Below are 55330 nucleotides of genomic sequence, written 5' to 3' on the forward strand. Positions count from 1 at the left end.
AGACGCTCGGCTGGGAAACCCCAGCCGAGCGTCTGGCTAAACTCCTCGCGGCCTAGACAACCGACCACGTGTTGCAACGACCGCTAGAAACCGCCGATCTCCTCGGGCACGGCCCTTTCCGCTGTTTCTCCGCGCCTGGCCGCACGCTTTCACGGCCGGCACGCTCCTACGAACGTCACGCCCTTTACGGTTCGAGGCGGTGCGGCCCCCGGAAGAGGAACGTCGCCTCGCGGATCGAGGGAAGACCGAGGGCGAGCATCAGCAGCCGGCCGAGACCGAGACCGAGTCCGCCGTGCGGCGGGGTGCCGTAGCGGAAGCAGTCGAGGTAGCCGGAGAGCGGCCCGGTGTCCATGCCCTTCTCCCGGGCCTGGGCGACGAGGCGGTCGTACCGGTGCTCGCGCTGGGCGCCGGTGGTGATCTCCACGCCCTTCCACAGCAGGTCGAAGGACTCGGTGACGGTCGGGTCGTCCTCGGGCCGCAGGTGGTAGAACGGCCGCACGGCGGCCGGGAAGCGGGTGACGAAGACGAACTCGTGCCCGGTCTCCTCGGCGATCAGCCCGCTCAGTGCCCGCTCGCCCTCCGGGTCCAGGTCCTCCTTGACGCCCTCCGGGTCCCAGCCGGTGGCGCGCAGCCTGGCCAGCGCGTCGGCCATCGTGATCCTCGGGAACGGCCGTTCGGGGACGGCGACCTGGGTGCCGAAGTGCTCGGCGATCGCCGTGCCGTGCCGGGCGTCCACGGCGGCCAGGACCCGGTGCAGCATCCGCTCCTCGAAGGCCATCACGTCCTCGACCCCGTCGATCCAGGCGATCTCGACGTCGACCCCGGTGAACTCGGTGGCGTGCCGGGAGGTGAACGACGGCTCGGCGCGGAACACCGGCCCGATCTCGAAGACCCGGTCGATGCCGCCCGCGATGGCCATCTGCTTGTAGAACTGCGGCGACTGGGCCAGATAGGCGGTGCGGCCGAAGTAGCCGACCTCGAACACCTCGGCGCCCGACTCGGAGGCCGTGCCCATCAGCTTCGGCGTGTGCAGCTCGGTGAAGCCCTCCTCGGCCGCCACCTCGCGCATCGCCCGCTCGACGGTTGTCTGGACCTCGAAGACCAGGTGCTGGGAGGGGCGCCGGATGTCGAGGAACCGCCAGTCCAGCCGCTGGTCGATGCCGGTCCTCTCGTCGATCGGCAGCCTCGGCTCGGCCGGCGAGACGACCTCCACCCGGGACGGGACGATCTCCAACCCCCCGAGCCTCACCTGCGCGTTGGCGACCACCCGGCCGGTGATCTTCACGGCGGACTCGACCGTCACGCCCTCGAAGGCGGCCTCGATGGCGTCGCCCTCCCCACCGCGCGGGTGGGTGACCTGCACGAGACCGGTGTGGTCCCGGATCAGGACGAACTGGATGCGCCGCTGGAGGCGAAGCGTGTTCACCCAGCCGTAGACGGTGACCGTCTTCCCGAGGTGCGCATGGAGTTCCGAGACAAGGGTCCGCGTCATGGCGGTGACTCCCTGGGTTGCGGACGCGTTGGTCGCGCCACGTCGACGGGCGGTAAACGGCCGCCCTGGGCGTGATCACCGTAGAGGATCACGCCCACGGGAGTCGCCCGGATTTCCGCCCGCGCGTCAGAGAGCCCAGCGGAACCGCGTGCCGTCCGGCGCCGTGTGACCGGCGAACTGGCCCTCCGGGAGCGCATCGAGGGTGAACCACTCGCGGCGGGGGCGGTTCCGGTCGAGCCACGTCCGGTGGGCTGTCTCCACCGTCCGCCAGAGGTCTCGGGGCCCGCCGAGGGCGACGGTGCGGCCGTGCGGGCGGGCGGTCGAGCCGTCGGCGACATCGCGTAGGGCGCGGCCGTCACGGACGACGGTGGGGCCGAGGTGGAGATCGGCCCAGAAGGCGAACCCCGGGTCGTCCAGGACCCGCCCCTCGACCTCCGTGACCCGGCTGCCCGCCGCCGCCTCGGGCGCCGGCCCCCTGCGCACTTTCCGCCACGCAACGGCATGAAAGCCCCCCGAATACCGCCCGCACGTACTCCGGGGTCTGGAGGAGCCCGGGAACAAGCGAGGGCTGAAACACCCGGAGTTGTCCGGTGACGTCATCCAGGGCTTTGATCTGCTGCTGTTTGCGGTGGTAGCCGAGCCGTCGGATCAGCCGCCACGCCGTGGCTTCGGTGGCCTGCGCCCGCGCGACGGCCATGTACTCGGTCCTGACGTCGTCGGGCACTCCTATAGCCGTGAGGATGCGCTCCACGTCCACGATGGTGGGCGCCACCTTGCCGGTCTCGATCCTGCTCAGCTTGCTGGGAGACATGACGGCGCTGCGGGCCACGGCTTTCGCTTCCTTGCCGGAAGCCTGCCGGAGCTCCCGCAGCGCCGCACCGAGTTGGGTCCTGTTCACGGGCTGTGCTCGGTCCACCATTCCGAGAAGGGCACCGCGTGTGCCATCGCGGTGTCCCGGTACCCCTTGAATTCGGCGGCCTGACTTCCGCCGAGGAATTCGGCCCCGAGGTACTTTCCCTTACCGTCGTAGCTCATCGAGGCAACGGTCTCATCATCGAAGAGCCAGAAGTCCGGGGCCTCGGGAAGCGGGTTCTCCCGCTCGGTGGTGTCGAGGATGAAGAACTCCTCGCCGACCGCCATGTTCCGGCGGTACCCCCAGCCGAGTTCGAACCGGAGGTACGGCGAGAGCGGCCGCGAGAGGATGTGCACCCGGTACATCCGCTTGCCGGCCTGCGCGGCATCGGACACCGTCCTGACCCACTCGGCGTTCTTGAAGTCGTCCGGCTGCTCCTCGCCTGCGAGGAAGGCGCGGTATGCGTCGACCCCACCGGACTGGCTGTAGTCGTCGAACGTCTCCAGTCGGAACGCCTCTCGCTCGAACGCCGAGAACCAGTCCCCGAGAGTCCTGGATGAGGTTGTCACGAACAGCCTTTCGGATGAGTTCGATGGGAATCTCGACCAAGGAGTCGTGCGCCGGGATCGGCAGACCGTGTTCGGTCATGTGCTCGCCCTGAACGGCGAGCGTGCCCCGGTCCGTCAGGTACAGAGTCGGGCACTCGCCACCCTCGCAGGAACCCACAAGCCGGGTCAGCTTCATAGTTGCCTCCTTGCTCGTCGGGTTTCCCGACGATGCTCTCGGAACTGCTCCCGCGACGGCAAGGAGTTCCTGTTGCCGGTACTGGAAACCGGGCCGACCTCGAACACCTGCCGCAAGACCGTGCATCATCACGCGCGGTTGAGCCCCGTTGTCGGCGGCACGTACGCTGCCCCGATGACCGAGTCACTGCCGCCCGGCGGCGTTGTGTTCGACGAGGGCGAGTTGGCGGCCCGGTGGATGGCTGCGTGGCGGCCGGAGGAGGTCGCGGAGCGGCTGGACGGGGTGGGGGTCGCGTGGTGCGTCGCGGCGGGGTGGGCGCTCGACCTGTTCTGCGGGCGGCAGTCGCGGGAGCACGGGGACCTGGAGATCGCGGTGCCCGCAGCCGGGTTTCCGGAGATCCGGGCCCGCTTCCCCGAATACGAGTTCGACGCGGTCGGTTCGGGGCGGGTCTGGCCGGCGCCCGGCGCCGACGCCATGGCGGCCACCCACCAGACCTGGATGCGGGACCGGGCCAGCGGCCGGTTCCTGCTCGACGTCTTCCGCGAGCCGCACGACGGCGGCACCTGGATCTGCCGGCGGGACGAGTCGCTGCGGCTGCCGTACCGGGCGATCATCGAGCGGACGGACGACGGCATCCCTTATCTGGCACCGGAGTTGGTGCTGCTGTTCAAGGCGAAGGCGCCGCGGCCCAAGGACCGGGCCGACTTCGCCGAGGTGCTGCCGCTGCTGGGCCGTCCGAGGCGGGACGCCCTTCGCGGGTGGCTGGAGCGCATCCACCCCGGGCACCCCTGGCTGGCCGAGCTGGCCGGATAGCTACTGCTCGGGGAAGGCGGCGGCCAGGGCGGAACTCCGGGTGAGGACGGCGACGGCGACCAGCGCGAGGGCGGAGAGGCCCTGGAGCACCGCGTACCAGGCCGGGCAGAGACCGGGGACGAGATCGACGCCGATGATCGCGATCGGCATGACCGCGGAGAGGGTGCGGAGGCGGTCGAAGGCCCGGTACGCGCCGTCGGCGGCGCGGGCGGTGAGGCGGTGGAGGAACGGCGCGACGGCGAGGAGGATCGCGCCCCGGATCCACATGAACGGCGTCGCCCCGTGCCCGGTGGCCGCCATCACGGCGACCGTGCCGAGAACGACGGCGCTGACGGCGCCGAACAGCACGACGTACTTCTTCACCGCGTCGAAGGCGTCCATGGTCCTTCTCCCTCCGGGTCGTTGTGGCAACGACGCTACGGAGCGCGGAGCGGACGCCCTAGGGGTCTGGCCACACGGTCGGGTGGGGCCAGACCCACTCCTCGCGAGCTACCGGGGCCGCTGTTCCCAGGTCTCCTTGAGGAGTTCGTACTCGACCTCGCCGTACTCGGGCCCGGGGATCGGGTCCGGCCAGTCCCCGAAGTAGGTTCGGAGGAAGGAGAGTCCGGACTTCTCCATCACGCGACGGGAGCGCGTGTTCACCGCCATGGTGTTCGCGGTCACCCGCTCGACCCCGAGGTCGGTGAAGCCCTTGTCGATCAGGGCCCTTGAGCCCTCGGTGGCGTAGCCCCGGCCCCAGGCCGCCCGGTTCAGCCGGTAGCCGAGTTCGACCACGGTGGGGTCGTGGTCGTCGGGCGGGCGGAGCTCGAACCAGCCCAGGAAGGTGCCGGTGGTCCTCTCCTCGGCCGCCCAGAAGCCCCGGGTGCCCGAGCAGGGGTGGTCGTGGAGGAGGCGGGGAAGGGTGGTGGCCAGGATCTCGTCGCGGTCGGCCGGCTCGCCGCCGTTGATGAAGCGCATGACCTCGGGGTCGTCGTCCAGCGCGAAGAGGTCGACGGCATCGGCGGCGGTGAGCGGCCGGAGGACGAGCCGGTCTGTCTCCAGGAAGGGGTGCGTCACCCGGTGATCCTCGCCCGGCCGAGCCGGACCCGCCATCGGTCAAGGGGATCACGGTGGGGAACCGGTGCGCCGCCGAACGCGCGAAGGCCCTCGCCCGTCGAACTCTCCCGTCGAAGGGCGAGGGCCTCGCGGTCGTCCGTCGGCTCCGGGTCAGCCGCCGGACGGGTTCCTGGAGGCGCCGCCACCGGCACCGCCGCCGCCGAAACCACCCGCGCCGAAGCCTCCCGCGCCGAAGCCGGCGGCGCCTTCGACCAGTTGGCTGGCGGTGTAGCCACCGTCGGCGTCGGGGGTGCCGACGACGGTCACGCTCTGGCCGGGCTGGAGGTCCGCGACCCTGCCCTCCTTGTTGAGCTGGACCTTCGTCGCGTCGCCGGTGGTGACCTTGACGGTGTTGCCGTTGGAGTCCGTCAGGTAGACGGTGTTGCCGTCGACGGCCTTGACCGTGCCCCGGGCGAAGCCGCCCTGCCCGGTGCCCTGGCCGCCCTGTCCCTGAGCCCCGCCCTGTCCCTGCCCCCGGCGGCCGGAGCCGTTCTGCCCGTAGCCGCCCGCCGCAGCAGCCGGCCGGGCGGCGGAGGCGGACGGCTTCCCGCCGCCCGGGGACGTCCCCTGGTTCTGCTGGAACCAGACCCCGCCCGCGAACGCCCCCGTGGCGATCACGCCGCCCGCCAGCACCAGGCTGAGCCAGGGCAGCTTCCGCCGGGGCGGCGCGGCCAGTTCGGCGCTCACGTCGCGCCCGTCCGGCGGGGTGGCGAGGAGGGCGAGCTGTTCGGCCGGGGTGGCGGCCCCGGCCTCGACCGTGGCGATCTCTTTGCTCATGGTGTGGAGTCCTACTCGTGCCGGAGGGCGTCGATCGGCCGCAGCGAGGCGGCCCGGTTGGCGGGGTAGCTGCCGAAGAACAGCCCGATGGCGACGGCGATGGCGAAGGCGCCGAGCACCGATTCGGGGATCACCACCGGCGTGATGCCGACGATGCTGAAGTGCGAGCCGGCGATCCCGGCCGCCACTCCCAGCCCGGCGCCGATCACCGACAGCAGCGTCGACTCGGTGAGGAACTGCCCGAGGATCACCGCGCGCGGTGCTCCGAGCGCCTTGCGGATGCCGATCTCGCGCGTCCGCTCGGTGACCGTCACCAGCATGATGTTGGTGATCCCGATCCCGCCGACCAGCAGCGAGATCGCCGCCACCGCGCCGAGCAGCACGGTGAAGGTCCTCGTCGTGCTCTCCCTCGCCGTGAGCAGCGAGGACTGGCTGGTGATCCGGAAGTCCGCCTTGGCCGGGTCGGCGATCGCGTGCGTGCCGAGCAGGACGCGGGTGATCTCGGACTGGGCCTGGGCGGTGGTGTCCGCCGACGCGGCCTGCACCAGGATCTGGTTGACCGAGCCGAAGCCGGTGAAGGCGTTCTGCACCGTCGGCAGCGGGGCGATCACCACGTCGTCCGGGTCGGTGAAGCCGCTGCCGCCCTTGGCCTGGAGCACCCCGGCCACGGTGAACGGCGTGCCGCCGAGGACGACCGTCCTGCCCACCGGGTCCTCGGTGTCGAACAGCTGCTTGGCCGTCGTCGCGCCGAGCACCGCGACCTTGCGCGAGGCGAGCACGTCGTCGTCGGTGAAGTACTCGCCGTGCGCGACCTTCTGGTTGGCGGTCTCGAAGTACGCGGGGTACGTGCCGACGATCGAGCCCGGGCTGTACGAGACGTTCCCGTACAGCGCCGTGCCGCTGGTGGTGACCACCGGGGCGACCGACTTGATCGCGGCCGCGTCCGGATCGCTCGCCAGGGCCTTGGCGTCGGCCACCGTGAGCTTCTTCACCGAGGAGGTGGCGCGGGAGCCGCCGCTCGCCGAACCGGAGCTGACCGTCAGCGAGTTGGTGCCGAGCGAGGTGATCGACTCCTTGACCGCGACCGACGAGCCGTTGCCGACCGCCAGCAGCAGGATCACCGAGGCCACGCCGATCAGCACCCCGAGCATGGTGAGCGCCGAGCGCACCTTGTTGGCGGCCAGGCCGCCGACCGCGAAGCGGAGCGTCTGCCAGAGGATCACGCCGGCACCCCCGCCTCGTGGAGGAGGGGTGGCGGGCCCTCCACCGGCGCCTGCCGGAGGTCGCCCACGACCTGCCCGTCGACCAGGCGCAGCACCCGCTTGGCGTGCCGGGCGACCTCGTCCTCGTGGGTGATCAGCACGACGGTGCGGCCGGTGGCGTTGAGCCCGTCGATCAGGGCCAGCACCTCCTCCGTCGACCGGCTGTCGAGGTTGCCGGTCGGCTCGTCCGCGAGCAGCATCGCGGGCGCCGTCACCAGGGCCCGGGCCACCGCCACGCGCTGCTGCTGGCCGCCGGAGAGTTCGTTGGGCTTGTGGCCGGCCCGTTCGCCCAGCCCGACGAGCGACAGCGCGGCCATCGCCCGGCGGCGCCGTTCGGCGGTCCGGACGCCCGCGTAGGCGAGCGGCAGCTCGACCTGGGCGAGGGCGGTGGTGCGGGGCACCAGGTTGAAGGACTGGAAGACGAAGCCGATCTTGCGGTTGCGCACCAGCGCGAGCTGCTGCTCGTCCAGGTGGCCGACGTCGGTGCCGTCCAGCAGGTAGCGGCCGGAGGTCGGGACGTCCAGGCAGCCGAGGATGTTCATCAGGGTGGACTTGCCGGAGCCGGAGCTGCCCATCACGGCGACGTAGTCGCCCTGTTCGATGTCCAGGTCGACGCCCCTCGGCTCGCCGCTGTGCGGGTCGGACGGGCCGCGCAGGGCGTGCACGGTGGCGTCGCCGTGCCCGTACGACTTGGTGAGGCGGCGGGTCCGGATCACCGGGACGGGCCGCGCGGGGACGCGGTTGTCGATGACGTGACGCATGACTGTTCTCAGCCCCTGCCGCCCCGGCCGGCCCCGGCCCCGCCGGCACCGGCGTTGCCGCCGCCACCGCCACTGCCACTGCCACCGCCCGGGAAGACTCCGGCGCCCCCGCCGCCCCGGTTGAGGCCCGGGAAGGAGGCGTTCGGGAAGCCGTTGCCGCCGCTGGTGGTGGGGAGTTCGACCTTGTCGCCCTCCTTCAGTCCGGACACCACCTGCACCGTGCTGTCGCCCTCGACGCCGACCTCGACGGTGACCCGCTCGGAGGCGCCGTCCGGCCCCACCAGCGTCGCGGTGCGGCTCGCACCCGTGCCGGAGAGCGCGGAGGTGGGCAGCGAGAGCGCGTTGTCGGCCTCGCCGGTGATCACCTGGACGGTGGCGCTGAGGCCGGTGCGCAGCGTGCTGGTGTCGCCGTTCAGTTGCAGCGTGGCCGCGTACTGGACGGCGGCGGAGCCGGCCGCGCCGCCGGATCCGCTGCTGCTGGGCAGCGAACTGACCGACAGGACGGTCGCGTTGAGCTTGGTGTCGGACTGGGCGTTCAGGGTGACGGTGGCCGCCTCGCCCTTCTTCAGCTTGAGCGAGTCGAGTTCGGAGAAGTTCGCGGTGACCTGCATCCCGGTCGGGTTGGTGAGCACGATGAAGCCGCTCGGGGCGGAGGTGGAACCCGCGCTGGTGCCGGTCGACTTGGTGGACGAGGAGGAGCCGGAGGCGGTCGCCCCGACGGTGTCGCCCACCTTGCCGGCGATCGAGGCGACGGTGCCGTCCACCGAGGCGGTCAGGGTCGTCCCGGCCAGCGCCGCCTGGGCGTTGGCGAGGTTGGTCCGCGCGGTGCTGACCTGCTGCTGGGCCTGGGCCACGGCCGCGTCGTCGACCTTGGTGGTGGTGATGGTGGTGGTCTGCGGGGCGGGCGTACTGCTCCCGCCCGCCCCGCGACCGCCACCGGCACCGCTGCCGCTGCCGCTGCCGCCGGCGGAGGCGGAGGCGGAGCCGGCGGCGGGGGTGGCGCCGGAGGCCGGCAGCGGTTCGGTGGTCGTGGTGGTGACCCCGGCCTGGGCCTTGGTGAGGTTGGCCTGGGCGGTGGTGAGGGCGGCCTGGGCCGCGTCCACCTGCTGCTGGGCCGCCGTGGTGTCGACGGTGGCGAGCACCTGTCCCTTCTTCACGGCGTCCCCGACCGCGACCTTGACCTCGGTGAGCCGGCCGCCGGTGGTGAAGTCCTGGGCCGCGTCGGTCGGTGAGACCAGAGTGCCGGTTCCGGACACGGTGGCCAGGACCGTGCCCTTGGAGACCGTCGCGGTACGGGCCGCGGGCTTGGCGGAAGCGGGGCCGGAGCTGCCGCTGACCGTCGCGTACACCAGGGCGGCACCGCCCAGCAGGGCCACGCCGAGCGCGGAGTTGACGAGGACGGCGCCTCGCCGCCGTGGGAGCACCTTCATGCCGGACAGCTTCCCGGGGAGCTCTTGCGTGGCCCTGGGCGTGGGCTGGGAGAAGACTGACCGGTCGAATACGGGCGTTCCGGACGGATGGCCCACCCTCCGTCGGCGCCTTGGCCGCTTCGTGGCGCTTCGTTGGCCGAACTCCCAGCGGGCTCCCAGCGACCTCCAGGCATCCGGGAGGAGGCCCACCGAGCAGCACGGGGCACCGCGGAGCCCGCGGAGCGACGGAGACCACCGCCGGAGCCCACCGCGGAGCCCGCAGTGCCACGTGAGACCACCGCCGGGGCCCACCGCGGAGCCGCGGAAAACGCCGCAGGGGCGCACCGAAGAGCCGGCGCGCCCCTGCGATCGACAGCCGGTGCCAACAGCGAGGTCGACGGCCGAGGCCGCCAGCCGCTGTCAAGAGCCGATCAGCAGCAGGAGGTCAGAGCGACTTGCGGAAGGCCTCCGCCACCGAGAGGAAGATCGAGTTGCCCTCGGCCTCCCCGATCGACACCCGCACGCCCTCCGGGAACGGCCGCACGATCACACCGGCCTCGGCGCACGCGGCGGCGAACTCCTGCGAGCGCTCGCCCAGCCAGAGCCAGACGAAGTTGGCCTGCGAGTCCGGGATCTCCCAGCCCTGGGCGCGCAGCCCGGCCACCACCCGGGCGCGCTCCTCGACCAGCGCCTCGACCCGCACCAGCAGCGCCTCCTCGGCGCGCAGCGAGGCGACGGCGGCGTTCTGGGCGAGCTGGCTCACGCCGAACGGGACGGCGGTCTTGCGCAGCGCGGTCGCCACCGGCTCGTGCGCGATCGCGAAGCCGACCCGCAGGCCCGCCAGGCCGTACGCCTTGGAGAAGGTGCGCAGCACGCAGACGTTCGGGCGGTCCCGGTAGAGGTCGATGCCGTTGGGCACCTCGGGGTCGCGGATGAACTCGATGTAGGCCTCGTCCACGACGACCAGGACGTCGCTCGGGACGGCGTCCAGGAAGCCCTCCAGCTCGGCGCGGTGGATCACGTTGCCGGTGGGGTTGTTGGGGTTGCAGACGAAGACCAGCCGGGTGTTCGGGGTGATCGCCGCGAGCATCGCGTCCAGGTCGTGGTCGCCGTTCGGCTTGAGCGGCACCGGGACGGGCGTGGCGCCGGCGACCTGGGTGATGATCGGGTAGGCCTCGAACGAGCGCCAGGCGAAGACCACCTCGTCGCCCGGGCCGGCCGTGGCGAGGAGCAGCGACTGGGCGACGCCGACCGAGCCGGTGCCGAGGGCGACGTGCTCGGCGGGCACCCCGAAGCGCTCGGCCAGCACCGAGGTCAGCTCGGTGGCGCCCATGTCGGGGTAGCGGTTGAACGAGCCGGCCGCCGCGACCGCCGACTCCAGGACGCCGGGCAGCGGCTCGTACGGGTTCTCGTTCGAGGACAGCTTGTAGGCGTCGGCGCCGGCCGGCTTGCCGGGCTTGTACGTGGGGATGCCGTCGAGGGTCGGCCGCAGCCGCGGGCCCTGAGCTGACGTACTGCTCACGGTCGTACTCCGTTTCCTGTCGCTGAACTCTCCGGTGCGCGCTCCGTCGCGCTCACCCGTCACGGCCGGGTTCGCCGCCGTGCCCGGGACCTGGGGACGCGCCCGGACCACCCCGGTCGGGTGCCTTGCACGATACCGATCGCCCCTCACCCGTAGGAGTGAGATGCCCGGTCGGGTTACAGGCGCGGATCAGCCATTCTGCCTGGTTCCTTTGGCACATGTCAGAGGTAAGAGGCCCGGTTTCAGGCGGGTATCGAAGGGGCGCACCCCGGCTCACTCTTGGAGAAACGTATCTCCACGGGCTCCCGATGCGCCGGTCACAGACCCTTGTCAGGAGCCATACGATCGGTCCGCCATGACAGCAGCAGCCAACCAGAGCGGTCGGCGTCCCACCACCTCACGGCGTTTGGAGCGGGCCGGCATCCGGGATGTGGCAGCAGCCGCCGGAGTGTCGATCACCACGGTCTCCGATGCGCTGAACGGAAAGGGCCGCCTGCCCGACGAGACCCGCAGCCGGGTGCGCGAGGTAGCCGAGCGACTCGGCTACCGCCCCTCCGCGGCCGCCCGCACCCTGCGCACCGGACGGTCCGGCCTGATCGGGCTGACCGTCACGACCTACGGTGAAGAGCCGTTCACCTTCACCGAGTTCGCGTACTTCGCCGAGATGGCCCGGGCCGCCACCAGCGCCGCCCTGGGCCGCGGCTACGCGCTGGTGGTGCTGCCCGCCTCCTCCCGCCACGACGTCTGGGGCAACATCGCCCTGGACGGCACCGTGGTGATCGACCCGCCCGACCAGGACCCGCTGGTGAGCGAGCTGTACCGGTCCGGCGTCCCGGTGGTCAGCGACGGCAAGCCCGGCAACTGCCCGGTCACCGCCTGGGTCGACAACGACCACGAGGCCGCCGTGCTCGGCATCCTCGACCACCTCTCCGAGGCCGGCGCCCGCCGGATCGGCCTGCTCACCGGCACCAGCACCGACACCTACACCCGGCTCTCCACCGAGGCCTACCTCGGCTGGTGCGGCAAGGTCGGCCAGGAGCCGGTGTACGAGACCTACCCGGCGCACGACCCGGCGGCCGGTGCCGTCGCCGCCGACCGGCTGCTCGCCCGCCCCGACCGGCCGGACGCCGTCTACGGGTTGTTCGACCCCAACGGCACCGACCTGCTGGCCGCCGCCCGCCGCTACGGCCTACGGGTGCCGGACGACCTGCTGCTGGTCTGTTGCAGCGAGAGCGACGTCTACGCGGCCACCGAGCCGCCGATCACCACCCTCTCGCTCAAGCCGCGCAAGATCGGAACCACGGTGGTCAACCTGCTGATCGACGCGATCGAGGGCGTGGACTCCGGGACGGGCGTCGACATCGCCCGGCTCTTCCCGCCGAGGTTCCGCACCGCCGGCACCGGCCCGCCGCCGGGCACCCTGATGCCGACCGAACTGATCGTCCGCGCGTCCTCCCAGCGCCGGAGTCCGCGCACCACCGTCAGCCCGCCCCGCCCTCCGGGCGAGGTCTAGACCGCCGTGCCGGCCCACCCGGGACCGCCCCCGGGCCGGCCCGTCGAACCGGGCCGAGGGGCCGGTGGACGGGGGCCGGGGGCCCAGCGGGTGCCCGGCCGAGCGAGAGCGGGCCGGGGGCGCGCCGAGCCCTCGGCACATGCGGCCAGAGCTGACGAGACCGTACGAGCCGGGACAAAACGGACCTTGTGGTACCGCCCGGCTGACGCTCCGGAGGATTGGATACCCACCAGGTGACGACGCCGGGAGAGTGGTCTTCCTATGATGGGCGAATGACACCCGAGGACCGCTTCCCCGGGCCCGAGCACCCCCACCCGGGCCCCCGCCACCAGCCGGACCTCGACGTGCTGCCGTACGGCACCTATTACGAACCCGACCCCGCCCCGGGCTACGCCGCCCCCTCCTACGACGGCGAGGCCGCCTACGACGGGGAGACGTACAGCGGCTACGGCGGAGCCCGCTACCTGGAGCAGCACTGGTCCCCCGACCGCCAGGGCCACACCGTGCACGCCCAGGGGATCGGCCTGGACCAGACCCCGGTCTTCTCGCATCCGGGGCAGGGCGGCTACGAGGACGGCACCGGGTACGAGGCGGCCCCCGGCTACCAGGACCAGGGCGGCTACGAGAGCCAGGAGCAGGGCGGGTACGTCGGCCGGGACCAGGGCGGGTACGACCGCCAGGACCAGGGTGGCTACGACCACCAGGACCAGGGCGGCTACGAGCCCACCCTGCCCGACCAGCCCTCCCCCGCGCTCCAGCTCGACGGCCGCGACGACCCGCCGACCATCGAGCTCGGCCCGCCGCTGCCCGACCCCGCCGCACCGACCTACCCGTACCCGGCCCCCGGCCCCGGTGAGCCGCCCGGCCCGGTCTACGTCGTCGGCGACGTGCACGGCTACCTGGAGGAGCTGCGCGCCGAACTGCGCCACCAGGGCCTGATCGACGACGACGGCCACTGGTCGGCCGGCCGCGCCCGGATCTGGTTCCTCGGCGACTTCACCGACCGGGGCCCCGACGGCATCGGCGTCATCGACCTGGTCATGCAGCTGGCCGCCGAGGCCGCCGCCGCCGGCGGCTACTGCCGCGCCCTGATGGGCAACCACGAACTGCTCTTCCTCGGCGCCGCCCGGTACGGCGACGAGCCCGTCCAGTCCACCGCCGGCACCGCCTCCTTCCTGGCCGCCTGGCGGCTCAACGGCGGCCAGCAGAACGACCTGGACCGCCTGGAGGCGCACCACATCAGCTGGCTCTCCCGCCTCCCCGCCATCGCGCTGGAGGACGGCCACCTGCTGCTGCACTCCGACACCACCGCGTACCTGGAGTACGGCGAGTCCATCCCCGACGTCAACGACGCCGTGCACGGCCTGCTCGCCGACGGCGGGGTGGACGAGTGGTGGGACTGCTTCCGCCGCTTCACCAAGCGCTTCGCCTTCCGCGGCGACGCCGGGCCGACGGCCGTCCACGAGCTGCTGGACACCTACGGCGGCCACCGGATCGTGCACGGGCACAGCCCGATCCCGTACCTCACCGGCGCGGTGCACAACGACGACGGGCAGCCGCCGCAGATCGCCGGGCCGTACGTGTACGCGGACGACCTCGCGGTGGCGATGGACGGCGGGGTCACCATGGAGGGGCGGCTGCTGGTCGCCCGGCTGCCCATCGACTGAGGCGCCGGGTGGTCGTCCGCCGGGACGCCGGGCAGTCGTCCGCCGGGGTCGCCGGGCGGTCGTCCGCCGGGGTCGCCGGGTGGTCGTCCACCGGGACGCCGGGCGGTGGTCCGCCGAGGCGTCGCGCAGCCGTCCGCCGGGAGCGACCCGGGCAGCCGTCCGCCGGGGACACCGGGCCGTGGCCTCGACGGCGCGCCGACCGGTCGTCAACCGGCCACCTCCATCGAACAGTTGTTCCCGGCGCCCGGCCCGTCGCACGCGCGCACCCGGGGGCGCGAAGTTCCGGAAACCGACTTGTCAGCCCTGCCGGGCCCGCCCCTACCATGAGGCACACCACACCCGGCCGCCCGTCCGGCGGCCCGCTTCCGCGCCCGTTTCGTCGTCCCGAGGGCCGCGCGCCCCCGGGGCGGAGCGAACCGGGGTCCGCACGAACGGGGTCCCCATGTCCAACCCCCCGCCACTGCTCGCCGAGGACCGCGCGGAGTACGAGCGCCTCCTCACCGAAGCCCTGCGCGACCGCACCGTCCTCGCCGCCCTGCGCACGCCCGGTGCGCTCGCCACCGACCAACTGCGCCTGCGCGCACTGCGCGAAGCCGACCACGTCAACGCCGCGGCCGGCACCGAGTACGCGCGCTTCACCCGGCTGCGCGCGAGCCTGCACAGCACACCGCCCGCCTCGGGCACCGAGCCGGCCGCCCCCGGCGTGTTCACCCAGCTGCGCTCCGGCGGCGGGCTGTTCCCGGCGCTCACCGTGCTCACCCCGATCCTGGCCTGGGCCGCCGCGCTGTGCCTGCTGCTGGTCGGGTACCTGCTGCGCGCCACCAGCCCGGACCTCGCCCTCGCCGGCTCCCTGGTCACGGCCGGATGGGTCGCGCTCGCCGCCGGGGTCGCCGCGATGGCCATCGGCATCGTCGGGCTGCTGCTCACCGCCTTACGCCACGGCGCCGCCACCGCCCCTGCGGGCACCGCCCCGGAGCTCGCCGCCGAACTCGGCGACGCCCACCGCGCATGGCGCACCGCGCTGCGCGAACGCGGGCTCGTCCCGTACCTGCTCGACGCGCTGCCGCCGGTGCCGGGCGGCGGGGGCGCGGAACGGCCCGACGTCGGCAGTCCCGACTTCAGCCGCCCCGACTTCACCAGCCCCGACTTCAGCAGCCCTGACTTCAGCGGCCCCGGCTACGCCTCCCCGGCGTTCACCAGCCGCGGCCCGGACGGCCACGCGCCCCGCCCACCCGCCTTCACCCGGCCCGACTTCACCGGGCCCGGCCACGCCTCCCCGGCCTTCACCAGCCCCGGCCCCGAAGGCGTGACGGATTCGGACGGCCGCACCCGCCGCCCACCGGGCTACAGCTCGCCCGACTTCACCAGCCCGGGCCCGGAGGGCGTGACCGGCCCCGACGGCCGCCCCCGCCGCCCGGCCTTCACCCCACCCGGCTACGCCGGCCCCGGGTACGCCTCGCCCGACTTCACCAGCCCGGGCCCGGGGGGCGTGACCGACCCGGACGGCCGCACCCGCCCGGCCTCCACCCCGCCCGACTTCACCGGCCCCGGCTACACCCCACCCGACTTCACCGGCCCCGACGAGGTCGGCTAGACCGCAGGAGGCGCGCCGCCCCTCGCCGTGCACGACTCCCCTCCACGCACGGCGACTTGGGCCGGTCGCGCGTTCAGAACCCGGTCGGCAGCCGGGGCGTGTACGTGGCCTCCAGCGCCGCCGCCTCGGCGTCGGTCAGGTCGAGGCCGAGGGCCGCCGCCGCGTCGTCCAGGTGGCCCGGACGGGTGGCGCCGACGATCGGGGCGGCGACCACCGGGTTGCGCAGCACCCAGGCGAGCGCGACCCGCGCCATCGGGACGCCCCGGGCCTCGGCGACGCGCTGGACGGCGTCCACGACGGGCCGGTCGACGTCCGCGAAGAACCGGCCGGCGACCGGGTCCCCGGCCGAGCGGGCGGTGCCCTGCCCGTACGGCCAGGCCAGCCGCCCCGAGGCCAGCGGGCACCACACCAGGCTCGCCACGCCCTGGTCGGCGAGGAACGGGAACATCTCCCGCTCCTCCTCCCGCTGCACCAGGCTGTACTGGTGCTGCATCGACACGAACTGCGGACCGCCCGCCAGCGCCGCCGCGTGCCGCAGCTTCGCGAACCGCCAGGCCCACATCGAGGACACCCCGACGTACCGGACCTTGCCCGCCCCGACCACCTCGCGCAGGGCCGCCACCGTCTCCTCGACCGGCGTCGCCGGGTCGAAGCGGTGCAGCTGGAAGAGGTCGATGTGGTCCGCGCCGAGCCGGGCCAGCGAGCCGTCCACCTGCTCCAGGACCGCCCGTCGGGACAGGCCCGAGCCGCCCGGGCCGTCGTGCATCGGCAGTCCCGCCTTGGTCGCCAGCACGACGTCCTCGCGCCGGGCGTAGCGCCGCACCGCCCGGCCGACCAGCTCCTCCGAGGCGCCGGCGCCGTACACGTTGGCGGTGTCCCAGAAGGTGATGCCGAGCTCGACGGCCCGCCGGAAGACCGGCGCGGCGGCCTCCTCGTCCAGCGCCCACGGGTTGTGACCGTGACCGCCGCCACCGAAGCCCATGCAGCCGAGCGCGATCCGGCTGACCTCCAGGTCGGTGCCGGGCAGCTTCAGGTACTCCACGCCCTTCCCCTTCCGTCAGGCCGGGTACGGCGCGGCGGCCCGCGCGTTCTTCAACGCGCCCGCCCACCAGGACAGTTGGTCGAACAGGACCTTGGCGTAGCCGCGCGCCTGCGGGTCGTTCGGGCGGCCGTCCGCCCAGGTGGTGAAGTAGTTCGGGAAGGCCAGGCCGTCCCGGATGGTCACCGCGTGCAGCTCGGTCAGCACGTTCTCCAGGTGCAGCACCGCGTGCCGGCCGCCGGCCGCGCCGCCGTAGCTGACGAAGGCCACCGGCTTGGCCGTCCACTGGGTGAAGTGCCAGTCGATCGCGGCCTTCAGCGAGGCCGGGTAGCTGTGGTTGTACTCCGGCGTGACGACGACGAAGGCGTCGGCGCCCTCCAGGGCCTCGGTCAGCTTCGCCATCCCGGCCGGACGCGGGTAGCCGTCTCCCGCGAACTTCGGTGACACGTCCGGGAGTTCGAGGGGCAGTTCGACCTCGGCGAGGTCCACCACCTCGACCTCGAAACCGCCGTGCGCAGCGGCCTGCTCGGCCACCCACGAGGACACCACCGGGCCGAAGCGGCCCTCCCGGACGCTACCGAGGATGATCACCAGCTTGTGCTTGTTCGTCTCCATGGCCATCACTCTCCGTCCGCGCCCCGGCGGTAACCAGGCCGTGCCGAGGCTGGCCCCCACAGGGCCACCCTCGGCGCCTCCCACGGTCGTACGCTCCTCATATGGGCACACCACTGGGGGACTTCATCCGCGCGAAGCGCGACAGCATCCAGCCGGAGACGCTGGGACTGCCCGACCACGGGCGCCGCCGTTCACCCGGCCTCCGCCGCTCCGACCTGGCGGTCCGGGCCGGCATCAGCGTCGAGTACCTGACCCGGCTGGAGCAGGGCCGCGACCGCAACCCCTCCACCGCCGTGGTCAACGCGCTCGCCGACGCCCTCAGCCTCGACCCCGCCGAGCGCAACCACCTGCGCTACCTCACCAAGATCACCGGCGGCGGCTGCCCCAGCCACGCCCGGCCCGTCCCCGCCTCGCGCGAACTGCGGCCCACCGTCCGCGCGACGCTGCGCCTGCTCGAACCGGGCACCGCCGCCGTCGTCAACCGCCTCGGCGACATCCTCGCCCACACCAGCGGCTACGCGACCGTCCTCGGCGCGGCCGGGCTGCTCGACACCCCGGCGCCGAACCTCACCCGCTACGTCTTCACCGACCCGCGTGCCCGCGCGCTGTTCGCCGACTGGGACGACGTCGCCGACGAGCAGGCCTTCGACATCTGGCTCGGCCCCTCGGTCGAGTCCGCCGAGTGGCTCAGCACCGAACTCGCCCCGATCGCCGGCCCCGAGTTCACCCGCCGCCTGGGCAACCACCTGGTCCCCCGCCGCGGCCCGCTCCGCCTCCGCCACCCGGACGGTGTCGAACTCCGGCTGCTGCGCGAGACCCTGGACCTCACGGACGACTCGCAGCAGCTGCTCGTGCTGCTGCCCGCCGACGACGAGACCGCCGCCCACCTCGACCGGCTGCTCGCCCCGGCGGCCCCTCGGCTGCGCGCGATCTCCTGAGGCCGGGCTGCCCGGCCCGGCGGGCCCCGGCGCCGCCGTCCGGCGAGGGCTCGACGCGCGGACAGTGGGACCGTGCGAATCGTGCGGACCGTGGGGACTGTGCGAATCGTGCGGACAGGGGATCGTGCGGGCGAGGCTAGGCGGAGGGCCCGTGCGGGCAGGGCTCCGCGAACGGCCCGTCCCCGAAGCGGCTCGGCCACGGCGGGTACTCCCCGGCCGGCAGCCCTGCGGCCACCGCGTTCCAGCGCTCCGCCCAGGGCCGGGCCAGCGCGGGGCAGCACCACACCCGGTCGAGGGTCCAGTACGGGCTGCGCCACCTGGCACGCGCCACCCCTGGGTCGTGCAGGCTCCTGACCCGGAAGTTCTCCAGGTGGCGCCGACGGATGACGATGCTGATGTGCCGCCGCCCGCCACCGCGGTGCAGCCCGACGACGTGCACGTGTACGTCCTCGCCCGGGTACCGGGGCGGCGACACCCAGAGCCGCGCACCCGGCGCGAAGTGCCTGAGCCCGGACCGCGTCTCCGTGCCGTCCGGGCCGTGCGTGGTCGTGGCGGCGACGTTGGCCACCACGCACCATTCGGGCGGCCCGGCCGCTCCGTCCCCCCACTCCGTCATGCGGGGCAGTCTGTATCCGGAGCGCGGTCGTCCGCCAGGGGTTTTCCCCGGTCACGGCCGGGTCGGCCGGCCGCGCCCCTCGATCGCCGGAGCCCCGGACCAACGGCGGTACGGCGGTACGGCGGTACGGCGGTACGGCGTTGATCGCGGGGCCGGGCAGGAGCATGGTGGAAACCGTCCCCCGGCCGGCACCCGACCCCGGCAGCCGCACCCGAACGGAGCCCGTCCCCATGCGCGTCGTAGCCTTCGACCACCTGGTCCTCAACGTCGCGGACGTCGAACGTTCGCTGGCCTTCTACTCGGGCCTGCTCGGCCTGGCCCCGGTACGGGTCGACGAGTGGCGGGCCGGCCGGGTGTCCTTCCCCTCCGTCCGGGTCACCGCCGAGACCGTCATCGACCTGGTCCACGGGCCCCGGCACGAGTCCAACGTCGACCACATCTGCCTCACCGTCGAGCCCCTCGACTGGCAGGAGGTCATCGACGCGGGCACCTTCACCGTCCTCGAAGGCCCCGTCCCCCGCTACGGCGCCCGCGGCACCGCAACCTCCGTCTACGTCCGGGACCCTGACGGCAACACGGTCGAGCTCCGCTGGTACCCGCAGGACGCCGAGGGCTGAGAGGTGCCGCCCCGGGGCGGGGGGCGGCACCGTGCCGTCCGGGTCAGGGCCGTCCGGTCAGGCCAGGCCGGCGAGGTGCTCGACCAACCGGTCGAAGCTGGAGTTGAGCCCCGCCTCGGCCTCCGGGCCGCAGAACATCTCCGGCACCCCGGTCTGGTGCAGCACCACCCGGGTGCCGCCCTCAGCCAGTCCGGTGAAGGTGAGGGTGGACCGCATGCCCGAGCCCTCCTCCACCATCGTGAACGACTCGCCGGCCCGGAACTCGACGATCTCGGCCTTCAGCGGGTACTCCTCGCCGGTCGCGTCGATCACCATCGTGCTGTCGTAGCGCCCGCCCTCCTTCGCCTCGATCGTCACGCTCTCCAGCGGCACGTGGGTGCCCACCGGGCCCCAGAACCGGACGAAACGCTCCGGCTCGAAGTACGCCTCGAACGCGTCCGCCGGAGCACCCGGCAGCTCACGGGTGATGGTCAGCTCGCCCAGGTTCTCGGTCATCTCGGTGTCTCCTCGGTGGTCGCGTGATCGCTTGCACAGGGGTAGACCCCGGCCGTCCCGAAAACTCATCGCTCCCCGCGAGACTTTTTCCGGCACCCGGCACCCCGGCACCCCGGCACTGGCGGCAGCCCGGCCCGGCCCTGGGTGACACCGTCCGAAATCCGCCGGTGCCGGGGACCGCCGGGCGCCTAGCCTCGCCGCCATGTCACCACGCAGCCGCGACATCATCCTGAACGCCTGGAAGGCGTTCGCCAGCCACGACGCGGACCTGATCTCCGCCGTCCTCACCGAGGACGCCGAGTGGCTGGCACCGCCCGGGAACGCGACGGCCGTCGCACTGGACCGCCCCAGCCACATGATCGGCAGGGAGGCGATCACCCGGTTCCTCGCCGAGGACTTCGGCCGGTTGTTCGCCCGGGACGTCGACGTCACGTTCCGCGGGATCCACGCCGACGGCGACCGCGTCGTCGTCGAGGAGACCATGACCGCGACGCTCGCCAACGGCAACCACTACGCCAACGACTACTGCCTCGTCTTCGAACTCCGCGACGGGCTGATCCACCGTGTCCGCGAGTACATGGACACCGCGCGCGGACACCGCATGGTCTTCGGCGGCACCGGCGAGTAACCGGGAACGGCCGCGTTCGCCACCCCGATCACCCCGGGGCGGCGAACCCGGCGGACCCGGCCGACCCGGCAGACCCTGCGGAGACCTTCATCCATGGCGGGCGCCGACCGGAGCGAGCAGCCGCCGCAGTGCCGTGGGCGTGTGCCCCACGTGCTCGCGGACGGTGCGGGTCAGGTGCGCCTGGTCGGCGAAGCCGAGCTGGGCCGCCAGGTCGGCGAGACCGGGCGCGCCCTCGGCGATCCGGTCCATGGCCCGGGCGACGCGCACACGGTTGCGGTAGCGGGTCAGCGAGACCCCCGTCTCCAGTGAGAACACCCGGCTCAGCCGGTAGGGCGACACTCCCAGCAGCGCGGCCAGGGCGCAGAGCCCTCCGGCCTCGGGGGCCTCCTCAATGATCGCCTCCCGCGCCGTGGCGGCCAGTGCCCGGTCGGCCGGCCGGGAGCGGACGGCCGGCTCACCGGCCGCGGCCACCACGAGGCGGAGCAGTTCCTCCGCCAGCGCGTAGTCGATGTCGCCGGTGCCCGCGGCGGCGACCAGCCGACGGTGGGCGAGATCGACGCGCGCGTCCACGTACACGCTCCCCGCGGCGGGCGGGTGCCCGAGGAGGGAGGGCTCGAAGCCGACCGACGTACAGACGTCACCGCCGGCCGGGTGCGCGAAGCGCTCCTCCTCCCCGGGCGCGCCCAAGTAGGCCGTGGTCCGGTCCAGATCGGCGTCGGTGCCGTCGGCCGACCGCCGGAACCTGCCGCGTCGCACCAGCACCAGGCGGTGGCCGTCGCGGGTCTCCGGCCGCGACCACCGGGTGTGGTCGGAGCGGCACCCCACCACGGTCACGGTGAACTCCGGCCGGGCGGCGAGGGTCGATGCGGACAGCACGCCGCGAACGGTACCCGCCGGGTACGACAGAACGGCCCGCAAGGATCTTCAAGACCTCCGGTGCCGTCGCCCCGGATGCTGGGACGCACCTGATGACACGAAGGGAGCCATCCATGGCCGTCCACGCGGAGCTCACCGCGATCACCATCGACTGCGCCGACCCCCGGGCACTCGCCGAGTTCTACCGCACGATCACCGGCTGGGACGTCGAGCAGGCCGACGACGACTTCGTCCGACTCGGCCGGGGGCCGATCGGGTTGGCCTTCCAGCGGGTCAGCGGCTACCGGGGACCCGGCTGGCCCGACGACGCGAAGCACGCCCACCTCGACTTCACGGTCGCCGATCCCGGGGCCGCGGTGGAGGAACTGCTCGCGGCGGGGGCGAGCAAGCCGGAGTTCCAGCCCGGAGAAGGCGATTGGACCGTACTCGCCGACCCCGAGGGCCACCTGTTCTGCATCGCTCCGGCCTGACGGGGAGTCGACCGCCATGGCCTCGATCCACCGGGAACTCGTCATCGACGCCCGGCCCGAGGCGGTGTGGTCGGTGCTCAGCGACTACGGCGCGGTGCACCGGCGGCTGGCGCCCGGGTTCGTCACCGACACCCTCCTGAGCGCGGACACCCGCACCGTCACCTTCGCCGACGGCACCATCGTGCTCGAACGGCTCGTCGACCTCGACCACGAGGCGAGGCGGGTCGCCTACACGGTCGTCGGCGGCAGTCTCCACCCGTCCCACCACCACGCGTCCATGCAGGCCCTTCCGGAGGCCGGCGGCCGGACGAGGTTCGTGTGGCACACCGACGTCCTGCCCGACGACCTGGCCGCGCCGATCGCCGAGTTCGCCGAGCACGGCTCGGCGGTGATCCGCCGCACGCTGGAGGCCGCTTCCCCGACCGCGCCCGGACCGGCACCCGTCTCGACCACGGCACGATGACCCGACGGCTGAGCACCGCCCCGGAACGGGAATCGACCTCGGGGCGGCGCTCAGCGCGTGTCAGTCGGTCGGCGGCAGGTAGACCCGGTGGCCCCGGGCGGCGAACTCGGCGGACTTCTCGGCCATGCCGGCCAGCGCCTCGGCGTCGAACTCGCTGTCCACGGCCGTGGAGCCGTCGCCGTGCTCGTCCCGGATCTTCTGGGAGATCTTCATCGAGCAGAACTTCGGACCGCACATCGAACAGAAGTGGGCGGTCTTGGCGGGCTCGGCGGGGAGGGTCTCGTCGTGGAAGTCCCGGGCGGTCTCCGGGTCGAGGGCCAGGTTGAACTGGTCCTCCCAGCGGAACTCGAAGCGGGCGTCGGAGAGCGCGTCGTCCCAGGCCTGGGCGCCGGGGTGGCCCTTGGCCAGGTCGGCGGCGTGGGCGGCGATCTTGTAGGTGATCACGCCGGTCTTGACGTCGTCCCGGTTGGGCAGGCCCAGGTGCTCCTTGGGGGTGACGTAGCAGAGCATCGCGGTGCCCCACCAGGCGATCATCGCGGCGCCGATGCCCGAGGTGATGTGGTCGTAGCCGGGGGCGACGTCCGTGGTCAGCGGGCCGAGGGTGTAGAACGGCGCCTCGTCGCAGATCTCCTTCTGGAGATCCATGTTCTCCTTGATCTTGTGCATCGGGACGTGGCCCGGGCCTTCGATCATCACCTGGACGTCCCGCTCGCGGGCGATCCGGCCGAGCTCGCCGAGGGTCTTCAGCTCGGCGAACTGCGCCTCGTCGTTGGCGTCCGCGATCGAGCCCGGACGCAGCCCGTCGCCGAGCGAGAAGGTGACGTCGTAGGAGGCGAGGATGTCGCAGAGCTCCTCGAAGTTGGTGTAGAGGAAGTTCTCCCGGTGGTGCGCCAGGCACCAGGCCGCCATGATCGAGCCGCCGCGCGAGACGATGCCGGTCTTGCGGCGCGCGGTGAGCGGGACGTAGCGCAGCAGCACGCCGGCGTGGACGGTCATGTAGTCCACGCCCTGCTCGCACTGCTCGACGACGGTGTCCCGGTAGACCTCCCAGCTCAGCTCCTCGGCCTTGCCGTCCACCTTCTCCAGGGCCTGGTAGAGCGGCACGGTGCCGATCGGCACGGGCGAGTTGCGCAGGATCCACTCGCGGGTGGTGTGGATGTTGCGGCCGGTGGAGAGGTCCATGACGGTGTCGGCGCCCCAGCGGGTGGCCCAGGTCATCTTCTCCACCTCCTCCTCGATCGAGGAGGTGACCGCGGAGTTGCCGATGTTGGCGTTGATCTTCACCAGGAAGTTGGTGCCGATGATCGCCGGCTCCACCTCCGGGTGGTTCACGTTGACCGGGATGACGGCCCGGCCACGGGCCACCTCGGCGCGCACGAACTCCGGCGCGAGGCCCTCGCGTAGCGCCACGAACTCCATCTCCGGCGTCACCACGCCCCGCTTGGCGTACGCGAGTTGGGTGACGGCCGCACCGCCGCGGGCGCGCAGCGGGCGGCGCGGGCGGCCGGGGAAGACGGCGTCCAGGTTGCGCAGGTCGCCGCCGCGCGGCGAGGTGTGCCTGATCCCGTCGTCCTCGGGGCGCGGCTCGCGGCCGTCGTACTCCTCGACGTCGCCGCGCTGGCGGATCCAGGCGTCCCGCAGCGCGGGCAGGCCGCGCCGCACGTCGGGTTCGTAGGACGGGTCGGTGTACGGGCCGGAGGTGTCGTACAGCGGGACGGTCCGGCCGTTGGTGAGCAGCACCTCGCGGTACGGGACCCGCAGGTCCGGGCGCGACCCCTCGCGGTGGGCCTTGCGCCAGGCCGGGGTCGGGTAGCCGGTGCGCTCGCTGCTGGGGGCGCCCTGGGCAGACTGCGGCTGTGCTTCGAACGTGGTCATCAGACCTCTACTCCCTACGCCGGCATTACCCGGTCAGGTTCCTGCGGTCGACGCAGCCGTCGGTCCGTCCGTCGACGGACCGGTCAGCGTCCTCTCAGCCCGGTGCTCCGAGCTCCCGCGTCGCAGGCGGTGTTGCCTGCACACGACGCCCAACACGGTAGCGAGCGGATCGCCGCAGGTCCAGGGGGCGTCAGGGGTGCGGGTGAGGGAAACCCGTGTGAGAAGTGTCCTCGCGCGCCCGCATAATGCTCACCGATGCTCCGCAGACGCTTCATCAGGGCGCGCACGATCCATTCGGCTCGGGGCGGCCCGGAGGGTCTGCGTCTTTTGATGACTCTTGGGGGGAAACGCACCGTGCGCATCCGTCATGCGGCAGGCCTGAGCGCCGCCGTGATCTCCGCGGTGGTGGGTCTGCCACTGCCCGCGGTGGCGGCCGAACCGGCCGCCGTCCTGTACGTCGAAGGCGGTATCTGCAAGAACGACGGCCCGGGCACCCAAGCCCTGCCGATCTGCACCGTCCAGGCCGCCGCCGACCGTGCCGTGCCGGGCCAGACGGTGGAGGTCTCGGCAGGGACGTACCCGGAGGACGTGACCATCCGGCGCTCCGGCGAACCCGGCAAGCCGATCACCTTCCGGAGCACTGGCCACGTCGGCATGAGGTCGACCGTTCCGGGCCGGGCGAACACCTTCCCGGTCATCGCCGGGCCGCAGCAACAGCCGGTGCGGATATCCGGCCAGCACGACATCGTGTTCTCCGGCTTCGAGGTCAGCCACTTCGAACTCGACGGCGTCAGCCGGGTCGAGCTCTCCGGCAACTGGATCGAGCCGAGGGACGACAAGTTCGCCCGGCCGGCCGTCGCCGTCACCGGTGCCAGTGACCACGTCCGGATCGAGCGCTCGGTCGTCCGCGGCACCACCGGTGGTGTGAAGGTCGGCGCGGGAATCGCCGGGACGGTGATCGCCGGGAACGACTTCATCACCACGCTCGGGCAGCCCGCCGTCGCGGTGACCGACGCTCCGGGCACGGTCATCACCCACAACACCACCAACCTGGCGCCCAGGGTGGCCATCGACCTGGCCGGCTCCTCCGACCACGCGACGATCACCAACAACGTCGTCGCCACGAGCGCCGTCCAGGTGTCCGCCGGCTCGACCGACGGCACCACCCTCGACTACAACACCGTCTGGTCCTACTCCCCCGAGCGCTACCCCAGTTACCAGTGGGCCGACATCGCCTACAAGACGGCCGAGGAACTCCAGGCCGCGACCGGCCAGGGCCGACACGACGCGAACGGCGCCGTTCCGTTCGACCTCAACTTCTCGCCCCTGTCGGTGCCCCAGTCCTCCGTGTTCAGCTGGGGGCAGGCCCGCAACGCGATCGACTCGGCCGGCCCCGAGGTGCTCGGCGTTCCGGACGTGGACCTGCTCGGCCACGGCCCGTTCGACCACCCGGACGTCCCCAACACCGGCCCGAACGGCGGTTATCGTGACCGCGGCGCGTACGAGGCCATCGGCACCTTCAGCGCCAGCCTCACGGTGACCCCGGAGAACGACTACGACCCGCTCGCCGTCGTGGTCAGGGCCAACCCCACCAGCCCGTCGCGGATCACCGGCTACTCCTACGACTTCGGCGACGGCCCGGCCACCCCGTGGGAGAACCGGTCCTCCGAGCGCCACGTGTACGCCAAGCCCGGCACCTACACGGTGCGGGTGACCATCACCGACGAGTTCGGCACCACCAGCAGCGACAGCCGGGACGTCACCGTCGACTACGCCCCCGCCGGCTACACCGCGATCACCCCGACCCGCATCATGGACACCCGCCAGGCCGGCGGCCGCTACCCGCGGCTCGGCCCCGGCGAGACGATCGACCTGGACGTCCGCAACCGCGTCTCCGACTCGGCCGGGAACCTGGTGCCGGCGGGCGCCACGGCCGTGGTGCTCAACCTGACCGCCACCCAGGGCACCTCCACCAGCCACCTGGACGTCTACCCGTCCGCCGCCGCCCGGCCGGCCACCTCGAACGTGAACTTCGGCCCCGGCCAGGACGTCGCCAACCTGGTGACGGTGCCGGTCGGCCCGGACGGCACGGTGGTGGTCCGCAACAACTCCGGCTACGTGCACGCCATCGCCGACGTGCTCGGCTACTTCACGGCCGGCAGCACCGACCGGTTCGCGTCCGTCGCCCCGGCCCGGCTGCTCGACACCCGGTCCGACAACACCCCGCTGACCTCGGGCAACGCCCGCCGGGTGAAGATCGCCGGCACCGGCGGCGTCCCCACGGGCGCGACCTCGGCGGTGCTCAACGTGACGGCCACCGAGTCCGCCTCGGCGGGCTTCGTCGCGGTCTACCCGGGCGGGACCCAGCGCCCCGCGGCCGGATCCAACCTGAACACCGTGCCGGACCGGAACGTCGCCAACCAGGTGGTGGTCCCGCTGGGCGCGGACGGCAGCGTCGAGATCTACACCAACGCCTCCCGTTCGCACCTCGTGGTCGACGTCTCCGGCTACTACGGCCCCGACGGCAAGGGCCTGTTCACCCCGGTCACGCCGACCCGCCTGCTCGACTCGCGGGAGGGCGCCCCGTTCGGTCCGTTCTCCAGCCGTACGGTCGGCGGCGTGCCCGCCCGCGCGACCGCCGCGGTGGTCAACCTGACCGCGACCGGGACGGTCGAGGCCACCCACCTGACCGCCTGGGCCACCGGGACGCCCAAGCCCGGCACCAGCAACCTGAACGCCAGCCCGGGGCTGGACGTCCCCAACCACACCACCATCCCGGTGGACGCCCAGGGCCGGTTCGACATCGCCAACAACGCCGGCACGACCCACGTCCTCGCCGACCTCTTCGGCTACTACCGCAACCAGTAGGCGGTCGACGCCCCGAGAAACGCCCGAGGCCCGGCTCCCCGTGAAAGGGGCCGGGCCTCTGGACGACGGTACGACGGTACGGCGGTACCGGGGGAGCCGGTCAGCTCTTGGCGGCCTTCTTCACCAGGATCACCACGGCGGCCGCGATGCCGACCACCACCAGCAGCTTGATCACGATCGAGAGCAGCGCGCCGACGACACCGAACACGAAGGCGACGATGTTCCAGGCCAGCACCAGGACCAGCACCGGGATGACGATGTTGCGCACCCAGGAGGGCAGCGACTTCCAGAGCTCAGCCATGTCGGTTCCTCTTCTCCCCTCGGGTCGGCCGCCGTCCGGTGCCGCATCCCGCTCGCTTTCGTACCTCGATCGTACGGTGGCGCGAGTGCCGGAACGAGGCCCGACGGCCCGGAGAGAACCCGGAGATCACCCCGATCCCGACCCCCCGGGTGACCCCCGAAGAATTCTCGGATCCCCCTGCAACCCGAGCCCGGCCCAGGCGTCCTAGAGATACCGGAGCAACCGGAACTGCCAACGCACCAACGTTACTTGGGGGGAACCAAGCATGCGTGCCCGTACCACCGCCACCCTGGCCGCCCTGACGGTCGTCACCCTGACCGGCTCGGCGCTGGCCGTCTCCCCGGCCCTCGCCGCCCCTGCGGCGCCGGCGCCGCCCGCGAAGACGGCGAGCGTCACGGCCGCCGACCTCAGCACGCCGGCCGGCTTCGTCCCGATGTCGCCGACCCGCGTCCTGGACACCCGCACCGACCTCACTCCGTACCACACGCCGCGCACTCCGCTCGGCCCCGGAGAGCGGTACCCCGCCGTGGTGCCGTGGGACACCGTCCCGGCCGAGGCGACGGCCGTGGTGGTCAACGTGACCGCGACCAACCCGACCGCCACGGGCTACCTGTCGCTCGGCTCCGTGAACGTACCCGGCTCGATCCCGTCGACCTCCAGCCTCAACTTCGGGCCCGGTCAGACGGTGTCCAACCTGGTCACGGTCGTGTTCCCGAAGCCCGAGGTCAGGAACTACGTCTCCGTCTTCAACAGCGCCGGGACGACCGACGTCGTCCTCGACGTGGTCGGCTACTACCTGCCGGGCGCGACCGCCAAGTACGCCCCGACGGCCCCGGTCCGGGTCGGCGACAGCCGGACGGACGGCACCGGCAAGTTCGGCGCCGGCACCGTCCGCTCCTACCAGGTCGCCCGACCCGAGTACGGCACCGCCGACGCCCGCGCGGTGATCCTCAACGTCACCGCCGTCAACGGCAGCACGGACAGCTTCCTGACCGCCTTCCCGAGCGGCACACCGCGCCCGGCCCAGGGTTCCAACGTCAACTTCCCGGCGGGACACACCGTCGGCAACCAGGTGGTGGTGCCGGTCGGGGCCGACGGCAAGGTCGACATCTACAACAACGCCGGCTCGGCGGACGTCATCGTCGACGTCATCGGCTCCTACGGCCCGTCCGGCAAGGGGCTGTACAGCGGGCTCAAGGCGCCGGTCCGGACCCTCGACACCCGGGTCAGCGACAGCCCGCTCCCGGCGATGGCGACCAGGGAGATCTCGACCGTGCCCGCCGACGGGCCCGTCCCGAACGTCATCGGCGTCGAGGCCAACATCACGGCCACCGACGCCGTCCACTACGGCCACCTCACGGTGTTCCCGGGCCCGGGCACCGCACCGAACACCTCCACCGTCAACCTCGAACCCGGGCGGACCGTCGCCAACTCGGTGACCACCCCGATCACCGCCGCGGGCACGTACACGGTCTACAACCACAACCCGACTCCGGTGAGCCTGATCGCCGACCTGACCGGCTACTTCGTCACCGGCTGAGCCGGCCCAGCGGCCGCGCCCTCCGGGAGCACCCGGGGGCGCGGCCAGGGGGGTCAGACCGGCCAGCGCTCGCCGCGCCAGGCGGCGTCCCAGAACATCCACTCGTAGCGCGAGGTGGTCACGAAGTGCTCGACCACCTTGCGGCGCTCCGTCGCGGAGAGCTCCTCGCCCAGCCGGTCGGTGAGCGCCAGGACCCGGCGGACCACCGCCTGGAAGGCCTCGTCGCCGTAGGTGGCGATCCACTTGGCGTACAGCGGGTCGGGTGAGCCCTGGGCGAGCAGTGCCTCGCCGACCCGGGCGTAGATCCAGTAGCAGGGCAGCACCGCGCCGACCGCCTCGGCGAAGGAGCCGCCGTAGACGGTGGCCAGCAGGTAGCTGGTGTAGGCGCGGGTGGTGGGCAGCACCGGCTCGGCGGCGGCCTCCTCGGCGCTGCCGCCGAAGGCCGTCAGGAACTCCGCGTGCATGCCCTGCTCGGCGGCCAGCGCGCCGACCGCGTCGTCGGCGAAGGCCCGGACGTCCTCCTCGCCGGGCGCCTTGGCGGCGCAGACGGCGAGCGCGCGGGCGTAGTCGCGCAGGTAGTGCGAGTCCTGGACGACGAAGTGGCGGAAGGCCTCGCGCGGCAGGGTGCCGGCGGTGAGCCCGGCCAGGAAGGGGTGGGCGAGGATCTCGGCGTACACCGGCTCGATGGCCGCCCAGAGTTCTTCGGTCAGCGTCTTGGTGCTCATGCCGCGACCCTAACCGGCTCCGCGTACGGTCCGGGCGGGCGCTCAGTCCTCCGGCGGGGAGAACACCACCAGCACCCGCAGCTCCTCGGTGACGTGGTGGAACCGGTGCGGGGTGCCCGCCGGGACGTACACCACGGTGCCGCGCCCGACCGTCGTGGTCTCGGTGCCGACGGTCAGCTCGGCCCGGCCGCTGATCACCTGGTAGAGCTCGTCCTGGTCGTGCGCGGTCTGGGTGTCGGTGTCCCCGGGGGAGAGCGCGTACAGCCCGGCGGACATCCGTGCCTCGCGCAGGAACCGCAGGTAGGCACCGTCGTTGGCCGCCCGCTCGGCGTCCAGTTCGTCCAGCCGGAAGAGCTTCACCGCCGCCGTCCTCCCTCGTCCGCGAGCGCGTTCGTCCATCCGCGCGCCCCGTGGCATTCAACACCACCCCGCCGTCCGGAGGTTCCGTCGGGACGGTGGTTGCTGCCAGTCTTGGGCGGCATGAAGGGATTCGTCATCAAGACACTGATCAACGCGGCGGCCATCTGGGTCGCCGCCTGGATCGTCAGCGGCATCCAACTCGCCCAGGGCAAGGCCGACTGGCAGCACAAGACACTGACGGTGCTCGGCGTGGCCGTCGTCTTCGGCGTGGTGAACTGGCTGATCAAGCCGGTGGTCAAGCTGTTCTCGTTCCCGCTGTTCATCCTCACGCTGGGCCTGATCACCTTCGTGATCAACGCCCTGATGCTGATGCTCACCTCCTGGGCCTCCGGGAAGCTGAGCCTGGACTTCCACGTGACCAACTTCTGGTCCGCACTGGTCGGTTCACTGATCATCAGCTTGGTCGCCTGGGGCCTGCACGTGGCCCTGGACGACGACTGAGCGGCGCCGTGCGGGCAACCGAAAGGGGCCCGTGCCCGGGTGTCTCCCCGGGTGCGGGCCCCTTCGTCGTTCCTGTGCGGAGGCCGGCCGCCCCCCGAACCTTCAACCCGCGTTCTCGCGCCCCTTGAGGATGCTCGCGAGCTGGGCGTCGATGTCCCGCCCGGCGAACTCCTCGCCCATCGGCACCAGCCGGTCGGTGCGCGACAGGAACGCGATCAGCGGCGCGGACGAGGCCCTCAGCACGGCGTCGCCGTCCGGGGAGCGCAGCACGATGCGGACCTCCGAGAGCTCGTCACCGACCGGGCGGATGTGCACGTCGCCCTCGCCCGCCGGTCCGCTGATCCCGTCGAGCAGCAGCTCCCGCGCGAAGTACCAGGTGACCGGGGCGTCGCCGGGCAGGTGGAAGGTGAGCCGGACGGCGTACGGGTCGTCGGCCTCGTACGCCAGGTCCACCAGGAGGCGGAAGGAGAGCTCGTGCGAGACCACGAGGTTCATCACCAGGTGACCCTGGACTGTGCTGTGCTGCATGGCGCCAGTACCTCTCGTTCTGCCCGCGCCGTCGGTGTGCTGGCCCGATGGCGGCCGGACATGTTTTCGACGGTTTCTGTGACGGTTTATGCAACCAATCCACGTTCGATCACCATCGTCCACGTTTGGGGATGTAGTGGACAAGGTGTGCTTTTTCAAATGGTGAACGAGCCGGACTAGGTCTAGACCAAGTGGATTCAGAGGATGAACGACGGACTCATCGCCCCGACCTCGCACCGCAGTTGGCGTGCGGCCGAGGGCAGCCGGTCCACCTGCTCGACCGGCAGCGAGAGGGCCATGGTGGCGACCACCGGGCCTATGGTGATCGGGACCGCCGCGCAGACCGTCCCGAGAGCGTACTCCTGACGCTCCAGCACGGGCATGGTCGGCCGCAGCGCGGCGAGCCGTCGCAGCACCGCGCCCTCCCCGGTGAGGGTGGCCGGCGTGAGCCCGGTCGGGGGGTGGCGGGCGAGGTGGTCGCGGCGCGCGTCCTCGGGGAGCTGGCCCAGCAGGCACTGGCCGATGGCGTGGGCGTGGGCGGTGGCCCGGAAGTCGGCCCAGGGCTCCACGGCGGGACGGTCCGGGCCCTCGACCACGTCCACCAGGTGGACCTCGCCGTCCTGGTAGAGCGCGAAGTAGACCGCGGCGCCGAGGTCGTCCCGTAAGGACTGCATCCGGGTCCGCAGGTCGGGCCGGCCGGACCGGGCGCGCGCGGCGGCTATGCCGTCGAGCGCGTCCCCGTGGAAGAACCGCCCCTCGGACCGCCGCAGGTAGCCCTCGTGGGCCAGGGTGCGCAGCAGGTGGTAGGCGGTGCCGAGGGGCAGCTCGGCGGCGCGGGCCAGCTGCTTGGCGGTCGCGCCGTGCCCGAAGCCCCCGACGGCTTCCAGCAGCCGCAGCGCCCGCTGGACGGAACCGATCAGGGTGGGCCCCCGCTCCGCGGCCTTCTGCCGCGGCACGGCCGACCCGGAATCCTCTGCGATGTCGAACGGCTGTGCGATCCGATCCATGCCACCCAACCCCCAGCCCGAGTCCCTCGCGCAGGTGCCAAGAAGGGCCATGCGGAGCAGAGCCCTCCGATTTTGCCCGATAGTCGCCCATTGCAGCACAGCGGGCCCCCGAACGGACGCACCCGACCGGGTCGGCGTTTCGACCCGGTCGGGTGAGTTTCGACCCGTTGCCCGGGTTTCGCCCCCTTCCTCGCGCGGCAGACTCCCGCACAACGCGCCAGCCCCGGAGGTGGCCATGGGTCCCGAGAACCGCACTCCGCCACTGCGCCCGGTGGTGAAGCGCACCGCGCGGGCCATCCTGCTGGAGCTGGACCCGGACGACCCGAACGGCCCGGCCTCGATCGTGCTGATCCGGCGGGTCCGGCCGGGCTCGCCGCACCCGTACTGGATCACCCCCGGCGGCGGGGTCGAGCGCGAGGACCGGACGGTGGTCGACGCGCTGCACCGCGAGGTGGACGAGGAACTCGGCGGCAAGGTCGTGGACGTGGTGCCCGCGTTCGTCGACACCGTCAGCCACACGCACCACGACGACGGGACGCCGCTGCATCCGCACGGGGTCAAGGTGCAGCACTTCTTCGTCTGCCGGCTCGCCTCGATGGACCTCAGCCGACGGCACGGGCCCGAGGTGACGGAGCCCAACGGCGAGTACGAGGTGGTCCGGCTGCCGTTCACCCGCGAGGGCGTCACCTCGGTCAACGTGGTCCCGCCCCGGCTGCGGGCGTACCTGGCGGCCAACATCGAGGGCATCCGCGCGCTCCTCGCACCCGACCTCGGGTGATCACCCCGAGGCCAGGTCGCCGACCAGGTCGTGCCGGATCCGCTCGGCCGCGACCCCGGCGCGCAGCAGCGCCCCGACGCCTCGGCGCACCATCGCGGGCGGTCCGCTGAGCACCGCCTCGCGGCCCGCCCACGGGCCGAACCGGCCCACCACTTCGGGCAGTTCACCGGTCAGCGCGCCGCCGTCCAGCAGGCCGCCGGCCGACGTGAAACCGACCGGACCGCCACCCGCCGGACCGCCCCCGGAAACCACCGGGCGGACCGTCAACCACCGGTTGCGGCGCGCCAGTTCGCGCAGCCCGTCCAGCTCGTACAGCTCGTCGGCCCGGCGGGCCCCGTAGAACACCTCGACCCGGCGGCCGGGCGCGCCGTGCGCGGCGGCCTCCTCGACCAGGGCGCGGACCGGCGCGATGCCGGTGCCGCCGCCGAGGCAGAGCAGGTCGAGGCCGGCCGCGTGGTCGACGGTCATCGAGCCGGCCGCCGGGCCCAGCCGCAGCACGTCCCCGGGCGCGGCCCGGTGGACCAGCGCGTTGCTCACCCAGCCCGCCGGGACGGCCTTGACGTGGAAGACCAGCAGCCCGTCCGGGCGGGGCGCGGCGGCGAACGAGTAGTGCCGCCACACCCGCGGCCACTAGGGCGTCTCCAGCGCGGTGTACTGCCCGGCCCGGAACGGGTACGCCTGGTCCGGCCGGACGGTGATCACCGCGACGTCCCGGGTGCGGCGCTCGTGCCGGACGATCTCGCCCTGCCACCAGGCCGGCGAGGTGCGGGCGTCCTCCTCGGCGGCCTCGATCATGCCCGAGGCGACCATCCGGTAGGCGCGGCGCCAGGCCCGCTCGGCCTCGGCGTCCCAGCGGCTGCCCGCGTACCGGGCCAGCGTCTGCGCCAGGCACTCCTCCACCGCGACGTAGTGGGCGGCCAGCGTGCCGTGCCGGCGGTGGCCGCGGCCGAGCCCGGCCAGGGTGGCGCGCAGGGCCGCGGGCCGGTCGATCTCGTGCACCACGGTCAGCACGGTGCGGAACAGCCGGTCGCGGTGGACGTCCATGGCCGCGGGGAAGAACGAGCGGAGCTCGGGGTGGCGCAGGAAGAGCAGCGCGTAGAAGTGCGCGGTGGCCCGGTCGGCGACCGGCACGAGGGCGGCGAGGCCGGCCCGGACCAGCTCGACCTCCCGGGCGGTGAGCGGCGGCTCCCCGCCGGGCCCACCGACTCCGGCGGCCGGCAGCGCGGCCGGGGAAGGACCGGCGGGAGCCCCCGTGCCCCAGACGGCGCTCCACCGGTCGCCCGGGCCGGCCCGGTTGAGGCCGGGGGCGTCGACGTACAGCGGACGGAAGTCGGGCGCGGGGACGGCTCCGCTCGCCGGAGAGGGCCCCGTCGCCGGAACGGCCCCGGGAGCCGGGCCGGTCGGCGGAACCAGGCCGGTCGGCGGAACCGGCGCGGGGACGGTCCCGGGCACCGGCGCGGGAACGGTCGGCGGAACCGGGCCGGTCGACGGAACCGGCGCGGCGATGCTCCCCGGCACCGGCGCGGGGACGGTCGGCGGGTGCGCCGGCCGGGCCGGAACCACCGGCCGGACGGGCTCCAGCACCGCCATCGGCGGCAGCACCGCCGTCGGATCCTCCGCCGACAGGCCCGGGACGGAGGCGGCCCCCGCCGCACCGCGCCGGCTGCGGACCAGCACCGTCGTACGGGACTTCACGGCCACGTTCCGACCCGCCGCATCTCGACCCGCCACATCTCGCATACTCAAGGGAATCGTTTCGCCTCCGGCCGACCCTGCCCCCGGCTCGTCCCGACCGGGGCCAAGGCAGCGTGGCACGCCCGGAGCGCCCCTCGGAGGAATCGCGCGAAGCCCGGACAACCGGGCCCGGAACGCGCTACTCTCCCCGGCCGCCGTCGCCCTGGGTGTGCGTACGGACACCCAGGGCGACGCATCCGCCGCGACGCACCCTCCGCGTCGGACGGCCCCGTCGGACGGCCGCGATCAGAGCTGCCGCAGCAGCATCCCCGGCTGCTCCACGCAGTCCGCGACGAACCGCAGGAAGCCCCCGGCGGTGCCGCCGTCGCAGACCCGGTGGTCGAAGGTGAACGACAGCTGCGTCACCTCGCGGACCGCCAACTGCCCATCGTGGACCCACGGTTTGGCGACGATCTGGCCGACCCCGAGCATCGCCGCCTCCGGGTGGTTGAGGATCGGGGTGGAGCCGTCCACGCCGAACACCCCGTAGTTGTTCAACGTGAAGGTGCCGCCGGTTAGTTCGGCCGGGGTGAGCGCGCCGCTGCGGGCCGCCTCGGTCAACCGGGCCAGCTCCTCCCCGAGTTGCTCGGTGCTGCGGTGCTGCGCGTCCCGCACCACCGGCACGACCAGCCCTCGCTCGCCCTGCGCGGCGAAGCCGAGGTGCACGGCCTGGTGCCGGACGATGCCCGAACCGTCCTCGGTCACCGAGGAGTTGAGCTCCGGGAAGCGCGCCAGTGCGACGGTGCAGATCCGCGCCAGCAGCGCCAGCACGCTCACCTTCGGGCCCGGCGTGGCGTTCAACTGCCGCCGCAGCGCCATGAGTTCGGTGGCGTCGGCGTCCACCCAGCAGGTCGCCGCGGGGATCTCCCGGTGGCTGCGGCTGAGCTTCTCCGCCACCGCCCTGCGCAGCCCGCGCAACGGGACGACGCCGTCCGGCGCGGTGCCGGCAGCGGTGCCGGCGGCGGTGACAGCGGCAGCCGCCGGAGCGGCCACCCTGGCGGCGACCGCCCGTTCGACGTCCGCACGCATGATCAGCCCGTCCGGCCCGCTCCCGGTGAGGCCGGCCAGGTCGACGCCCTGCTCCCGGGCCAGCCGCCGCACCAGCGGCGAGATCACCGGCACCACCGCCGGAACCGCCGGAACCGTGGGAGCCGTGGGAACCGAAGCGGCCGGAACGGCCGGAGCAGCCGGAGCCACGGAAGCGCCAAGGGCAACCGAAGCCACCGGAGTCGCCCCCGAAGCGCCCGCCCCGACCCGGCGACGCCGTCCGCCCCCGCCCGGCTCGACCACCCCGAACCCGACCAGCGGCCGCTCCACCTCCTCGCCCCCGGCAGCGGCCGGAGCCGCACCGGCGGCCCCCGGCCCGGCCGCCGCCACCGCCACCGTCACCAGCGGCGCGCCGACCGCGACCTCCTCCCCCACCTCGCCGTACCGCGCCGTGACCACCCCGCCGTACGGGCAGGGCACCTCCACCACGGCCTTGGCCGTCTCCACCTCCACCACCGGCTGGTCGACCGCGATCACCTCGCCGACCTCGACCATCCAGCGCACCACCTCCGCCCCGGTGAGCCCCTCACCGAGGTCGGGCAGCCGGAACTCCCGCACGACGGGCATCATCCTCAGTCCTCCCACTGGAGCCGGGCGACCGCGTCCAGGATGCGGTCCACCCCGGGCAGGTGGTGGTGCTCCAGCATCGGCGGCGGGTACGGGATGTCGAAGCCGGTGACCCGCAGCACGGGTGCGGCCAGGTGGTGGAAGCAGCGTTCGGTGACCCGGGCGGCGATCTCCGCGCCGGTGCCGCCGAAGCCGCTCGCCTCGTGCACCACCACGGCCCGGCCCAGCGAGCGGACCACCCGGCAGACCGTCTCGTCGTCGAACGGCACCAGGGTGCGCAGGTCCAGCACCGCGAGGTCCCAGCCCTCGGCCTGCGCCGCCTCGGCCGCCGCCAGGCAGACCGGCAGCGAGGGGCCGTAGGTGATCAGCACCGCGGAGGTGCCGGTGCGCCGCAGCACCGCCCGGCCGATCGGCTCGACCGGCGCCGCCGGGTCGAGGTCGGCCTTGCCCCAGTAGAGCCGCTTGGGCTCCAGGAAGACCACCGGGTCGTCGGAGGCGATCGAGGCGCGCAGCAGCCCGTACGCGTCGGCGACCGTCGCCGGGGTGACCACGTGCAGACCGGGGGTGCTCGTGTAGTACGCCTCGGAGGCGTCGCTGTGGTGCTCGACGCCGCCGATGCCGCCGCCGTACGGGATGCGGACGGTGATGGGCAGCGGGAGCCGCCCGGCCGTGCGGTTGCGCATCTTGGCGACGTGCGAGAACAGTTGCTCCAGCGCCGGGTAGGCGAAGGCGTCGAACTGCATCTCGACCACCGGGCGCAGCCCGTACATCGCCATGCCGATCGCGGTGCCGAGGATGCCGGCCTCGGCCAGCGGGGTGTCCAGGCAGCGCTCCGGGCCGAACTCGGCGGTGAGCCCGTCGGTGATCCGGAAGACGCCGCCGAGCGCGCCGACGTCCTCGCCGAGCACGTGCACCGACGGGTCCTCGCGCATGGCGTCGCGCAGCGCGGAGTTGAGCGCCTGGGCCATGCTCGACGGACGGGCGCCGGAGGGGTGCCGCTCAGCGACCGGGCCGAGGGCGGCGGTGGGCGACGGGTGGGAGCTCATCGCTGCGCCACCTCCGCCTCGGCGGCCAGCTCGGCGGCCAACTGGGCGGCCTGCTCCCGCAGTTGAGGGGTCGGCTCGGCGAAGACGTGGGCGAACAGCGCCATCGGGTCGAGGTCCGGGTCGGTGTGGAACTCGGCCCGCATCCGGGCCGCCAGCGCCTCCGCCTCGTCCGCCGCCTCCTGCACCAGGGCGTCGTCCAGCACCCCGAGTCCGCGCAGCGCGCGCTCCATCAGCAGGATCGGGTCGTGCTCCCGCCAGGCGGCCACCTCGGGCTCGGTGCGGTAGCGGGTGGCGTCGTCGGCGTTGGTGTGCGCCTCGATCCGGTAGGTCAGTGCCTCGACCAGGGTCGGCCCCCCGCCGGTCCGGGCCCGCTCGACCGCCTCGGACAGCACCGCGTGCACGGCGGGCGCGTCGTTGCCGTCGACCAGTCGGCCCGGCATGCCGTAGCCGACGGCCTTGTGGGCCAGGGTGGGCGCGGCGGACTGCGCGCTGAGCGGGACGGAGATGGCGTAGCCGTTGTTCTGCACCAGGAAGACGACCGGGGCGCCCAGCACGGCCGCGAAGTTCAGCGCCTCGTGGAAGTCGCCCTCGCTGGTGCCGCCGTCGCCGAGCATCGCCAGTGCGACCACCGGCTCGCCGCGCAGCCGGGCGGCGTGCGCCAGCCCGACGGCGTGCGGGGCCTGGGTGGCGAGCGGGGTGCAGAGCGGCGCGGTGCGGCTGGCCACCGGGTCGTAGCCGGTGTGGGCGCTGCCGCGCAGCAGGGTCAGCGCCTCCAGGGGGTCGACGCCCCGGGAGACCACGGCGAGGGTGTCGCGGTAGCTGGGGAAGAGCCAGTCCCGTTCGCCGAGCGCCAGCGCGGCGGCGACCTGGCAGGCCTCCTGGCCGGTGGACGCCGGGTAGACGGCGAGCCGGCCCTGCTTGGTGAGGGTGGTGGCCTGCTGGTTGTACCGGCGGCCGACGACCAGGCGGCGGTAGAGCTCGCGCAGCAGCGCCGGGTCGTACTTCTCCAGTGCGGGGGTGCCGAGCAACCGGACGGGGGAGGGGTCCGGGAGGAGCGGGGCCGGATCGGTGCGCGGGGAGGTGGCGCCGGGCAGCCATCCGGGCACCGGTGTGCGGTGTCTGTGGTCGAGAACGGTCATCTCGGGGCACCTCCTGGGGTGGCGGGGGCTCCCTACCGATTGTTCGGTCGTCTGTTCATCTTGACCAGAAGCGTGACAAGGTGGTGGACATTCGGCCCGTTCGGCGGTCGACTGGTGGCAGTGCGTCCAATCGGGGAGGGTGGGGGGTCATGTCGGCTGAACAGACGTCCAGACTCGACCGGGTCGACCGGTCCATCCTGCGACTGCTGCAACAGGACGGCCGCGCCTCCATCCGCTCGGTGGCCGAGCGGGTGCACGTGTCCCGGGCGAACGCGTACGCCCGGATCTCCAGGATGGTCGAGGACGGCGTCATCCGCGGCTTCACCGCCAGGGTGGACCACGAGCGCGCGGGCCAGGTCGCGTCCGCGTACATCACCCTGAAGATCGTCCAGAACTCCTGGCGGACGGTGCGCGAGCAGCTGCTGGAGCTGCCCGGGGTGGCGCACATCGCGCTGGTGGGCGGGGACTTCGACGTCCTGCTGCTGGTGCACACCGCCGACAACCAGGCCCTGCGGGAGCTGGTGCTGGGCAGCATCCAGTCCATCCCGCAGGTGCTCGGCACCCGCACCATGCTGGTCTTCGAGGAGACGGACCAGGTGCCGCCGCTCTGACGGGGCGGACACCGCCGGGCAGGAGGACCGGCCCCGGGGCCGGACGGCTCAGCGCGCCCGCAGCCCGTCGAAGGCCAGGTGGACCACCGCGTCCGCGACCCCGTCGGCGGCCTTGGCCCCCGGCCGGTACCACTCCACGATCGAGTTGATCATCCCGAACAGCAGCCGGGTGGCCAGCCGCGGCTCCACGTCCGCCCGGAGCGCGCCGTCCGCCACCGCCGCCCGCAGCAGCTCGGCGACCTGGTGGTCGAAGTCCCGCCGGCGCTCCAGCGCCCACTGCTCGGTGGCCGTGTTGCCGCGCACCCGCAGCAGCAGCGTCACGTACGGGAGCTCCTCCAGCAGCACCTCCGCGGTGCGCCGCACCACGTGCTCCAGCCGCTCCACCGCCGGGCCCTCGACCGCGTCCGGCTCGGCCAGGATCGCGAACAGCCCGTCCAGCGCCCGCCCGACCGCCAGCCGCAGCAGTTCCTCCTTGCCGCGCACGTGGTGGTAGATCGAGGACTTGGAGATCCCGGCCGCCCTCGACAGGTCCTCCATCGAGGTGCCGTCGTAGCCGCGCTCGTTGAACACGTCGACGGTCACCGCGAGCAGTGACTCCACGGTGTAGGCGGTGCGCGTGGTGTGATCGGCCATCCTCCGAGTATCCCCGGCCGCCCCGGGCGGTACGCGATCGGGTCCGACTGGTCCACACCAACCGGAAGGGGCAGGGCCTAGAATCTGCGGACGATCCGTCCACGTCCAGCAGGTGGGGTCCACGGCTGATGAACTCAATACCGGCAGTCGCCTCCGACGTGCCCGAGCAGCGCAACGAGGAGCCGGAGGACGTCCCGCGCACCTGGCAGGACCGTGGCCGCGCCCTGGTGGCCCGGTTCGGACCGGCCGTGTGGTGCTACGCGATGCTGAAGCTGGTCGGCTTCACCGTCTTCATGAAGCTCCTCTCCTTCTCCGGCGCGTACACCTCGAAGCCGGCCCGGTTCGGCGGCGGCGCCAACCCCTGGGACGTGGTGGCCACCTGGGACGGCTGGTGGTACCAGCAGGTGGCCCAGTTCGGTTACCACCCGGCACTGGTCCCGATCCCGAACGGACCGGTCGGCTTCACCGTCGAGCAGAACTCAGCCGCCTTCTTCCCGCTCTACCCGGGCCTGATGCGGATGGTCTCGGACGTCACCGGCCTCGGCCTGTACGGCGCCGGGATGCTGGTCTCGGTGGTGGCCTCGCTGTTCGCCGCGGCCGGCATCTACGCCGTGGTGGAGAAGATGACCGGCGACGTGCGCTCGGGCGTGATCGCGGCCGGGCTCTGGGCGATCGCCCCGGGCTCGGGCGCCGAGTGGGCGGTCTACTCGGACTCCCTCTTCGTCGCGCTGGCCGCCTGGGCCTGTTACTGGGTGATGACCAAGCAGTGGATCGCGGCCGGGGTGATCACCCTGGTCGCCGGGCTCAACCGGCCGACCTCCGCCGCCCTGATCGGCGCGGTGGGCCTGGCCGCGCTGGTCGAGCTGTACCGCCGGGAGAGCGGCGTCCTGCGCCCGCTGGCCGCGATGCTGATGGCCCCCGTCGGCCTGCTCGGCTACGTCGGCTGGGTGGGCTGGCGGACCGGCGAGTGGGGCGGCTACTTCCGCCTCCAGCACGACGCCTGGCTGCACTACTTCGACTGGGGCCAGGGCACCTGGCACGCGGTCCGCGGCGTGCTGCTGGGCCGCAACGACTACCCCTTCGCCTTCCCGGTGCCGGACCTGTTCGCCACCCTGATCGTGCTCAGCCTGCCGATGCTGATCGTGCTGCTGGTCCGGCTGCGCCCGCCGCTGGTGCTGACGGCCTACACCCTGGCCACCATCGTCTCGGTGCTCGGCAGCCTCGGCATCTTCGGCAACACCTCGCGCTACCTGCTGCCCGCGTTCCCGCTGCTCATCGCGCTGGCGGTGGGGCTGCGCAAGCTGAGCCTGCCGGCCCTGGCCGCCGTCCTGGGCACCGGGGCGATCGCCTCCGGCTGGTACGCCGGGTTCGTGATCTTCGAGCTGGGCGTGCCGTAGGCCGCGTGCCGCGGAGCCAGACCCGCCAGGCCCACGGGGGCGCGTCCGCCACGGACGCGCCCCCGTCCGTTTCCCCGCACTTCCCTCCTCCACACCCTCTTGAGCCGACCGATCGTTCGGTTACTCTGTGACTGATCCCGTCCTGCTTTTCGACGCCCTCCGAGGAGCGCACAGATGTCCGCAGCGGTCACCCACCCCGTCGTCAGCGAGCTGGTCGAGCGCCACCAGGCCACCCTGGACGCCGCGCTCGCCGCCGCCGCGAAGCGCGACTACTGGTCGCCCTACCCCGAGTTCCCGAAGGCCTACGGCGAGAGCGGCCCGGCGGACGGCAAGGCCGCCTTCGACGCCCTGCTCGGCAAGCCGTTCGTCCTCGACGGCCACCCCACCGACGGCGACCAGGTCGGCGGCGAGGCCTCCCCGTACGGCGTCGAGCTGGGCATCACCTACCCGCACGCCGGCCCGGACGCGCTGATCGCCGCGCTCACCGCCGCCCGCCCCGGCTGGGCCGCCGCGAGCCCGCTGGAGCGCGCCGCCGTCTGCCTGGAGATCCTCCACCGGATCAACGCCCGCTCCCACGAGTTCGCCCACGCCGTCATGCACACCACCGGCCAGGCCTACGGCATGGCCTTCCAGGCCGGCGGCCCGCACGCCCAGGACCGCGGCCTGGAGGCGGTCGCCTACGCCTACGCCGAGCAGACCCGGCTGCCGCGCCGGGCCGGCTGGACCAAGCCCCAGGGCAAGCGCGACCCGCTGGTGATGACCAAGGAGTTCACCGTCGTCCCGCGCGGCCTCGCGCTGCTCATCGGCTGCAACACCTTCCCCACCTGGAACGGCTACCCGGGCCTGTTCGCCTCGCTGGCCACCGGCAACCCGGTGCTGGTCAAGCCGCACCCCCGGGCCGTGCTGCCGCTCGCGCTGACCGTCCGGACCGCCCGCGAGGTGCTCGCCGAGGCCGGCTTCGACCCCGACCTGGTCTGCCTGGCCGCCGAGCACGAGGGCGGCACCGTCGCCGCGACGCTCGCCGTCCGCCCCGAGATCAAGCTGATCGACTACACCGGCTCCACCGCCTTCGGCGACTGGCTGGAGGAGCACGCCAAGCAGGCCCAGGTGTACACCGAGAAGGCCGGCGTCAACACGGTGGTGATCGACTCCACCGACGACTACAAGGGCATGCTGGGCAACCTGGCCTTCGCGCTCTCGCTCTACAGCGGCCAGATGTGCACCACCCCGCAGAACGTGCTGATCCCGCGCGGCGGCATCGCCACCGACCAGGGCGAGAAGTCGTACGACCAGGTCGTCACCGACCTGGCCGGGGCCATCGAGGGCCTGCTCTCCGACGACGCCCGCGCCGCCGCGATCCTCGGCGCCGTGGTCAACCCCGGGGTGCTCCAGCGCTCGGCCGCCGCGGCCGGCGGCGAGTACGGCGAACTCGCCCTCGCCCCGCGCGCGGTGACCTCGCCGGACTTCCCCGGCGCGACCGTCCGCACCCCCGCGCTGGTCAGGCTGGACGCCGACAAGCCGGACGACCGGGCCGTCTTCCGCAGCGAGTGCTTCGGCCCGGTCTCCTTCGCCGTCGCGGTCGAATCCACCGCCGCCGCCGTCGAGTTGCTGCGCACCACGGTTCGCGAGAAGGGCGCCATGACCGCCTCCGGCTACACCACCTCGCCCGAGGTGGAGGCGCAGCTGGTGGAGGCCGCGCTGGACTCCGGCGTCTCGCTCTCGCTCAACCTGACCGGCGGGGTCTACCCCAACCAGACCGCCGCCTTCTCCGACCTGCACGGCACCGGCGCCAACCCGGCCGCCAACTCGGCCTACTGCGACGGCGCGTTCGTCGCCAACCGGTTCCGCACGGTGGAGGTCCGCCGGCACGGCTGAGCGTTCGGTTCCGGCTCCGGGCCCCGGCGGTCACCCACCGCCGGGGCCCGGCCGTCCACAGCCGCACCGACCTGCGGTCCGCGGCTCCGGGCCCCGGCGGTTCACAGCTCCGACCGCGCCCGCGATGATGGAGGCTGGGAGGACGCCGGGAACGGCGTCCGACCGCCCTCCGAGCAACGGGAGCTGATACATGGCCGTGAAGCCGACGACCGAAACCGACGTCCTGATCGTCGGCGCCGGACCGACCGGACTGCTGCTGGCCGGCGACCTCGCCGCCGCCGGGGTCGGCGTCACCCTGCTGGAGAAGCGGGCCGCCGAGTCCAACCTGACCCGGGCGTTCGGCGTGCACGCCCGCACCCTGGAGCTGCTGGACGCCAGGGGCCTGGCCGACGAGCTGATCGCCACCGGCCGCACGCTCAGCGGCCTCAGGATGTCCGACCGCCTCGGCGTCGACCTCGGTTCGCTGCCCACCCGCTTCCCGTTCGTCCTGATGACCCCGCAGTACAACGTCGAACGGCTGCTGACGGAGCGCGCCGAGAAGGCCGGTGCGACGGTGCTGCGCGGCGCCGAGGTCACCGGGCTGCGCCAGGACGCCGAGGGCGTGACCCTGGAGACCCGGGACGGGCTGAACCACCGGGCCGCGTACGCGGTCGCCGCCGACGGCGTCCACTCCACCGTCCGCGACCTGCTCGGCATCCCCTTCCCCGGGGAGTCGGTGGTCGACTCGGTGGTGCTGGCCGACGTCCGGCTGGAGCGCGAGCCCGCCGAGACGATCACCGTCAACGCCAACCACGCCGGCTTCGCCTTCATCGCCCCGTTCGGCGACGGCTGGTTCCGGATCATCGCCTGGGACCGCGAGGAGCGGTACCCGGACGGCACCACCCCCACGCCCGAGCAGCTCACCGCGCTCGTCCGGGCCATCCTCGGCGAGGACTACGGCCTGCACGACGTGCGCTGGAGCTCGACCTTCCACAGCGACGAGCGCCAGGCCCCCAACTACCGCTCCGGCCGGGTCTTCCTGGCCGGCGACGCCGCCCACTGCCACTCCCCGGCCGGCGGCCTGGGCATGAACACCGGCCTCCAGGACGCCGCCAACCTCTCCTGGAAGCTCGCCGCCGTCCTCCGGGGCCGGGCCACCGACGCCCTGCTGGACACCTACCAGTCCGAGCGGCACCCGGTCGGCAGGACGGTGCTGCGCACCTCCGGCGCGCTGATCCGGCTGGCGCTCGCCGAGTCCGCCCCCACCCGCGCCCTGCGCGGGGCGCTCACCGCGCTGGGCAACCTCCTCGACCCGGTCACCGGGCGCGGGGCCAAAATCATCTCGGGCATCGGGATCTCCTACCCGGCCCCCAAGGACGCCCACCCGCAGGTCGGCAAGCGCGTCCCGGACCTTCGACTGACCGCCCTGAGCAAGCCCGTCGAGGGGGCCCCGGCCGCTCCCGAGCGGCTCTACGAGGCGCTGCGCGCCGGGAAGTTCGTCCTGGTCAGCAATGACGAGCTGGCCGCCGCCGACCCCTGGGCCGACCGCATGGTCTGCGCCGCCCCCGCCGACCCGCACGGCAAGCTGCGCGACACCGTGCTGCTGATCCGCCCGGACGGCTACGTCGCCTGGGCCGCCGTCGACCCGGGCCAGGGCGAACTGCGCACCGCCCTCACCGACTGGCTCGGCGCCCCGGCCTGACCACGCCGCCCCCGGTTCCCCGCGCCCCGAGGGCGGCGCGGGGAACCGGGGGCGGTGCGGGGAACGTCGAGCGGCCCCCGGGATCGATCCGTCACGCCGCCTTCGCCCGGTTCCCGCACACCGCCATCCGGCACCACTGCCGCCGCCCGAACCCACCGCCCCGGCACCCGGCACCCGGCCCCGCGCAGCGGCCCCGACCCACCCGTCAGCCCCGCGCCTTCACATAGTGCCGCGCCGCCTTCGCCCGGTTCCCGCACACCGCCATCCGGCACCACCGCCGCCGCCCGTTCTGCGAGGCGTCGAAGAAGTGCAGGATGCACGCCTCGTGGGCGCACTGCTTGACCCGGTGCGCCCCCTGCCCGAGCAGCGCGAGGAAGTCGTCCGCCGCCAGCCAGGGCGCCAGCCACTGCGGCCGGTCCGTCTCGATCCGGTCCTCGGCCCGGCCCGGTGCCGCCGTCCGCCGGATCCGCCCGTGCGCCAGCACCGCGTCCAGCCCCTCCCGGGCGGACTCCCCCAACTCGCCCCGCTCGCGGGCGTCCTGAGCGGCCAGCAGGATCGCCTCGCGGGTCTGCCGGATCGCCGCCAGCCCGGCCTCGTCCGCCGCGCAGCGCCCGCTCAGCCCGGCGGAGGAGAGCCAGATCCCGTAGCCGTCGACACCGGTGAGCAGGTCGTTGACGGGTGTTCCGGACCAGCGCGTGTTCAGCAGGTCGAGCGCGAGCGGCTCGCCGATCAGCGGGCGCGGGTCCCTCGGATCCGGCTGCACGTCAGTCATCGCCCTCCCTCGGCTCGCCCCGATTCTACGTCCGCCCCCGACGCCCCGAATTGGTCTGGACCGGTCTCCGATTTCCGGTCATTCACTGTATGGAACCGGCGAGTTCCCCACTCTCCACAGTTGACTGTTTTTTAGCAACGAATTGCCCGGCCATGAGCCAATTCGCACACGGGTTCTGTCATGTTCAAGCAAGCGTTCTCGACCCCGGAACGCCTGGCCCCTTGCCGGCCCCCACAGCCGGCTGGAGGAGGATCCGTTGCGCCCCCGCTCCCTTGCCCTCGCCGCGGCGATAGCCGTGCTGCCGCTGACCGCCGTCTCGCTCGGTGTCTCCACCGCGCAGGCCGCCACCCCGAACGCCGCCCCGCGCGTCGCCCTGCCGAACACCGTGAACCCTGCGGTGGCCCACTCGGAGAAGAAGGGTGACGTCCCGGCGGCCCAGCAGATCTCGGTGTCCGTCAGCCTGAAGCTGCGTGACACCGACGCCCTGGACCGCTTCCTCACCGCCGTCGAGACCCCGGGCGCCCCGGAGTACGGCCGCTACCTGACGCCGGAGCAGTTCACCGCCCGGTTCGGACCGACCCAGGCCGCCGTCGACCAGGTCAGGACCTACCTGGCCCAGCAGGGCCTGACCGTCACCTCGGTGAGCGCCAACCGCCAGGTGGTCAACGCCACCGGCACCGCCGCCCAGGTCTCCCAGGCCTTCGGCACCCACGAGAGCTCGTACCTCGACCCGCAGCTCCAGCGCGCGTTCTTCGCCAACGACGCCGCCGCCTCGATCCCGTCCGACCTGGCCACCGTGGTCCAGGGCGTCAGCGGCCTGGACAACCACGCGGTGCGCAAGAACCGCCTGGCCAAGCCGAGCACCTCCGCCCCGAACGCGGTCACCCCGGGCACGCCCGCCCCGAACGCCGCGCTCGCCGCCCCGAGCGGCATGTCCCCGGCCCAGTACACCGGCGCCTACAACCTCACCAAGACCGGCGCGGACGGCACCGGCACCACGGTCGCGCTGTGGGAGTTCGACGGCTACCAGTCCTCGAACCTGACCACCTACGACTCCCAGTACGGCCTGTCCGGCCCGGCCGTCTCCACCGTCTCGGTGGACGGCGCCAACTACGACTCCGCCCCCGGCCAGGGCCAGGGCGAGGTCGAGCTGGACAGCGAGATCGTCCGCGGCGCGGCGCCCAAGGCCACCCAGCTGGTCTACGAGGCGCCCAACAGCGACCAGGGCGAGATCGACATGGCCAACAAGATCGTGACCGACAACCGGGTCTCGGTCGTCTCCATCTCCTGGGGCTCCTGCGAGCCGGACACCACCGCCTCCTCGATGACGGCCGTCGACAACGCCTTCAAGCAGGCCGCAGCCCAGGGCATCTCGATCTTCTCCGCCTCCGGCGACGACGGCTCGCGCGACTGCACCCGCTCCACCAGCGGCTCGTCCGTCAAGGCGGTCGACTTCCCGGCCTCCAGCCCGCACCAGACCGGCGTCGGCGGGACCAACCTGAAGGTCTCCAGCGGCAACGCCTACTCCTCGGAGAGCGCCTGGAGCAGCGCCGGCGGCGGCGTCTCCACCGTGTTCGCCAAGCCGAGCTGGCAGACCGGCACCGGCGTCAGCGGCACCATGCGCACCGTCCCGGACGTCTCCTCCAACGCCGACCCGCAGAGCGGCTTCGCGATCTACACCGCCGGCGCCTGGCAGGTCTACGGCGGCACCAGCGCGGCCGCGCCGCTCTGGTCCGGCTACGCGGCCCAGTTCAACCAGAAGGCCAAGGCCGCCGGCCAGCCGGTCCTCGGCGAGGCGAACCCGCGGCTGTACTCGGTCGCGAACAGCAGCGGCTACGCCGGCGCCTTCCACGACGTGACCAGCGGCGCCAACCAGGACTTCTCCGCCAAGACCGGCTACGACCAGGTCACCGGCTGGGGCTCCCCGGTCGCCGACGCGCTGACCACCGCCCTGCTCGGCGGCGGCACCACCCCGCCGTCCGGCGGCTGCACCGCCGCCCAGCTGGTCTCCAACGGCGGCTTCGAGACCGGCACCGCCGCGCCGTGGACCACCTCCAGCGGCGTGGTCGACAACAGCTCCTCCGAGGCGGCCCACTCGGGCAGCTGGAAGGCCTGGCTGAACGGCTACGGCTCGGCCCACACCGACACCCTGTCGCAGACCGTCTCGATCCCGGCCGGCTGCGCCTCCGCGAAGCTGACCTTCTGGCTGCACATCGACACCGCCGAGACCGGCACCACCGCGTACGACAAGCTGACCGTCCAGGCCAACAGCACCACGCTGGCGACGTACTCCAACGCCAACGCGGCGGCCGGCTACGTCCAGCGCACCCTGGACCTGACCTCCTTCGCCGGTCAGACCGTGACCATCAAGTTCACCGGCACCGAGGACTCCTCGCTCCAGACCAGCTTCGTGATCGACGACGTCGCGCTGAACGTCAACTGACCACCTGCCGGTGACACCACCGGACCCCCGCCGGGGCGGCGCCGTCAGGGCCCGCCCCGGCGGTGTCGCGCCGCGGCCCGCCCGGGCCGTCCACCGGTCCGCCGGGCCCGGTCGAGCGGCCGGTGTTTCCGGACTGTTTCAAGATCGCTCACCGCCCGGTTCACCTGCCGTGACCACTGTCATACGCACGCCTGATGACGTAGCCTCTCGACCGTGCATAGGGTTCCCCAAAGCTCGGTGATGCCGCTGGCGGCGCGCCCCGGCGTCGGCCCGGTCCCACCGAACTCACCTGGTGGGGAGGGTCACCGCATGGCCGCAGAGCAACCTCAGGACGCGGCGCGGCTGCGGCTGGTCGGGTCGCACACGGAGCACCCGGGCCCGTCCGGACCGTCCCCCGCCCCGGCCTCGGGCCGCCTCACCCCGGTCGGCGGCTTCGCCGACACCCTGCACCTGGCCATCGAGGCCAGCGGCCTCAGCCTGGACCGGATCCGCGCCGCCCTCGCCGGGCGCGGCGTCAGGGTCAGCGTCACCACCCTCAGCTACTGGCGGCGCGGCCGCAGCCAGCCCGAGCGGGCCAGCTCGCTGCGCGCCGTCCACCTGCTGGAGGAGCTGCTCGGCCTGCCGCACAGCGCGCTCTCCTCACTGCTCGGCCCGCCGCGCCCGCGCGGCCGCTGGGCCGCCGCGGCCAGCACCAGCCACCTCGGGCTGGAGGACGTCTGGCCGGGCGAACAGGAGATCGCCTCGATCTTCACCGAGCTGGACGCCCCGCCGCCCGGCGAGCTGGAGCGCCTGAGCATCCACGACTCCTACTACGTGGACGCCGAGCGGCGCGCCACCCTGCTGCGGATGCGCCAGGTGGTGCGCGCCACCGTCGGCGGCGTCGGCCGCTGCCTGGTGGTGCACAAGGCCGACGAGGAGGCCACCGGCTGCCCCGAGGTCACCTCGGTGCGGCACGGCCGGCTGGGCCGGGTCCGCCGCCGCCCGGAGGCCGGGCTGACCGTCGCCGAGCTGATGCTGGACCGGCCGCTGGGCCTCGGCGACAGCACGGTCTTCGAGTACGAGGTGGAGATCCCGCCCGGCGGCCCGACCACGGAGTACAGCCGCCGCTTCGCCACCCCGGTGCGCGAGTACGTGCTCCAGGTGCACTTCGACCCGGCCGCCGTCCCGGCGCACTGCGAGCGCTACGACCGCGAGCCCGGCGCCGACGTCGACCACCGCCGCGAGCAGCTCTGGATCGGCGCCTCGGCGAGCGCCCACGTGCTGGCCCCCGACCAGCAGCCGGGCCACATCGGCATCCGCTGGGAGTGGGCTTAGGGCCCCTCCGCACCCGTCCCACCCGAGAGCCCCGTCGGACCACCGGCGGGGCTCTCGCGTTCCCACCCCGAAAACCTAACCACTTCGGCGTCCCATAGTGGTTGACGCCTCATCACCTAACTCCTACTCTCGTGAGTACCGGTTAGGCAGCGGCCTCGCCGGACACCCAGACCTCCGGGAGTGACCAGGCATGTCCAGCGCCATCCGGCTCCGCACCCTCCAGACCGGCCACGTGGGCCTGAACGTCACCGACCTGGACCGCTCGATCGACTTCTACCGGGCCGTGTTCGGCCTCCAGGTCACCGCCGAGGGCACCGACCCCGAACGCCGCTACGCCCTGCTCGGCCGCGACGGCCGCCTGGTGGTGACGCTCTGGCAGCAGAGCACCGGCACCTTCGCCACCGCCGCCCCGGGCCTGCACCACCTCTCCTTCGAGGTCGAGAGCCTCGACGAGGTGCGCGCCACCGAGGAGCTGCTGCGCGGGCTGGGCGCCGGCTTCGCCTACGACGGCGTCGTCCCGCACGGCGAGGGCTCGGCCTCCGGCGGCATCTTCTTCACCGACCCGGACGGCATCCGGCTGGAGATCTACACCCGCACCGGGGTGGACGGGACCGACGCCGTCGCGCCCACCACCGCCGCGCCGACCTGCGGCTTCTTCTAGACGGCCGCGTCCGGGGAGTCCACCGTGACCACCACCGCCGCCTCGCCGTACCACGCCGGCGAACGGATCGCCCAGGCCCGGGCCGGCCGGACCGAACGGGCCGACCACGCCGGCCGGGCGATCCGCCGCACCGTCCCGGCGGTCGCCGCCCGATTCCTGACCGAGCGCCGGATGCTGGTCGTCGGCGCCGCCGACCGCGACGGCCGGGTCTGGGCCACCCAGCTGTCCGGCCCGGCAGGCTTCCTGACGGCCCCGGACGAGCGGACCATGGCGATCGCCGCCCGCCCGGCCGAGGCCGACCCGCTGGCCGGGGCCCTGTCCGGCCCGGCCAGGGTCGGCACCATCGCGCTGGACCCGGCCGGCCGGCGCCGGATGCGGCTCAACGGCCGCTCCGTACCGGACGGCCGGGGCGGGCTGCTGGTGACCGCCGACGAGGTGGTCGCCAACTGCCCGAAGTACATCCAGCGCCGCACCCCGGTGGACCGCCCGGCCGCCGGGGAGCCCCGCGCGGTCGCCGCCGGGCCGGCGCTGACCACGGCGCAGCGCCTGGCGGTGGCGACCGCGGACACCTTCTTCATCGCCAGCACCGGTCCGGACGGCAGCGTGGACGCCTCCCACCGCGGCGGCTTCCCGGGATTCCTGGAGCCGGTGGCGCCGGACCGGCTGCGCTGGCCCGAGTACCCCGGGAACAGCATGTTCCTGACGCTCGGGAACCTGGAGCTGGATCCGCGGGCCGGCCTGCTGCTGCCCGACTGGGAGACCGGCGGTGCCCTGCTGGTCACCGGCGAGGCCCGGACCGACTGGTCCGCGCAGGCCCGGCAGGGCGTCCCGGGCGCCGAGCGGATGGTCGAACTGACCGTCACCGCCGTGGTCGAGCTGGCCGATGCCACACCGCTGACCTGGACCGATCCGGAGTACTCGGCCGCCATCCCGCGCTGACCGACCATCACCGCCCGCAGCGCGCCACACCTCTCCCTCCAGCCCCTTCCACCTGACTGTTCTTCACCCGTTCGGCCTAACTCACCGTGACGCATCCGGCCCGCTTTGGGACCTTGGTCCCGATACATGCGGAATCGGCCCGGGAAGGGCACTTCTGTCTCGTCGTCAGGCGGCGAGCGGAAAGAACCGCAGGAAAGAGGCGGAGCATGACCCTGACCGACCCCCTGTCCCCGCTCATGGAGTTCGACGAGGTCGAACCGGCGGAGGACTGCATATGCGGGGGCTGCAGTGCCCGCCGCCGCGCCCGGCTGCACGCCGCCCCCGTCCACGAGGGCGGCCACGCCGCCGCCCGCAGCGTCCGCCGCCGGGCCGCCGTCCTGATGGCGGCCGTCGGCACCGCGCTCGGCGGCGGCGCGGTCGCCGCCGGCACCGCCTCCGCCGCGCCCAGCCCCGCTCCGGGCAACTCCCAGGCGCAGACCCCCCAGGGCGAGGTCAGCGGCCTCTACGGCCAGAACCCGAACGCCCGGTCGTTCGCCGCCCCGCGCGCGACCGCCGCGCCGGTCACCCGGGCGCAGATCATCCAGCGCGCCCAGAGCTGGGTGAACCAGGGCGTGCCCTACAGCATGTCCCGCTACTGGTCGGACGGCTACCGCCAGGACTGCTCCGGCTTCGTCTCGATGGCCTGGGGGCTGAGCAGCAGCCAGACCACCTGGACCCTGCCGAACTTCGCCGAGCGGATCGGCAAGAACGACCTCCAGCCCGGCGACGTGCTGATCTACAACAACCCGGCGAACCCGCAGGCCGGCTCCCACGTGACGATCTTCGGCGGCTGGACGGACTCCTCCCGCACCCAGTACATCGCCTACGAGCAGACCAACCCCTCCACCAAGAAGCGCACCACCCCGTACGCGTACTGGAACAACTCCGGCTCCTACGTCCCGTACCGCTACACCGGCCTGTCCGAGGGCACGAGCACCGGCGGCGGCAGCTCCTCGACGGCCTTCCCGGGTGCGGACAAGTTCGGCCCGGGCGCCAACAACGCCTACGTGACCCAGCTGGGCCAGATGCTGGCCCAGCGCGGCGGTTCCCGGTTCTACTCCGAGGGCCCCGGGCCGCGCTGGGGCGAGGCCGACCGCAAGGCCACCCAGGCCTTCCAGCTCGCCCAGGGCTGGACCGGCAGCGAAGCCGACGGCATCCCCGGCAAGGCCACCTGGGACTACCTGGTCAACGGCAAGGGCCGCAACATCGACAGTGGCAGCACCGGCACCCCCCTGCCGCCCCCGCCGCCCACCGACACCGGAGCCTTCCCGGGTGCGGACAAGTTCGGCCCGGGCGCCAACAACGCCTACGTCACCAAGCTGGGCCAGATGCTGACGCAGCGCGGCGGTTCCCGGTTCTACTCCGAGGGCCCCGGGCCGCGCTGGGGCGAGGCCGACCGCAAGGCCACCCAGGCCTTCCAGCAGGCGCAGGGCTGGACCGGCAGCGAAGCCGACGGCATCCCCGGCAAGGCCACCTGGGACTACCTGGTCAACGGCAAGGGCCGCAACATCGACGGTGGCAGCACCGGCACCCCCCTGCCGCCCCCGCCGCCCACCGGCGGCACCGCCTACCCCGGCGCGCAGTACTTCGGCCCCGGCCAGAGCAACGACTACGTCCGCCGGCTCGGCGAGCAGCTGGTCCGCAAGGGCTTCGGCGGCTACTACAGCGTCGGCCCCGGCCCGAGCTGGGGCGAGGCCGACCGCCGGGCCGTCCAGGCCTTCCAGCAGGCGCAGGGCTGGCGCGGCAGCGAGGCCGACGGCTACCCGGGCCCGGACACCTGGCGCCGGCTCTTCTCCTGACGCCACCGCCAGGACCCGAGGCGCGGTGCCCGCTCCGGGCGCCGCGCCTCGGCGCTTCCCCGGTTCGACGCTTCCCGGGTTCGGCGTCTCCCGGTTCGACGCTTCCCGGCTCGGCGCGTCCCGGCTCGGCGCGTCCCGGACTCAGCGCTTCCCGGACATCCAGTGGAACAGCCCCATCGCGACACTGGTCGCCAGGTTGAAACTGGACACCCCCGGCCGCATCGGCACCGCCACCAACCGGTCGGCGCGCGCCTTGAGCTCCGCCGAGACGCCGTGCCGCTCGGTGCCGAAGGCGAGCAGCGCGTCGTCCGGGAATGGCAGGTCCCGGATGTCGGCCCCCTCCGGATCCAGCACGTACAGCGGGCCGTCCGGCAGCTCCGGCAGGGCCAGCCGCTCGACCGCGGTGGCGAAGTGCAGGCCCGCGCTGCCGCGCAGCACGTTCGGGTGCCACGGGTCCAGGTCCCCCGTGGTCACCACCCCGGTGGCACCGAACCCGGCCGCCAGCCGGATCACCGCCCCGACGTTGCCGAGGTTGCGCGGGTTCTCCAGCACCACCACCGGCGCCGTACGCGGCCGGGCCGCCAGCGCCGCCGCGGTGGCCCCGGCGGACGGCCGCACCGCCAGCGCGGCCACCCCGGTCGGGTGCGGCCGCGGCACCAGCCGCCGCAGCGCGGCGTCCGGCACCTCCTCCGCCAGCCGGTCCAGCGCCGGCGCCACGTCCGGCGCCAGCTCGCCCGCCAGCGCCAGCAGCGCCCCCCGGTCGGCGGTCAGCACCCGCCGCACCTCGCCCCCGAACCGCAGCGCGTGCTTCAGCGCGTGGAACCCGTCCAGCAGCACCACCCCCGGCTCCCGCTCGGCCACCCGCCACGCCCGCACGACCTCGTCATCCATGCCGCCCACTCTGTCACCCGGCCGGGTCCGAGCGGACGGGCCTACGAGGACGACCCGCGCAGCGCCCGCTCCAGGTCCCGCAACGCCTGCCCCACCAGGCGCGTCCCCGCCCGCACCACGTCCCGCTGCACCCCGGCCGGCGCCCCCGCCAGCTCCTCCTCCAGCCGCGCCTGCGCGGCCCGCACCGCCTCGAACTCCACCGGCTGCCCGGTCAGCAGCGCCGCCGCCGCGAGCGCCGTCGCCAGCCGCAGCTCCTCCGCGTACTCGCCCGTCCCCGGCACCGGCTCCGCGTCCGCCGCCGGCAGGTGGGCCTCCAGCAGCACCGCCGCCCGCCCGAGAGCGCCCACCGCCGAGCGGGCGCGGTCGATCTGGCGCCGGCTCACCCCGGCCAGCCCGGACTCGTGCCGTCCCGGTTCGGCGTCGGCCCGCTGCATCGCCTGGATCAGCTCGGCGCGCGCCTCCCGCGAGTCCAGCAGCGCGCTGCGCACCGCCCGCCCGCGCGGCGCCGCCGGCTTCTCGTAGCAGGCGATCACCGCGCCCGCGTACCGCCCGGCCGCCGCCAGCCACTCGGCGAGCCGCTCCCCGAGCCGGGCGGTCTGCCAGGTCGGGAACAGCGCGTACGTGACGAGTGCGATCGACCCGCCGAACAGCGTCAGCCCGACCCGGTCGACGGCCGTCACCAGCGGGTTGCCCTCCTGCAACCCGAGCAGGAACACCACGTACGTGGAGATGCCGACCGTGGTCAGCGCGTACCCGGTCCGGAACGCGAGGTACGACCCCCCGATGCAGAGCACCGCCAGCGCGGCCAGCACCCACTCCCCGGGGTGGGCCAGCTGCACCACCAGCGTCGAGACGGCGACCCCGACCACCGTCCCGGCCAGCCGGGCGACGCCCCGGCTGTAGGTCTGCGCGAAGTCCGGCCGCATCACCATCGCGGCGGTCATCGGCGCCCAGTACCCGTGGTGGAACCCGGCCAGCCGGGCCAGCAGGTAGGCGACGGTGACCACCCCGGAGAGCCGGACGGCGTGCTGGAAGATCGCCGAGCGCGGCTGCAACTGCCGCCGCACGGCCCGGGCCGCCTCCGGCAGCATCCGGGCGATGGTCGGCTTGCGCAGCGCCCCGCCGGCCCCGACCACGGGCGTGCTGATGGTGTCCTCGTCGTTGCGGTCCAGGGTGTCCGCGGCCTTGCGCAGCAGCCCGCCGAGCCGCCGGGCGGAGCGCCGGGCCGCGCCCTGGAGCCGCGGACCGTCGTCCGAGCCGACCAGGGTGAGCGAGGGCGCGGAGCGGGGCAGCCGGACCGGGTCGCCGGTGCGGATCGCCCGGGCGAGGGCGTCCATGACCTCGGCGGCGGCGGCCAGCACCTCGCGGGCGCGGTCCCGTTCCGGTCCCTCCTCGGGGGCGCCCACCTTGGGGTCGGCGAGCGCGGCGATGGTCGGCCGGATGCGCTCGGCGATGCCGCGCAGACCGCGCAGCTCGGGCGGCCGATGGCGGTCCTGCCAGGGGGTGAGGGCGGCCGCGTTGCGGGCCGTGATGAACGGCTCCGGGTCCACGTGCGCGGTCGGGTCCTGCCGCAACCTCCTTGCGTAGTCGGCGAGTTCGGCGTAGGTGTCGGCGAGTGCCTCGCGCTGGGCGGTCCAGCTCCCGATCGGCCAGACGGTGATGACGACGGCTTGGACCACCCCGCCGAGGGAGGCCACCAGGCCATGGCCGAGCGCGGTGCCCACGCTGACCGGGAGCTGGACGACGATCAGCATCACCGAGACGGTGTTGGTGGCGACCACCCCGGCGGTCGGACCGATCGCCCAGGCCAGCCCGGCGGCGAAGGCCCAGACCGCGAGCAGCACCGGGAACAGCCCGGGCACCCCGGCGGCCACGTAGCCGAGGAAGGTGCTGGCGCCGAGTCCGGCCCCGGCCGCGACGGCGAGCGAGGCCCGCGGCCGGAAGCTGCGCTGGAAGGTGGCCGCCCCGGCGATGAACGCGCCCATCGCGGCCGAGGTGCC

Annotated in this window: 52 protein-coding genes and 2 pseudogenes (1 of these 54 cut by a window edge); 22 read left to right on the forward strand and 32 right to left on the reverse strand. The window is 73.4% G+C overall.

Annotated elements, in window-relative coordinates:
• Positions 1 to 184: 184 nt before the first annotated feature.
• The 5 genes and pseudogenes from aspS to ACZ55U_RS01665 all read right to left on the reverse strand — a co-directional run.
• On the reverse strand, positions 185 to 1492 hold the full coding sequence (aspS, locus tag ACZ55U_RS01645) for an aspartate--tRNA(Asn) ligase (protein WP_465521291.1): 1308 nt from the start codon (positions 1490 to 1492) through the stop codon (positions 185 to 187).
• A 126-nt stretch (positions 1493 to 1618) separates the two neighbouring features.
• Entirely contained in the window at positions 1619 to 1975 is a 357-nt protein-coding gene (locus ACZ55U_RS01650) for a hypothetical protein (RefSeq protein WP_465521772.1), read from the reverse strand.
• 31 nt (positions 1976 to 2006) lie between these two features.
• Positions 2007 to 2390 (reverse strand): annotated as a pseudogene (locus tag ACZ55U_RS01655) (helix-turn-helix domain-containing protein); the annotation flags it as partial.
• Positions 2387 to 2914: a DUF6879 family protein gene (locus ACZ55U_RS01660; protein WP_465521293.1), complete on the reverse strand. Its 528-nt coding sequence runs from the start codon at positions 2912 to 2914 to the stop codon at positions 2387 to 2389. The gene ACZ55U_RS01660 and the pseudogene ACZ55U_RS01655, both read right to left, overlap by 4 nt.
• Positions 2901 to 3089: pseudogene (locus tag ACZ55U_RS01665) on the reverse strand (hypothetical protein); the annotation flags it as partial. The pseudogene ACZ55U_RS01665 and the gene ACZ55U_RS01660, both read right to left, overlap by 14 nt.
• A gap of 174 nt (positions 3090 to 3263) precedes the next feature.
• On the opposite strand from ACZ55U_RS01665, the gene ACZ55U_RS01670 reads away from it, so the two are divergent.
• Positions 3264 to 3902, forward strand: a complete 639-nt coding sequence (locus ACZ55U_RS01670; RefSeq protein WP_465521295.1) for a nucleotidyltransferase domain-containing protein — start codon at positions 3264 to 3266, stop codon at positions 3900 to 3902.
• Here ACZ55U_RS01670 and ACZ55U_RS01675 read toward each other — a convergent pair whose 3' ends face one another.
• From ACZ55U_RS01675 to hisC, 7 genes are all read right to left on the reverse strand, one after another.
• Positions 3903 to 4283, reverse strand: a complete 381-nt coding sequence (locus ACZ55U_RS01675; protein ID WP_465521297.1) for a hypothetical protein — start codon at positions 4281 to 4283, stop codon at positions 3903 to 3905. It abuts the gene before it with no gap.
• Between the two features lie 108 nt (positions 4284 to 4391).
• Positions 4392 to 4958, reverse strand: coding sequence for a GNAT family N-acetyltransferase (locus ACZ55U_RS01680; protein WP_465521299.1), 567 nt, complete (start codon positions 4956 to 4958; stop codon positions 4392 to 4394).
• A 150-nt stretch (positions 4959 to 5108) separates the two neighbouring features.
• Positions 5109 to 5774: a DUF5666 domain-containing protein gene (locus tag ACZ55U_RS01685; RefSeq protein ID WP_465521301.1), complete on the reverse strand. Its 666-nt coding sequence runs from the start codon at positions 5772 to 5774 to the stop codon at positions 5109 to 5111.
• A gap of 11 nt (positions 5775 to 5785) precedes the next feature.
• Complete coding sequence (locus ACZ55U_RS01690; RefSeq protein ID WP_465521303.1) at positions 5786 to 6997, reverse strand: ABC transporter permease; 1212 nt, start codon at positions 6995 to 6997, stop codon at positions 5786 to 5788.
• Positions 6994 to 7797, reverse strand: a complete 804-nt coding sequence (locus ACZ55U_RS01695; RefSeq protein WP_465521305.1) for an ABC transporter ATP-binding protein — start codon at positions 7795 to 7797, stop codon at positions 6994 to 6996. The genes ACZ55U_RS01690 and ACZ55U_RS01695 overlap by 4 nt, the downstream gene beginning before the upstream one ends.
• 8 nt (positions 7798 to 7805) lie before the next feature.
• Positions 7806 to 9227, reverse strand: a complete 1422-nt coding sequence (locus ACZ55U_RS01700) for an efflux RND transporter periplasmic adaptor subunit (protein WP_465521307.1) — start codon at positions 9225 to 9227, stop codon at positions 7806 to 7808.
• Between the two features lie 424 nt (positions 9228 to 9651).
• On the reverse strand, positions 9652 to 10728 hold the full coding sequence (hisC, locus tag ACZ55U_RS01705) for a histidinol-phosphate transaminase (protein WP_465521309.1): 1077 nt from the start codon (positions 10726 to 10728) through the stop codon (positions 9652 to 9654).
• Positions 10729 to 11083: 355 nt separating this feature from the next.
• Here hisC and ACZ55U_RS01710 point away from each other — a divergent pair, with 355 nt between their 5' ends.
• The 3 genes from ACZ55U_RS01710 to ACZ55U_RS01720 all read left to right on the forward strand — a co-directional run bounded on the left by ACZ55U_RS01710 (position 11084) and on the right by ACZ55U_RS01720 (position 15502).
• A complete protein-coding gene (locus ACZ55U_RS01710) occupies positions 11084 to 12241 on the forward strand; it encodes a LacI family DNA-binding transcriptional regulator (protein ID WP_465521311.1) in 1158 nt (385 codons plus the stop codon).
• 272 nt (positions 12242 to 12513) lie between these two features.
• Positions 12514 to 13908 carry a metallophosphoesterase gene (locus ACZ55U_RS01715; protein ID WP_465521312.1) on the forward strand — a complete coding sequence of 465 codons (1395 nt, stop codon included), beginning with the start codon at positions 12514 to 12516 and terminating at the stop codon, positions 13906 to 13908.
• Between the two features lie 442 nt (positions 13909 to 14350).
• The gene (locus tag ACZ55U_RS01720; RefSeq protein ID WP_465521313.1) at positions 14351 to 15502 is read left to right on the forward strand and encodes a hypothetical protein; all 1152 of its coding nucleotides are present in this window, start codon (positions 14351 to 14353) and stop codon (positions 15500 to 15502) included.
• A 73-nt stretch (positions 15503 to 15575) separates the two neighbouring features.
• On the opposite strand, the gene ACZ55U_RS01725 is transcribed toward ACZ55U_RS01720, so the two are convergent.
• Positions 15576 to 16544, reverse strand: a complete 969-nt coding sequence (locus ACZ55U_RS01725; RefSeq protein ID WP_465521314.1) for an aldo/keto reductase — start codon at positions 16542 to 16544, stop codon at positions 15576 to 15578.
• 15 nt (positions 16545 to 16559) lie between these two features.
• Positions 16560 to 17156, reverse strand: a complete 597-nt coding sequence (locus tag ACZ55U_RS01730; RefSeq protein WP_465521316.1) for an NADPH-dependent FMN reductase — start codon at positions 17154 to 17156, stop codon at positions 16560 to 16562.
• A gap of 101 nt (positions 17157 to 17257) precedes the next feature.
• On the opposite strand from ACZ55U_RS01730, the gene ACZ55U_RS01735 reads away from it, so the two are divergent.
• Entirely contained in the window at positions 17258 to 18094 is an 837-nt protein-coding gene (locus ACZ55U_RS01735; RefSeq protein WP_465521318.1) for a helix-turn-helix domain-containing protein, read from the forward strand.
• A 136-nt stretch (positions 18095 to 18230) separates the two neighbouring features.
• Here ACZ55U_RS01735 and ACZ55U_RS01740 read toward each other — a convergent pair whose 3' ends face one another.
• The gene (locus tag ACZ55U_RS01740) at positions 18231 to 18710 is read right to left on the reverse strand and encodes a hypothetical protein (RefSeq protein WP_465521320.1); all 480 of its coding nucleotides are present in this window, start codon (positions 18708 to 18710) and stop codon (positions 18231 to 18233) included.
• Positions 18711 to 18940: 230 nt separating this feature from the next.
• Between ACZ55U_RS01740 and ACZ55U_RS01745 the strand changes: the two genes are divergently transcribed.
• Complete coding sequence (locus ACZ55U_RS01745) at positions 18941 to 19327, forward strand: VOC family protein (protein ID WP_465521322.1); 387 nt, start codon at positions 18941 to 18943, stop codon at positions 19325 to 19327.
• A gap of 57 nt (positions 19328 to 19384) precedes the next feature.
• On the opposite strand, the gene ACZ55U_RS01750 is transcribed toward ACZ55U_RS01745, so the two are convergent.
• Complete coding sequence (locus tag ACZ55U_RS01750; protein ID WP_465521324.1) at positions 19385 to 19822, reverse strand: SRPBCC family protein; 438 nt, start codon at positions 19820 to 19822, stop codon at positions 19385 to 19387.
• Between the two features lie 202 nt (positions 19823 to 20024).
• Between ACZ55U_RS01750 and ACZ55U_RS01755 the strand changes: the two genes are divergently transcribed.
• Positions 20025 to 20450 (forward strand): nuclear transport factor 2 family protein, encoded by a 426-nt coding sequence (locus ACZ55U_RS01755; protein WP_465521326.1) that lies wholly within the window; start codon positions 20025 to 20027, stop codon positions 20448 to 20450.
• An 87-nt stretch (positions 20451 to 20537) separates the two neighbouring features.
• Here ACZ55U_RS01755 and ACZ55U_RS01760 read toward each other — a convergent pair whose 3' ends face one another.
• On the reverse strand, positions 20538 to 21326 hold the full coding sequence (locus ACZ55U_RS01760; RefSeq protein WP_465521328.1) for a helix-turn-helix domain-containing protein: 789 nt from the start codon (positions 21324 to 21326) through the stop codon (positions 20538 to 20540).
• 113 nt (positions 21327 to 21439) lie between these two features.
• Here ACZ55U_RS01760 and ACZ55U_RS01765 point away from each other — a divergent pair, with 113 nt between their 5' ends.
• Entirely contained in the window at positions 21440 to 21796 is a 357-nt protein-coding gene (locus tag ACZ55U_RS01765; RefSeq protein WP_465521330.1) for a VOC family protein, read from the forward strand.
• Between the two features lie 16 nt (positions 21797 to 21812).
• Positions 21813 to 22259, forward strand: a complete 447-nt coding sequence (locus ACZ55U_RS01770) for an SRPBCC family protein (protein WP_465521332.1) — start codon at positions 21813 to 21815, stop codon at positions 22257 to 22259.
• 60 nt (positions 22260 to 22319) lie between these two features.
• On the opposite strand, the gene thiC is transcribed toward ACZ55U_RS01770, so the two are convergent.
• Positions 22320 to 24134: a phosphomethylpyrimidine synthase ThiC gene (gene thiC / locus ACZ55U_RS01775; RefSeq protein WP_465521334.1), complete on the reverse strand. Its 1815-nt coding sequence runs from the start codon at positions 24132 to 24134 to the stop codon at positions 22320 to 22322.
• 354 nt (positions 24135 to 24488) lie between these two features.
• Between thiC and ACZ55U_RS01780 the strand changes: the two genes are divergently transcribed.
• Positions 24489 to 27002 carry a PKD domain-containing protein gene (locus ACZ55U_RS01780; RefSeq protein ID WP_465521336.1) on the forward strand — a complete coding sequence of 838 codons (2514 nt, stop codon included), beginning with the start codon at positions 24489 to 24491 and terminating at the stop codon, positions 27000 to 27002.
• A 100-nt stretch (positions 27003 to 27102) separates the two neighbouring features.
• Here the strand turns inward: ACZ55U_RS01780 and ACZ55U_RS01785 are convergent, their stop codons facing one another.
• Positions 27103 to 27303 carry a DUF5326 family protein gene (locus ACZ55U_RS01785; protein WP_380701976.1) on the reverse strand — a complete coding sequence of 67 codons (201 nt, stop codon included), beginning with the start codon at positions 27301 to 27303 and terminating at the stop codon, positions 27103 to 27105.
• A 265-nt stretch (positions 27304 to 27568) separates the two neighbouring features.
• Between ACZ55U_RS01785 and ACZ55U_RS01790 the strand changes: the two genes are divergently transcribed.
• Complete coding sequence (locus ACZ55U_RS01790; RefSeq protein ID WP_465521338.1) at positions 27569 to 28843, forward strand: hypothetical protein; 1275 nt, start codon at positions 27569 to 27571, stop codon at positions 28841 to 28843.
• A 53-nt stretch (positions 28844 to 28896) separates the two neighbouring features.
• Here the strand turns inward: ACZ55U_RS01790 and tenA are convergent, their stop codons facing one another.
• Positions 28897 to 29568 carry a thiaminase II gene (gene tenA, locus ACZ55U_RS01795; protein WP_465521340.1) on the reverse strand — a complete coding sequence of 224 codons (672 nt, stop codon included), beginning with the start codon at positions 29566 to 29568 and terminating at the stop codon, positions 28897 to 28899.
• Positions 29569 to 29610: 42 nt separating this feature from the next.
• Entirely contained in the window at positions 29611 to 29928 is a 318-nt protein-coding gene (locus ACZ55U_RS01800; protein ID WP_465521342.1) for a cupin domain-containing protein, read from the reverse strand.
• 120 nt (positions 29929 to 30048) lie between these two features.
• Between ACZ55U_RS01800 and ACZ55U_RS01805 the strand changes: the two genes are divergently transcribed.
• Positions 30049 to 30429 carry a phage holin family protein gene (locus tag ACZ55U_RS01805; protein WP_465521344.1) on the forward strand — a complete coding sequence of 127 codons (381 nt, stop codon included), beginning with the start codon at positions 30049 to 30051 and terminating at the stop codon, positions 30427 to 30429.
• A gap of 102 nt (positions 30430 to 30531) precedes the next feature.
• Here ACZ55U_RS01805 and ACZ55U_RS01810 read toward each other — a convergent pair whose 3' ends face one another.
• Positions 30532 to 30957, reverse strand: coding sequence for an SsgA family sporulation/cell division regulator (locus ACZ55U_RS01810; RefSeq protein ID WP_380700651.1), 426 nt, complete (start codon positions 30955 to 30957; stop codon positions 30532 to 30534).
• A 197-nt stretch (positions 30958 to 31154) separates the two neighbouring features.
• Positions 31155 to 31913 carry an IclR family transcriptional regulator gene (locus ACZ55U_RS01815; RefSeq protein ID WP_465521346.1) on the reverse strand — a complete coding sequence of 253 codons (759 nt, stop codon included), beginning with the start codon at positions 31911 to 31913 and terminating at the stop codon, positions 31155 to 31157.
• 286 nt (positions 31914 to 32199) lie between these two features.
• Between ACZ55U_RS01815 and ACZ55U_RS01820 the strand changes: the two genes are divergently transcribed.
• Entirely contained in the window at positions 32200 to 32742 is a 543-nt protein-coding gene (locus ACZ55U_RS01820) for an NUDIX domain-containing protein (RefSeq protein ID WP_465521348.1), read from the forward strand.
• Here ACZ55U_RS01820 and ACZ55U_RS01825 read toward each other — a convergent pair whose 3' ends face one another.
• The 5 genes from ACZ55U_RS01825 to pdhA form a co-directional block, all read right to left on the reverse strand.
• Positions 32743 to 33363: a ferredoxin reductase domain-containing protein gene (locus ACZ55U_RS01825; protein ID WP_465521350.1), complete on the reverse strand. Its 621-nt coding sequence runs from the start codon at positions 33361 to 33363 to the stop codon at positions 32743 to 32745. It abuts the gene before it with no gap.
• Positions 33364 to 33372: 9 nt separating this feature from the next.
• A complete protein-coding gene (locus ACZ55U_RS01830) occupies positions 33373 to 34437 on the reverse strand; it encodes a globin domain-containing protein (protein WP_465521352.1) in 1065 nt (354 codons plus the stop codon).
• Positions 34438 to 34722: 285 nt separating this feature from the next.
• Entirely contained in the window at positions 34723 to 36090 is a 1368-nt protein-coding gene (locus ACZ55U_RS01835) for a dihydrolipoamide acetyltransferase family protein (protein WP_465521748.1), read from the reverse strand.
• A gap of 5 nt (positions 36091 to 36095) precedes the next feature.
• Complete coding sequence (locus ACZ55U_RS01840) at positions 36096 to 37058, reverse strand: alpha-ketoacid dehydrogenase subunit beta (protein ID WP_465521750.1); 963 nt, start codon at positions 37056 to 37058, stop codon at positions 36096 to 36098.
• Positions 37059 to 37132: 74 nt separating this feature from the next.
• Positions 37133 to 38275, reverse strand: a complete 1143-nt coding sequence (gene pdhA, locus ACZ55U_RS01845; RefSeq protein WP_465521354.1) for a pyruvate dehydrogenase (acetyl-transferring) E1 component subunit alpha — start codon at positions 38273 to 38275, stop codon at positions 37133 to 37135.
• 149 nt (positions 38276 to 38424) lie between these two features.
• Between pdhA and ACZ55U_RS01850 the strand changes: the two genes are divergently transcribed.
• Positions 38425 to 38886: an Lrp/AsnC family transcriptional regulator gene (locus ACZ55U_RS01850; protein WP_380700646.1), complete on the forward strand. Its 462-nt coding sequence runs from the start codon at positions 38425 to 38427 to the stop codon at positions 38884 to 38886.
• 48 nt (positions 38887 to 38934) lie between these two features.
• Here ACZ55U_RS01850 and ACZ55U_RS01855 read toward each other — a convergent pair whose 3' ends face one another.
• Positions 38935 to 39519: a TetR/AcrR family transcriptional regulator gene (locus ACZ55U_RS01855; protein WP_465521356.1), complete on the reverse strand. Its 585-nt coding sequence runs from the start codon at positions 39517 to 39519 to the stop codon at positions 38935 to 38937.
• Between the two features lie 128 nt (positions 39520 to 39647).
• On the opposite strand from ACZ55U_RS01855, the gene ACZ55U_RS01860 reads away from it, so the two are divergent.
• The 3 genes from ACZ55U_RS01860 to ACZ55U_RS01870 all read left to right on the forward strand — a co-directional run bounded on the left by ACZ55U_RS01860 (position 39648) and on the right by ACZ55U_RS01870 (position 44472).
• The gene (locus tag ACZ55U_RS01860; protein ID WP_465521358.1) at positions 39648 to 40916 is read left to right on the forward strand and encodes a hypothetical protein; all 1269 of its coding nucleotides are present in this window, start codon (positions 39648 to 39650) and stop codon (positions 40914 to 40916) included.
• A 174-nt stretch (positions 40917 to 41090) separates the two neighbouring features.
• Positions 41091 to 42791 (forward strand): phenylacetic acid degradation protein PaaN, encoded by a 1701-nt coding sequence (gene paaN / locus ACZ55U_RS01865; protein ID WP_465521360.1) that lies wholly within the window; start codon positions 41091 to 41093, stop codon positions 42789 to 42791.
• Between the two features lie 190 nt (positions 42792 to 42981).
• Positions 42982 to 44472 carry an FAD-dependent oxidoreductase gene (locus ACZ55U_RS01870; protein ID WP_465521362.1) on the forward strand — a complete coding sequence of 497 codons (1491 nt, stop codon included), beginning with the start codon at positions 42982 to 42984 and terminating at the stop codon, positions 44470 to 44472.
• 205 nt (positions 44473 to 44677) lie between these two features.
• On the opposite strand, the gene ACZ55U_RS01875 is transcribed toward ACZ55U_RS01870, so the two are convergent.
• Positions 44678 to 45244 carry a CGNR zinc finger domain-containing protein gene (locus ACZ55U_RS01875; protein WP_465521364.1) on the reverse strand — a complete coding sequence of 189 codons (567 nt, stop codon included), beginning with the start codon at positions 45242 to 45244 and terminating at the stop codon, positions 44678 to 44680.
• Between the two features lie 256 nt (positions 45245 to 45500).
• Here ACZ55U_RS01875 and ACZ55U_RS01880 point away from each other — a divergent pair, with 256 nt between their 5' ends.
• The 5 genes from ACZ55U_RS01880 to ACZ55U_RS01900 all read left to right on the forward strand — a co-directional run bounded on the left by ACZ55U_RS01880 (position 45501) and on the right by ACZ55U_RS01900 (position 52439).
• Entirely contained in the window at positions 45501 to 47687 is a 2187-nt protein-coding gene (locus ACZ55U_RS01880) for a S53 family peptidase (protein WP_465521366.1), read from the forward strand.
• A gap of 309 nt (positions 47688 to 47996) precedes the next feature.
• Positions 47997 to 49001 (forward strand): hypothetical protein, encoded by a 1005-nt coding sequence (locus tag ACZ55U_RS01885; RefSeq protein WP_465521368.1) that lies wholly within the window; start codon positions 47997 to 47999, stop codon positions 48999 to 49001.
• Between the two features lie 190 nt (positions 49002 to 49191).
• Positions 49192 to 49662, forward strand: coding sequence for a VOC family protein (locus ACZ55U_RS01890; RefSeq protein WP_465521370.1), 471 nt, complete (start codon positions 49192 to 49194; stop codon positions 49660 to 49662).
• A 24-nt stretch (positions 49663 to 49686) separates the two neighbouring features.
• Positions 49687 to 50601, forward strand: coding sequence for a pyridoxamine 5'-phosphate oxidase family protein (locus ACZ55U_RS01895; protein ID WP_465521372.1), 915 nt, complete (start codon positions 49687 to 49689; stop codon positions 50599 to 50601).
• 236 nt (positions 50602 to 50837) lie between these two features.
• Entirely contained in the window at positions 50838 to 52439 is a 1602-nt protein-coding gene (locus tag ACZ55U_RS01900; protein ID WP_465521752.1) for a peptidoglycan-binding protein, read from the forward strand.
• Between the two features lie 141 nt (positions 52440 to 52580).
• Here the strand turns inward: ACZ55U_RS01900 and ACZ55U_RS01905 are convergent, their stop codons facing one another.
• Both ACZ55U_RS01905 and ACZ55U_RS01910 read right to left on the reverse strand, forming a co-directional pair.
• Complete coding sequence (locus ACZ55U_RS01905) at positions 52581 to 53330, reverse strand: TrmH family RNA methyltransferase (protein WP_465521374.1); 750 nt, start codon at positions 53328 to 53330, stop codon at positions 52581 to 52583.
• Between the two features lie 41 nt (positions 53331 to 53371).
• On the reverse strand, positions 53372 to 55330 hold the 3' portion of the coding sequence (locus ACZ55U_RS01910; protein ID WP_465521376.1) for an FUSC family protein. The gene runs 147 nt beyond the window's last position; 1959 of the gene's 2106 nt are visible here — the last part of the coding sequence; the start codon falls outside the window, past its right edge; its stop codon occupies positions 53372 to 53374.

This window comes from Kitasatospora sp. NPDC034533 (assembly GCF_055575155.1).

Bases quoted from the DNA above. Each gene is read 5' to 3' on its own strand.
- aspS (WP_465521291.1), bottom strand. From the start codon at position 1,492: ATGACGCGGACCCTTGTCTCGGAACTCCATGCGCACCTCGGGAAGACG.
- ACZ55U_RS01670 (WP_465521295.1), top strand. From the start codon at position 3,264: ATGACCGAGTCACTGCCGCCCGGCGGCGTTGTGTTCGACGAGGGCGAG.
- ACZ55U_RS01675 (WP_465521297.1), bottom strand. From the start codon at position 4,283: ATGGACGCCTTCGACGCGGTGAAGAAGTACGTCGTGCTGTTCGGCGCC.
- ACZ55U_RS01685 (WP_465521301.1), bottom strand. From the start codon at position 5,774: ATGAGCAAAGAGATCGCCACGGTCGAGGCCGGGGCCGCCACCCCGGCC.
- ACZ55U_RS01695 (WP_465521305.1), bottom strand. From the start codon at position 7,797: ATGCGTCACGTCATCGACAACCGCGTCCCCGCGCGGCCCGTCCCGGTG.
- ACZ55U_RS01700 (WP_465521307.1), bottom strand. From the start codon at position 9,227: ATGAAGGTGCTCCCACGGCGGCGAGGCGCCGTCCTCGTCAACTCCGCG.
- ACZ55U_RS01710 (WP_465521311.1), top strand. From the start codon at position 11,084: ATGACAGCAGCAGCCAACCAGAGCGGTCGGCGTCCCACCACCTCACGG.
- ACZ55U_RS01715 (WP_465521312.1), top strand. From the start codon at position 12,514: ATGACACCCGAGGACCGCTTCCCCGGGCCCGAGCACCCCCACCCGGGC.
- ACZ55U_RS01720 (WP_465521313.1), top strand. From the start codon at position 14,351: ATGTCCAACCCCCCGCCACTGCTCGCCGAGGACCGCGCGGAGTACGAG.
- ACZ55U_RS01730 (WP_465521316.1), bottom strand. From the start codon at position 17,156: ATGGAGACGAACAAGCACAAGCTGGTGATCATCCTCGGTAGCGTCCGG.
- ACZ55U_RS01735 (WP_465521318.1), top strand. From the start codon at position 17,258: ATGGGCACACCACTGGGGGACTTCATCCGCGCGAAGCGCGACAGCATC.
- ACZ55U_RS01740 (WP_465521320.1), bottom strand. From the start codon at position 18,710: ATGACGGAGTGGGGGGACGGAGCGGCCGGGCCGCCCGAATGGTGCGTG.
- ACZ55U_RS01745 (WP_465521322.1), top strand. From the start codon at position 18,941: ATGCGCGTCGTAGCCTTCGACCACCTGGTCCTCAACGTCGCGGACGTC.
- ACZ55U_RS01750 (WP_465521324.1), bottom strand. From the start codon at position 19,822: ATGACCGAGAACCTGGGCGAGCTGACCATCACCCGTGAGCTGCCGGGT.
- ACZ55U_RS01755 (WP_465521326.1), top strand. From the start codon at position 20,025: ATGTCACCACGCAGCCGCGACATCATCCTGAACGCCTGGAAGGCGTTC.
- ACZ55U_RS01765 (WP_465521330.1), top strand. From the start codon at position 21,440: ATGGCCGTCCACGCGGAGCTCACCGCGATCACCATCGACTGCGCCGAC.
- ACZ55U_RS01770 (WP_465521332.1), top strand. From the start codon at position 21,813: ATGGCCTCGATCCACCGGGAACTCGTCATCGACGCCCGGCCCGAGGCG.
- thiC (WP_465521334.1), bottom strand. From the start codon at position 24,134: ATGACCACGTTCGAAGCACAGCCGCAGTCTGCCCAGGGCGCCCCCAGC.
- ACZ55U_RS01785 (WP_380701976.1), bottom strand. From the start codon at position 27,303: ATGGCTGAGCTCTGGAAGTCGCTGCCCTCCTGGGTGCGCAACATCGTC.
- ACZ55U_RS01790 (WP_465521338.1), top strand. From the start codon at position 27,569: ATGCGTGCCCGTACCACCGCCACCCTGGCCGCCCTGACGGTCGTCACC.
- tenA (WP_465521340.1), bottom strand. From the start codon at position 29,568: ATGAGCACCAAGACGCTGACCGAAGAACTCTGGGCGGCCATCGAGCCG.
- ACZ55U_RS01805 (WP_465521344.1), top strand. From the start codon at position 30,049: ATGAAGGGATTCGTCATCAAGACACTGATCAACGCGGCGGCCATCTGG.
- ACZ55U_RS01810 (WP_380700651.1), bottom strand. From the start codon at position 30,957: ATGCAGCACAGCACAGTCCAGGGTCACCTGGTGATGAACCTCGTGGTC.
- ACZ55U_RS01820 (WP_465521348.1), top strand. From the start codon at position 32,200: ATGGGTCCCGAGAACCGCACTCCGCCACTGCGCCCGGTGGTGAAGCGC.
- ACZ55U_RS01835 (WP_465521748.1), bottom strand. From the start codon at position 36,090: ATGCCCGTCGTGCGGGAGTTCCGGCTGCCCGACCTCGGTGAGGGGCTC.
- ACZ55U_RS01840 (WP_465521750.1), bottom strand. From the start codon at position 37,058: ATGGCCCAGGCGCTCAACTCCGCGCTGCGCGACGCCATGCGCGAGGAC.
- pdhA (WP_465521354.1), bottom strand. From the start codon at position 38,275: ATGACCGTTCTCGACCACAGACACCGCACACCGGTGCCCGGATGGCTG.
- ACZ55U_RS01850 (WP_380700646.1), top strand. From the start codon at position 38,425: ATGTCGGCTGAACAGACGTCCAGACTCGACCGGGTCGACCGGTCCATC.
- ACZ55U_RS01855 (WP_465521356.1), bottom strand. From the start codon at position 39,519: ATGGCCGATCACACCACGCGCACCGCCTACACCGTGGAGTCACTGCTC.
- ACZ55U_RS01860 (WP_465521358.1), top strand. From the start codon at position 39,648: ATGAACTCAATACCGGCAGTCGCCTCCGACGTGCCCGAGCAGCGCAAC.
- paaN (WP_465521360.1), top strand. From the start codon at position 41,091: ATGTCCGCAGCGGTCACCCACCCCGTCGTCAGCGAGCTGGTCGAGCGC.
- ACZ55U_RS01870 (WP_465521362.1), top strand. From the start codon at position 42,982: ATGGCCGTGAAGCCGACGACCGAAACCGACGTCCTGATCGTCGGCGCC.
- ACZ55U_RS01875 (WP_465521364.1), bottom strand. From the start codon at position 45,244: ATGACTGACGTGCAGCCGGATCCGAGGGACCCGCGCCCGCTGATCGGC.
- ACZ55U_RS01885 (WP_465521368.1), top strand. From the start codon at position 47,997: ATGGCCGCAGAGCAACCTCAGGACGCGGCGCGGCTGCGGCTGGTCGGG.
- ACZ55U_RS01890 (WP_465521370.1), top strand. From the start codon at position 49,192: ATGTCCAGCGCCATCCGGCTCCGCACCCTCCAGACCGGCCACGTGGGC.
- ACZ55U_RS01900 (WP_465521752.1), top strand. From the start codon at position 50,838: ATGGAGTTCGACGAGGTCGAACCGGCGGAGGACTGCATATGCGGGGGC.
- ACZ55U_RS01905 (WP_465521374.1), bottom strand. From the start codon at position 53,330: ATGGATGACGAGGTCGTGCGGGCGTGGCGGGTGGCCGAGCGGGAGCCG.